The 57671-nt window shown below is 41.1% G+C and carries 52 protein-coding genes and 1 tRNA gene (2 of these 53 only partly in view); 30 read left to right on the forward strand and 23 right to left on the reverse strand.

Going from position 1 to position 57671, the window contains the following annotated elements; genetic code table 11:
- The 4 genes from VOI46_RS04815 to VOI46_RS04830 form a co-directional block, all read right to left on the reverse strand.
- Window positions 1-436: the 5' portion of a response regulator transcription factor gene (locus VOI46_RS04815; protein WP_004587351.1), read on the reverse strand. The gene continues 272 nt to the left of window position 1, outside the view; the window shows 436 of its 708 coding nt (coding positions 1-436); its start codon is at window positions 434-436; its stop codon lies beyond the left edge, outside the window.
- Window positions 437-631: 195 nt separating this feature from the next.
- Entirely contained in the window at window positions 632-1015 is a 384-nt protein-coding gene (locus VOI46_RS04820; protein ID WP_004587350.1) for a DUF3019 domain-containing protein, read from the reverse strand.
- Window positions 1005-1862 carry a MipA/OmpV family protein gene (locus VOI46_RS04825; protein ID WP_004587349.1) on the reverse strand — a complete coding sequence of 286 codons (858 nt, stop codon included), beginning with the start codon at window positions 1860-1862 and terminating at the stop codon, window positions 1005-1007. Before VOI46_RS04825 ends, VOI46_RS04820 begins: the two co-directional genes overlap by 11 nt.
- Window positions 1863-1949: 87 nt before the next feature.
- Entirely contained in the window at window positions 1950-2753 is an 804-nt protein-coding gene (locus VOI46_RS04830; RefSeq protein ID WP_004587348.1) for a hypothetical protein, read from the reverse strand.
- A gap of 115 nt (window positions 2754-2868) precedes the next feature.
- Between VOI46_RS04830 and VOI46_RS04835 the strand changes: the two genes are divergently transcribed.
- Complete coding sequence (locus VOI46_RS04835; RefSeq protein ID WP_039972217.1) at window positions 2869-4014, forward strand: serine hydrolase domain-containing protein; 1146 nt, start codon at window positions 2869-2871, stop codon at window positions 4012-4014.
- A 136-nt stretch (window positions 4015-4150) separates the two neighbouring features.
- On the opposite strand, the gene yhbY is transcribed toward VOI46_RS04835, so the two are convergent.
- Complete coding sequence (gene yhbY, locus VOI46_RS04840) at window positions 4151-4447, reverse strand: ribosome assembly RNA-binding protein YhbY (RefSeq protein ID WP_004587346.1); 297 nt, start codon at window positions 4445-4447, stop codon at window positions 4151-4153.
- A gap of 88 nt (window positions 4448-4535) precedes the next feature.
- Here yhbY and rlmE point away from each other — a divergent pair, with 88 nt between their 5' ends.
- The 7 genes from rlmE (at window position 4536) to VOI46_RS04875 (ending at window position 10776) form a co-directional block, all read left to right on the forward strand.
- Window positions 4536-5165, forward strand: coding sequence for a 23S rRNA (uridine(2552)-2'-O)-methyltransferase RlmE (rlmE, locus tag VOI46_RS04845; protein WP_004587345.1), 630 nt, complete (start codon window positions 4536-4538; stop codon window positions 5163-5165).
- A 66-nt stretch (window positions 5166-5231) separates the two neighbouring features.
- The gene (gene ftsH, locus VOI46_RS04850; RefSeq protein ID WP_004587344.1) at window positions 5232-7175 is read left to right on the forward strand and encodes an ATP-dependent zinc metalloprotease FtsH; all 1944 of its coding nucleotides are present in this window, start codon (window positions 5232-5234) and stop codon (window positions 7173-7175) included.
- Window positions 7176-7245: 70 nt separating this feature from the next.
- Entirely contained in the window at window positions 7246-8091 is an 846-nt protein-coding gene (gene folP / locus VOI46_RS04855) for a dihydropteroate synthase (protein WP_039972216.1), read from the forward strand.
- Window positions 8091-9431 carry a phosphoglucosamine mutase gene (glmM, locus tag VOI46_RS04860; protein ID WP_004587342.1) on the forward strand — a complete coding sequence of 447 codons (1341 nt, stop codon included), beginning with the start codon at window positions 8091-8093 and terminating at the stop codon, window positions 9429-9431. Before folP ends, glmM begins: the two co-directional genes overlap by 1 nt.
- 80 nt (window positions 9432-9511) lie before the next feature.
- Window positions 9512-10261: a triose-phosphate isomerase gene (gene tpiA / locus VOI46_RS04865; protein WP_004587341.1), complete on the forward strand. Its 750-nt coding sequence runs from the start codon at window positions 9512-9514 to the stop codon at window positions 10259-10261.
- Between the two features lies 1 nt (window position 10262).
- Window positions 10263-10610, forward strand: coding sequence for a preprotein translocase subunit SecG (secG, locus tag VOI46_RS04870; protein ID WP_004587340.1), 348 nt, complete (start codon window positions 10263-10265; stop codon window positions 10608-10610).
- 81 nt (window positions 10611-10691) lie between these two features.
- Window positions 10692-10776, forward strand: a tRNA-Leu gene (locus VOI46_RS04875).
- A gap of 243 nt (window positions 10777-11019) precedes the next feature.
- Here VOI46_RS04875 and VOI46_RS04880 read toward each other — a convergent pair.
- Together VOI46_RS04880 and VOI46_RS04885 are read right to left on the reverse strand one after the other, a co-directional pair.
- On the reverse strand, window positions 11020-11151 hold the full coding sequence (locus VOI46_RS04880) for a hypothetical protein (protein ID WP_269745355.1): 132 nt from the start codon (window positions 11149-11151) through the stop codon (window positions 11020-11022).
- Between the two features lie 300 nt (window positions 11152-11451).
- A complete protein-coding gene (locus VOI46_RS04885; protein ID WP_004587339.1) occupies window positions 11452-12042 on the reverse strand; it encodes a LuxR C-terminal-related transcriptional regulator in 591 nt (196 codons plus the stop codon).
- A 413-nt stretch (window positions 12043-12455) separates the two neighbouring features.
- On the opposite strand from VOI46_RS04885, the gene VOI46_RS04890 reads away from it, so the two are divergent.
- Complete coding sequence (locus tag VOI46_RS04890) at window positions 12456-14678, forward strand: TonB-dependent receptor (protein WP_004587338.1); 2223 nt, start codon at window positions 12456-12458, stop codon at window positions 14676-14678.
- Between the two features lie 283 nt (window positions 14679-14961).
- On the opposite strand, the gene VOI46_RS04895 is transcribed toward VOI46_RS04890, so the two are convergent.
- Entirely contained in the window at window positions 14962-15726 is a 765-nt protein-coding gene (locus tag VOI46_RS04895; protein WP_004587337.1) for an outer membrane protein assembly factor BamD, read from the reverse strand.
- A 141-nt stretch (window positions 15727-15867) separates the two neighbouring features.
- On the opposite strand from VOI46_RS04895, the gene rluD reads away from it, so the two are divergent.
- The 3 genes from rluD to clpB all read left to right on the forward strand — a co-directional run bounded on the left by rluD (window position 15868) and on the right by clpB (window position 20250).
- On the forward strand, window positions 15868-16845 hold the full coding sequence (rluD, locus tag VOI46_RS04900; RefSeq protein WP_004587336.1) for a 23S rRNA pseudouridine(1911/1915/1917) synthase RluD: 978 nt from the start codon (window positions 15868-15870) through the stop codon (window positions 16843-16845).
- Window positions 16845-17576 carry a peptidoglycan editing factor PgeF gene (pgeF, locus tag VOI46_RS04905; protein WP_004587335.1) on the forward strand — a complete coding sequence of 244 codons (732 nt, stop codon included), beginning with the start codon at window positions 16845-16847 and terminating at the stop codon, window positions 17574-17576. The genes rluD and pgeF overlap by 1 nt, the downstream gene beginning before the upstream one ends.
- Window positions 17577-17673: 97 nt before the next feature.
- Complete coding sequence (gene clpB, locus VOI46_RS04910; RefSeq protein ID WP_004587334.1) at window positions 17674-20250, forward strand: ATP-dependent chaperone ClpB; 2577 nt, start codon at window positions 17674-17676, stop codon at window positions 20248-20250.
- A 46-nt stretch (window positions 20251-20296) separates the two neighbouring features.
- Here the strand turns inward: clpB and VOI46_RS04915 are convergent, their stop codons facing one another.
- Entirely contained in the window at window positions 20297-21844 is a 1548-nt protein-coding gene (locus tag VOI46_RS04915) for a methyl-accepting chemotaxis protein (RefSeq protein WP_324738177.1), read from the reverse strand.
- Between the two features lie 616 nt (window positions 21845-22460).
- Between VOI46_RS04915 and gshA the strand changes: the two genes are divergently transcribed.
- Both gshA and VOI46_RS04925 read left to right on the forward strand, forming a co-directional pair.
- Complete coding sequence (gshA, locus tag VOI46_RS04920; protein ID WP_004587332.1) at window positions 22461-24047, forward strand: glutamate--cysteine ligase; 1587 nt, start codon at window positions 22461-22463, stop codon at window positions 24045-24047.
- 133 nt (window positions 24048-24180) lie between these two features.
- Complete coding sequence (locus tag VOI46_RS04925) at window positions 24181-24792, forward strand: transglycosylase SLT domain-containing protein (protein WP_004587331.1); 612 nt, start codon at window positions 24181-24183, stop codon at window positions 24790-24792.
- A 61-nt stretch (window positions 24793-24853) separates the two neighbouring features.
- On the opposite strand, the gene VOI46_RS04930 is transcribed toward VOI46_RS04925, so the two are convergent.
- Window positions 24854-26122 (reverse strand): CNNM domain-containing protein, encoded by a 1269-nt coding sequence (locus tag VOI46_RS04930; protein WP_004587330.1) that lies wholly within the window; start codon window positions 26120-26122, stop codon window positions 24854-24856.
- Window positions 26123-26183: 61 nt separating this feature from the next.
- Window positions 26184-26990 (reverse strand): cytochrome c biogenesis protein CcsA, encoded by an 807-nt coding sequence (gene ccsA, locus VOI46_RS04935; RefSeq protein ID WP_004587329.1) that lies wholly within the window; start codon window positions 26988-26990, stop codon window positions 26184-26186.
- A gap of 253 nt (window positions 26991-27243) precedes the next feature.
- On the opposite strand from ccsA, the gene ffh reads away from it, so the two are divergent.
- From ffh to tyrA, 7 genes are all read left to right on the forward strand, one after another.
- Window positions 27244-28623 (forward strand): signal recognition particle protein, encoded by a 1380-nt coding sequence (gene ffh / locus VOI46_RS04940; protein ID WP_004587328.1) that lies wholly within the window; start codon window positions 27244-27246, stop codon window positions 28621-28623.
- Between the two features lie 134 nt (window positions 28624-28757).
- Window positions 28758-29894, forward strand: coding sequence for an ISAs1 family transposase (locus tag VOI46_RS04945; RefSeq protein ID WP_024602346.1), 1137 nt, complete (start codon window positions 28758-28760; stop codon window positions 29892-29894).
- Window positions 29895-30108: 214 nt separating this feature from the next.
- Window positions 30109-30357 (forward strand): 30S ribosomal protein S16, encoded by a 249-nt coding sequence (gene rpsP / locus VOI46_RS04950; RefSeq protein ID WP_004587327.1) that lies wholly within the window; start codon window positions 30109-30111, stop codon window positions 30355-30357.
- Window positions 30358-30374: 17 nt separating this feature from the next.
- Window positions 30375-30911 (forward strand): ribosome maturation factor RimM, encoded by a 537-nt coding sequence (gene rimM / locus VOI46_RS04955; RefSeq protein WP_004587326.1) that lies wholly within the window; start codon window positions 30375-30377, stop codon window positions 30909-30911.
- Window positions 30911-31678 carry a tRNA (guanosine(37)-N1)-methyltransferase TrmD gene (trmD, locus tag VOI46_RS04960; protein WP_004587325.1) on the forward strand — a complete coding sequence of 256 codons (768 nt, stop codon included), beginning with the start codon at window positions 30911-30913 and terminating at the stop codon, window positions 31676-31678. Before rimM ends, trmD begins: the two co-directional genes overlap by 1 nt.
- A gap of 33 nt (window positions 31679-31711) precedes the next feature.
- Complete coding sequence (rplS, locus tag VOI46_RS04965; protein ID WP_004587324.1) at window positions 31712-32071, forward strand: 50S ribosomal protein L19; 360 nt, start codon at window positions 31712-31714, stop codon at window positions 32069-32071.
- Between the two features lie 251 nt (window positions 32072-32322).
- Window positions 32323-33456, forward strand: coding sequence for a bifunctional chorismate mutase/prephenate dehydrogenase (gene tyrA, locus VOI46_RS04970; protein WP_039972221.1), 1134 nt, complete (start codon window positions 32323-32325; stop codon window positions 33454-33456).
- Window positions 33457-33560: 104 nt separating this feature from the next.
- Here the strand turns inward: tyrA and VOI46_RS04975 are convergent, their stop codons facing one another.
- Complete coding sequence (locus VOI46_RS04975; RefSeq protein ID WP_004587322.1) at window positions 33561-34718, reverse strand: chorismate mutase; 1158 nt, start codon at window positions 34716-34718, stop codon at window positions 33561-33563.
- Window positions 34719-35076: 358 nt separating this feature from the next.
- On the opposite strand from VOI46_RS04975, the gene VOI46_RS04980 reads away from it, so the two are divergent.
- Window positions 35077-38091 (forward strand): EAL domain-containing protein, encoded by a 3015-nt coding sequence (locus VOI46_RS04980; protein ID WP_138724987.1) that lies wholly within the window; start codon window positions 35077-35079, stop codon window positions 38089-38091.
- Window positions 38092-38103: 12 nt separating this feature from the next.
- Here VOI46_RS04980 and VOI46_RS04985 read toward each other — a convergent pair whose 3' ends face one another.
- Window positions 38104-38433 carry a translation initiation factor gene (locus VOI46_RS04985; protein ID WP_004587320.1) on the reverse strand — a complete coding sequence of 110 codons (330 nt, stop codon included), beginning with the start codon at window positions 38431-38433 and terminating at the stop codon, window positions 38104-38106.
- Window positions 38434-38562: 129 nt separating this feature from the next.
- On the opposite strand from VOI46_RS04985, the gene VOI46_RS04990 reads away from it, so the two are divergent.
- The 4 genes from VOI46_RS04990 (at window position 38563) to VOI46_RS05005 (ending at window position 42504) form a co-directional block, all read left to right on the forward strand.
- Complete coding sequence (locus VOI46_RS04990; protein WP_004587319.1) at window positions 38563-38868, forward strand: STAS domain-containing protein; 306 nt, start codon at window positions 38563-38565, stop codon at window positions 38866-38868.
- Complete coding sequence (locus VOI46_RS04995; protein WP_004587318.1) at window positions 38868-40517, forward strand: fused response regulator/phosphatase; 1650 nt, start codon at window positions 38868-38870, stop codon at window positions 40515-40517. The genes VOI46_RS04990 and VOI46_RS04995 overlap by 1 nt, the downstream gene beginning before the upstream one ends.
- A gap of 56 nt (window positions 40518-40573) precedes the next feature.
- On the forward strand, window positions 40574-41233 hold the full coding sequence (locus VOI46_RS05000) for a GAF domain-containing protein (protein ID WP_004587317.1): 660 nt from the start codon (window positions 40574-40576) through the stop codon (window positions 41231-41233).
- An 80-nt stretch (window positions 41234-41313) separates the two neighbouring features.
- Entirely contained in the window at window positions 41314-42504 is a 1191-nt protein-coding gene (locus tag VOI46_RS05005; RefSeq protein ID WP_004587316.1) for an amino acid aminotransferase, read from the forward strand.
- 280 nt (window positions 42505-42784) lie between these two features.
- Here the strand turns inward: VOI46_RS05005 and VOI46_RS05010 are convergent, their stop codons facing one another.
- The 9 genes from VOI46_RS05010 to VOI46_RS05050 form a co-directional block, all read right to left on the reverse strand.
- Entirely contained in the window at window positions 42785-43630 is an 846-nt protein-coding gene (locus VOI46_RS05010) for a Tim44-like domain-containing protein (RefSeq protein WP_004587315.1), read from the reverse strand.
- Between the two features lie 160 nt (window positions 43631-43790).
- Window positions 43791-44543, reverse strand: a complete 753-nt coding sequence (locus VOI46_RS05015; RefSeq protein ID WP_004587314.1) for a DUF3379 family protein — start codon at window positions 44541-44543, stop codon at window positions 43791-43793.
- Window positions 44543-45100 (reverse strand): sigma-70 family RNA polymerase sigma factor, encoded by a 558-nt coding sequence (locus tag VOI46_RS05020; RefSeq protein ID WP_039972214.1) that lies wholly within the window; start codon window positions 45098-45100, stop codon window positions 44543-44545. The genes VOI46_RS05015 and VOI46_RS05020 overlap by 1 nt, the downstream gene beginning before the upstream one ends.
- Window positions 45101-45163: 63 nt before the next feature.
- Window positions 45164-46828: a BatD family protein gene (locus VOI46_RS05025; protein WP_004587312.1), complete on the reverse strand. Its 1665-nt coding sequence runs from the start codon at window positions 46826-46828 to the stop codon at window positions 45164-45166.
- A complete protein-coding gene (locus VOI46_RS05030; RefSeq protein WP_004587311.1) occupies window positions 46822-48738 on the reverse strand; it encodes a VWA domain-containing protein in 1917 nt (638 codons plus the stop codon). Before VOI46_RS05030 ends, VOI46_RS05025 begins: the two co-directional genes overlap by 7 nt.
- Complete coding sequence (locus tag VOI46_RS05035; protein WP_004587310.1) at window positions 48738-49724, reverse strand: VWA domain-containing protein; 987 nt, start codon at window positions 49722-49724, stop codon at window positions 48738-48740. The genes VOI46_RS05030 and VOI46_RS05035 overlap by 1 nt, the downstream gene beginning before the upstream one ends.
- Window positions 49717-50151, reverse strand: coding sequence for a DUF4381 domain-containing protein (locus VOI46_RS05040; RefSeq protein WP_004587309.1), 435 nt, complete (start codon window positions 50149-50151; stop codon window positions 49717-49719). The genes VOI46_RS05035 and VOI46_RS05040 overlap by 8 nt, the downstream gene beginning before the upstream one ends.
- A 2-nt stretch (window positions 50152-50153) precedes the next feature.
- The gene (locus tag VOI46_RS05045) at window positions 50154-51098 is read right to left on the reverse strand and encodes a DUF58 domain-containing protein (RefSeq protein ID WP_004587308.1); all 945 of its coding nucleotides are present in this window, start codon (window positions 51096-51098) and stop codon (window positions 50154-50156) included.
- A 3-nt stretch (window positions 51099-51101) separates the two neighbouring features.
- Window positions 51102-52058 carry an AAA family ATPase gene (locus tag VOI46_RS05050; RefSeq protein WP_004587307.1) on the reverse strand — a complete coding sequence of 319 codons (957 nt, stop codon included), beginning with the start codon at window positions 52056-52058 and terminating at the stop codon, window positions 51102-51104.
- 329 nt (window positions 52059-52387) lie between these two features.
- Between VOI46_RS05050 and fadI the strand changes: the two genes are divergently transcribed.
- From fadI to VOI46_RS05065, 3 genes are all read left to right on the forward strand, one after another.
- Window positions 52388-53698 (forward strand): acetyl-CoA C-acyltransferase FadI, encoded by a 1311-nt coding sequence (fadI, locus tag VOI46_RS05055; protein ID WP_004587306.1) that lies wholly within the window; start codon window positions 52388-52390, stop codon window positions 53696-53698.
- Window positions 53698-55920 carry a fatty acid oxidation complex subunit alpha FadJ gene (gene fadJ, locus VOI46_RS05060; RefSeq protein ID WP_004587305.1) on the forward strand — a complete coding sequence of 741 codons (2223 nt, stop codon included), beginning with the start codon at window positions 53698-53700 and terminating at the stop codon, window positions 55918-55920. The genes fadI and fadJ overlap by 1 nt, the downstream gene beginning before the upstream one ends.
- A gap of 287 nt (window positions 55921-56207) precedes the next feature.
- On the forward strand, window positions 56208-56717 hold the full coding sequence (locus VOI46_RS05065) for a GNAT family N-acetyltransferase (RefSeq protein WP_004587304.1): 510 nt from the start codon (window positions 56208-56210) through the stop codon (window positions 56715-56717).
- Window positions 56718-56754: 37 nt separating this feature from the next.
- Here the strand turns inward: VOI46_RS05065 and VOI46_RS05070 are convergent, their stop codons facing one another.
- Window positions 56755-57141 (reverse strand): MmcQ/YjbR family DNA-binding protein, encoded by a 387-nt coding sequence (locus VOI46_RS05070; RefSeq protein WP_004587303.1) that lies wholly within the window; start codon window positions 57139-57141, stop codon window positions 56755-56757.
- Between the two features lie 194 nt (window positions 57142-57335).
- On the opposite strand from VOI46_RS05070, the gene yeiP reads away from it, so the two are divergent.
- Window positions 57336-57671, forward strand: the 5' portion of a protein-coding gene (gene yeiP / locus VOI46_RS05075; protein ID WP_004587302.1) for an elongation factor P-like protein YeiP. Its footprint extends 237 nt past the window's final position; the window shows 336 of its 573 coding nt (coding positions 1-336); it begins with the start codon at window positions 57336-57338; its stop codon lies off the right edge, out of view.

Consider the following 57671-nt stretch of genomic DNA (forward strand, 5'->3'; position numbering starts at 1 on the left):
ATTGAGTATCAATACTGAGTGCGCCTACAGTAATCACACTCTCGTTAATGGTTACTTTAGTCGGTTCGCTAGTAAGGCGCAGTGCTGCTTTTATACGGGCAAGTAATGCGCGAGGGCACACAGGTTTCATGATGTAATCACTCGCACCTACTTCTAAACCAATTACTTCATCCATTTCATCATCGCGGGCGGTTAGCATAATAATGGGCGCGGTGTAAAAGCTACGTAGCTCTCTGCACACACTTACACCGTCTTGGCCTGGCAACATAATGTCGAGCAGGACTATGTTAGGGTTTAAGTTTTTTACCTGGCTTATTACTTCATCGCCGCGATGGCAAACATGGGTGGTATAGCCTTGCTCGGTTAAGTACTCTGCAACCCATTGGGCTAAAGAGGTGTCATCTTCAACTAATAAAATAGTGCCGTAATTATCCATAAAGCTTCCTTAGTGTTAGAGGGTTGCCGTGTGTGGATTGAAACTCGCCCTTAACTAACCCTAAGGGCTGCATAGGTTTGGGATTTATGCTGCGTTAGTGCCTATTTAGCAGAACAACCACACTTTATAAACGCTGACTTACTTAATTACCAAACACATTGCTGTAAAATCAATCACGAAATGTCACACCTCTAATTAGAACAAGCGCCAGCGGCGTTTTTTTTGTCTATTTTGATAAACCCACTGCAGTTTAACCTCTGTTGTGGCAATAACTTGGGCTGTATTACTATCAAACAATTCAAAAGAAATACTTTGCTGGGAGTCGAAGGTATATTCAAATACGCCTTGTTGCTGCTTTAACCAGCATTGCATTATATATTTTGATGTTGCGTCTCTTAGGCAGTAATTACCTATAGTTGGTTGCTGCCAGCTAAGCGTTACATCAGCGTAGCAATTGCGGCCTTCGCGCAGTGCAACACAAGTGTCGGGCAGCGCAATTAATGGGGCCGTTTTATCTGTTGTTTTAGCAGATGAAATAGCAGGGAAGATCAATAATAAACAGATCCATCTAAAATACATAACGTAGGCCTACCTTGGCTTTATGTTGATACCCTTGAGAAATAATGGGGCTGTCGTCTATTTCTTTTGAAAACCACGTTGTTAACCAGCCAGACAAAAACACCCAATCTTGAGAAATAGGGTACTCAGCATGAAACTCAAACATAATACTGGTACTGCCATTAGGGGTGTAAATAGGGCGATTAGCGGTGGCTTCGTCTGCATCTATACCAAAGTAATAGTTAGTAAAACTGCCCGAATAAGCGCTAATACCCACCCCAGATCTAAACTCCCAATTACGCCATGGCAAAATATGGCTAAAAAAGGTGTTAAACACCCAGCCATTATGTGTACCTGTAATATCATGTAAAAACTCAAACGAAATTTGCGAGTTTTCAAAGCGGCGCGTTAATCTTAGCCCAGCATCAAAATCGTAATTACGCGATTTTATACCCGCAAGCTCTTCTATTACACCGTGGTTGTAAAAACCTAAGCCTTTGTCATCAAAGCCAGCCTGAGTATTGGTGCCTAATATATCCAAGCCCCAATCAAATTTATCTATAAGGCTGTAACCCACAACTAAGCCGCCGCTTAATTGGTTATGATCAAAGTCGAGATAAAAGTTTTCGTAGGAAATAGCCAGGCTTAAATCGAGTTCAATGCCATCGTCGTAGGAATCAAGGCCAATTAGGTAAGAGTCTTCTACATAATAACCAGCCCCAGCGCTCCAATCCCACGCAAAGCCTTGGGTGGGCTCTAGCGTGTTATCAGCATAGTATCGATTGCTTGCCTGGCTTTGAAAGCTCAAAAAACTGGCGCAAAGCAATACGCTATTAATAAAAGTATGCTGTAAGAAAGCGTTTTTCATCCCTGGGGACCTAATTATTATTTGTTATTAAGCGTATTATATTGGTAAGTGAATCCTTGAATCTGTAAAAAAATGTAGTTTTTTACGTTATTGCACTTTTATTTTGTCAATTAAAATACTGCTTAAGTAATATTGCATCATAGGCGTTAAGGCACTCACCTCTGTACGCGTACATGGGCCTTGTAGTTTAGTTAAGCTGCTTAATTTAGTAATGGTTTTAAAGGGCGGTACAGTTACTTCCTTACCTGCGCGCGCTATACGGGCTTGCTCGGTATTTTGTTGATGTACAAATGTTGCCACTTCTAACTCATTAGTAATTTTTTGCTCTTGGGCAAAGCTAAACAATAAAGGCTCACGGTGGAAGCTTGCGCTGTCTATTGATGATTTTGCAAACCACACCACATCGCCAGAGGCGCGGTGCTTAATGCGCATGCTCACTTGAGCTAGTATGGTGGCGCATTGTTGAGTAGGGTATTGCTGCGCTACTTTGGCAAATAAAGGGTAAGGGTTTTCAGGTTGAGTTAACGCATATTTTGTATCGTCAGTAAATGCTAAATCTAACTGATGAATAGCTAACGTGTAGTCACTGTTTTTGCTATCAGTCACTTCTAAGCCTTTATCGTTCAAGGCTTGGGTTATTTGCTTTAATAGCGTGTCTGTTACGCTTGCTTTATCGGTTGTAATACGCACTGTTTGGCCGCGTGTTACTTTGTGCGCCGGTAACTGTACAGACTTAACTTTTGGCGATGCGTGCTCTGTTTTATACTCAAGCTGGTAAGTTTCGCTCTTTAATGTTGGCTTTAACGGTAAAGCCAAAGGCTCGGCCGGCTGTTTGGTAATTGCACAACCTGCTGATAATAATATAAAAAGTGATACAACTATAAAACGCATAAATACTTAACATCCACTTAAAAAGCCAATAATCGCAACATTGTACGTTAGTCCTATCAAAACTTCATGATATTATGCACATAGATGTAGTTAAAAAAGAATAAATTTGTAACGAATGAAGTATCTCACTAATTTTATGTATGTTTGGGTCGCTATTTGTCTATCTTTACCGCTTCAGGCAATAGCTAAAGCAGACTCAAGCTGGGATGGATTCGTAAAACAGTATGGACGCTACGCAGAAAAAAAACTCAACAGTAAAGGTATTCCTGGCGCTGCGCTTTCGATAGTGAGTATTGGTAACGCTGATTATATCCACACCATGGGCCGCACTAAGGCAAGAAGTGGCACACAGGTTAACCGCCACACCCGCTTTAGGTTAGCTTCGGTGTCAAAAACATTTGCAGGGTCGTTAACTGCAAAGCTTGCAAGTGAAGGGTTAATAGATTTATTTAAACCGGTAAGTGAGTATATACCTGCCTTTAAAGGCACGGTTTATAAAGATAATTTAAAAGTGTTTCACTTATTAAGCCACTCCAGCGGTTTGGTTCCTAATGCGTATGACAATTTAATTGAATCAAGAATGAATTACCCCGATATTGTCGAAAAGCTATTAACAGTAAAGCCCATTTGCGAACCAGGCCAATGCTATGGCTATCAAAACGTGATGTTTAGTTTAATTGATGATGTCATTTACAGCAGTACCAATAAAAAATATGACCAGTGGCTGCAAGAGGGAATTTTTACACCATTAAAAATGAGCGATACCAGCTTAGGCTACGATGCAATGGTGCAGGATAAAAATTATGCGCTGCCGCACGTTAGAGGAAAAAAACGTTGGTACACAGCCAAGCTGAAAAAAAACTATTATAAAGTCGGCCCTGCTGCGGGCGTAAATGCAAGTGCCACCGATATGGCAAAATGGTTAAATGCGCAATTAGGGCAAAACCTAGATGTACTCTCTTTAGATGCACTTGCTACACAAACACGTCCTTATACACTTACAAAAAAAGAGCGTTATAGACGAGTATGGAAAAAGGAATTAGAACAAGCTTATTATGGATTAGGCTGGCGTGTTTATAACTATAACGATGAAACGCTTTATTATCATAGTGGCTGGGTGCAAGGCTATCGCAGTGACTTAGTGGTTATACCGCATTTAAATGTGGGTTTTAGCTTGATTGTTAACGCGGAAACAGGCGTGATAAATGAATTAACTACTGAATTTTTAGACCGTTTATTAAAATACAAACGCACTAAATAAAACAGGCCTAAAATTGCTTAAAAAGCGCCGTGCTTTAAATTTATTGTTTAAAGGTAAAAGGCATAAATAAGCACATATAATAAAAAAACCAGCTTAATGCTGGTTTTTTTATAAAAAGACTCACTGCACAATTAACTTATGCGCGTGGTAATTGAATCTTTTTTTCTGCACTTTGACGATACAATACAACAGTGTGACCTATTGTTTGTAGCTTAGTAGCGCCGGTTTCACGAACGATTGCATCAAAAATAAGTGCTTTTGTTTCACGATCGTCAGTAGGTACTTTTACTTTAATCAATTCGTGAATTTCTAATGCACTTTGAATTTCGACTACCACGCCCTCGGTTAAACCGTTAGAACCTAGTAAAACTACAGGCTTAAGGCTATGTGCCTGACCTTTTAAAAACTGCTTTTGTTTGTTTGATAATGTCATGTTTATACAAATTTTGCTGAATATGGCTTGAATTAAGGGTATTCTAACGCCATCTAAAGAATATTACTAATTAGTTGCGTGTTAATTTATGACAAATAAAAAACATTCAGCCAGTTCAAAGCGATGGCTGAAAGAACATTTTGATGATCAATATGTTCAGCAAGCGCAAAAAAAAGGCTGGCGTTCTCGAGCTGTTTTCAAATTAGATGAGATCCAAAATAAAGATAAACTGCTTCGCCCTGGTATGACCGTTGTTGATTTAGGTGCTGCACCTGGCAGCTGGTCACAATACTTAGCCGAGAAAGTATCTGATAAAGGTCAGGTTGTTGCGTGTGACATATTACCGATGGACTCACTTGCGGGGGTTGACTTTTTACAAGGCGATTTTCGTGAAGAAGCCGTACTTGATGCGTTGTTAAAACGCATTGATGGTAAAAATGTTGATGTGGTACTCTCTGACATGGCACCAAATATGAGCGGTAATAACTCGGTAGATCAAGCGGGTAGCATGTATTTGGTAGAATTAGCACTTGATATGTGTCATCAAGTATTAAAGAAAAATGGTGCATTTGTTGTTAAAGTGTTTCAAGGTGAAGGCTTTGATCAATACTTGCAAGACGTTCGTAATAGTTTTAAAGCAGTGAAAATACGCAAACCTGATGCCTCACGTGCCCGTTCTCGGGAAGTATATATAGTAGCGACCGGCTACAAACTGTAGTACAGTTGCTTGGCGTTTAGTTGAATTTAAATTAATTGGATACAAGAGGTTAACCCCTTGAGCGATATGGCGAAAAATCTAATACTCTGGCTGGTTATTGCAGTTGTGCTAATGTCAGTATTTCAGAGCTTTAATGGCGGCGATCAAGTTGATCGTCAAACAAGTTACACTCAATTTGTAAAAGACGTGCGTAGCGGCTCTTTACAAGAAGTTATTATTGACCGTGGAACGGGTAATATTACAGGTACTAAAAGCAGTGGTGAGCGTTTTCAAACCACAATGCCAATGTACGATGAAGATTTAATTAATGATTTACTTAAAAATGATGTAAATGTAAAAGGCGTTCAGCCTGAAGAACAATCGTTTTTAGCAAGTATTTTTATCTCTTGGTTCCCAATGTTGCTGCTTATAGGGGTATGGATATTCTTCATGCGTCAAATGCAAGGCGGTGGCGGTAAAGGCGCAATGTCGTTTGGTAAAAGCAAAGCGCGCCTGATGAGCGAAGACCAAGTTAAAACAACTTTTGCTGATGTAGCAGGTTGTGATGAAGCAAAAGACGACGTAACAGAGTTAGTAGACTTTTTACGTGACCCTTCTAAGTTCCAAAAACTTGGTGGTAGTATTCCAAAGGGCGTACTAATGGTGGGTCCTCCTGGTACAGGTAAAACATTACTTGCAAAAGCCGTAGCCGGTGAAGCAAAAGTACCGTTTTTCACCATTTCAGGCTCTGACTTTGTTGAAATGTTTGTTGGTGTGGGCGCATCGCGTGTACGTGACATGTTTGAGCAAGCTAAAAAGGCTGCACCATGTATTATCTTTATAGATGAGATTGATGCTGTAGGTCGTAAGCGTGGCGCTGGCATGGGTGGGGGACACGACGAACGTGAACAAACACTAAACCAAATGCTAGTAGAAATGGATGGTTTTGAAGGTAACGAAGGTATTATCGTTATAGCGGCAACTAACCGCCCTGACGTACTAGACCCTGCATTACTTCGTCCTGGTCGTTTTGACCGTCAAGTAGTGGTTGGCTTACCTGATATTCGTGGCCGTGAGCAAATTCTTAAAGTACATATGCGTAAAGTGCCATTAGGCGATAACGTAGAAGCGGCAGTTATTGCACGTGGTACGCCTGGTTTCTCTGGTGCTGATTTAGCAAACCTTGTAAACGAAGCCGCACTTTATGCCGCACGTGGTAATAAACGTGTTGTAAGTATGGCTGAATTTGATGCTGCTAAAGATAAAATCATGATGGGTGCTGAGCGCAAGACCATGGTGATGAGTGAGCAAGAGAAAGAAATGACGGCTTACCATGAAGCGGGCCATGCTATTGTTGGCCGTATGGTGCCAGAGCACGACCCAGTTTATAAAGTGTCGATTATTCCACGTGGCCGTGCCCTTGGTGTAACTATGTACCTACCTGAACAGGACCGTGTTAGCCATTCTAAAGAGCTTTTAGAGTCAATGATTTCAAGCCTTTACGGTGGCCGAATTGCTGAAGCACTTATTTATGGCGAAGACAAAGTAACAACGGGTGCGAGTAACGACATTGAGCGTGCAACAGATATTGCACGTAAAATGGTAACGCAGTGGGGCCTGAGTGAAAAACTAGGTCCATTACTTTACGCTGAAGATCAAAACGAGATGTACATGGGTGGCGGCGGTGGTCGCGCAATGAGCATGTCTGATGAAACAGCTAAAGTAATTGATGCCGAAGTACGCTTATTCTCGGACCGTAATTATCAAAGAGCAGAAGATATATTAAAAGAAAATATTGATATTCTTCATGCGATGAAAGATGCATTAATGAAATACGAAACAATTGATGCTAAACAAATTGATGATTTAATGGCGCGTCAGCCTGTGCGTGAACCACGTGATGCACATGACCGTTTAGACGATAAGCCAACTAAAACAGTCGCACCTCAAGAAAAGCCGGTTGATGAAAGCCAAAAACCGGATGATTCATCGAAAAAAGATGAAACAAACCTTGATGATAAAGCTGAATAATCGTTAAAATAATACTTTAAAAGCCCCGTACTTCGGGGCTTTTTTGTATCAAATAACTAAAAGGTTGGCGATGACTAACATAATAAACCTTCCCCGTGGGCGTAAACTTAATTTGGAAAAACCATGTGTGATGGGTATTTTAAATGTGACCCCAGATTCATTTTCTGATGGTGGAAAGTTTTTAGATACAGCGCACGCGGTGCAACAGGCAATGCAGTTGTTAGACGAGGGTGCAACTATCATTGATATTGGCGGGGAGTCTACACGCCCAGGCGCGCCAGATGTTAATTTAGACGATGAACTTAATCGTGTGATACCTGCAATAAAAGCCATTAGAGCTAAAAGTGACTGCGTTATATCGGTAGATACCAGTAAAGCGCAGGTCATGGAGCAGGCGATTTTAGCAGGTGCTGATATAGTTAACGACGTACGTGCATTACAAGAGCCCCACGCACTTAGCACACTCGCTAAGTATCCCGATGTAGCAATTTGTTTGATGCATATGCAAGGGCAGCCACGGACAATGCAAAGTGAACCCACTTATACTGACTTGCTAGCGCAAATTAACCTCTTTTTTGAGCAGCGTATAAGCGCATGCGAAACAGCGGGTATTAAGGTGGAGCAACTTATCCTCGACCCAGGTTTTGGCTTTGGCAAAACCCTAGAGCATAATTTTGAAATACTTGCTAAATTTAATGCATTTAATAAATTTGAACTACCGCTTTTAGCAGGTCTTTCACGCAAGTCGATGATAGGTAATTTGCTAAACAGAAAAACAGATGAGCGATTAGCGGGCAGCTTAGCCGGTGCGCTAATTGCCGCGCAAAATGGCGCAAAAATTATTCGTGTACACGATGTAAAAGAAACAGCAGATGTGCTTGGTGTACTCCAAGCTTGCGAAAAAGGAGCTTTATAATGAGCGAAAGAAAATATTTTGGTACCGATGGGGTACGTGGTTTAGTGGGCACAGCTCCAATTAACCCTGAGTTTGCAATGAAATTAGGCTGGGCCGCAGGTCGAGTTTTGTCTCTAAGTGGAACAAAAAAAGTAATTATAGGTAAAGATACCCGTATTTCAGGTTACATGCTAGAAACCGCGCTTGAAGCTGGTTTAATTGCCGCAGGAATAGATGTCGTACTGCTTGGGCCAATGCCAACGCCCGCTGTTGCATATTTAGCGCAAACGTTTAGAGCCGAAGCAGGTATTGTAATTAGTGCATCGCATAACCCTTATTACGATAACGGGATTAAGTTTTTTAATGGCCAAGGCTTAAAGTTGGATGACGACGTTGAGCTACAAATTGAAGCGATGCTTGATGAACCAATGACCTGTGTTGCCTCAGATAAGCTTGGTAAAGCCTCGCGCTTAGTAAGTGCTGATGGGCGCTATATTGAATTTTGTAAAAGCCAATTTCCACAAGGCTTATCACTTGAAGGTTTAAAAGTTGTACTAGATTGTGCCAATGGCGCAACCTACCATATTGCACCGTCGGTAATGCGTGAGCTAGGCGCTGAAGTGATTACTCATGCATGTGAGCCTAATGGGGTGAATATAAACCATGAATGTGGTGCTACACACGTTGATACGTTAAAGCGCAAAGTGCTAGAGCACAAAGCTGATGTGGGTATTGCTTACGATGGCGATGGTGATCGCGTAATGATGGTTGATCACAACGGTCGCGTATTTGACGGTGATGACTTAGTTTACATTATTGCCTGTCAAGCGGCTGAAGATCATATGCTAGGTGGTGGTGTTGTTGGCACGGTTATGTCGAACATGGGGCTTGAAAATGCATTAAAAGCAAAAGGAATTGAATTTGCGCGCAGCAAAGTTGGCGACCGTTATGTAATGGAAATGCTGCAGCAAAAAGGGTGGAGAATTGGCGGTGAAAGCTCAGGCCATGTATTAAACCTCGATTTAATCACCACGGGTGATGGTATCATTTCAAGCCTTCAGGTATTGGCTGCAATGGTGGCTCAAAATCGCACATTACAAGATTTAGGGGCTGGTTTTACAAAGTACCCAATGAAAATGATTAATGTACGTTACACACCTGGCACAGACCCTACACAAGCACCAGAAGTACAAGATGCGGTTGCGCAAGTAGAGCAAGCTTTAGGTGAAAAAGGCCGTGTTTTACTTCGTAAATCAGGCACTGAACCGGTAGTACGTGTTATGGTTGAAGCCGAACAAGAAAAAATAGTCATAGACAGCGCGCAAAAAATTGCAGCAGTTGTCGAATCTATGAGCAAATAAACTGATTGAGAACAATAACCTCTTGTAACTTAGGGCGAGAAAAGTTAATATCTCGCCCGCTTTCTAATCTGGAGTGGAAAATGGCAATACGTAAGGCAATGGTCGCAGGCAACTGGAAAATGAATGGCTCTTTAGAGCTTGTCACTCAACTGTCTGATGCCATTAACAGTGTTAAATCAAATGAGATAGACATTGTTTTATTTCCTCCATTTCCATTAGTATCAGCACTGGTTGACAGTGGTGTTACCACGGGTACCCAAACGCTCAGTGAAAATACCCCAGGCGCCTTTACCGGTGAAGTGGATGCTCAGCTTATTAAAGAGTTAGGTGCTAAGTACGTACTCGTAGGTCATTCAGAGCGACGCAGTATTTACAAAGAAAGCAATGCAACCGTAGCCGCAAAATTTGCCCGTGCGCAGCAAGTGGGACTAACACCTATCTTGTGTATCGGCGAAAGCGAGAGCGAACAAGAAAACGGTCAAACCGAACACGTGGTTGCTGCACAAATTGATGCAGTAATTGGGAAATTAGGTGTAGCAGCACTGAAAGATTCTGTGATAGCATACGAGCCCGTTTGGGCCATAGGCACAGGTAAGACTGCATCGCCAGAACAGGCACAAGCTGTTCATAAATTTATCCGTGACAAAATTGCTTCATTAGATAGCGATTTAGCACAAGGGCTTACCATCTTATATGGTGGTAGCGTTAACGAAAAAAATAGCGAATTATTATTTGCACAACCAGATATAGACGGCGGCCTTATTGGCGGTGCTAGTCTAAAAGCAGATTCGTTCACTGCAATCTGTAACAGTGCAAAAGGGACCGTATAAGATGTACGAAATTTTATTAGTAGTTTATTTAGTTGTTGCTTTAGCTTTAGTTGGTATGGTTTTAATCCAGCAAGGTAAAGGCGCAGACATGGGTTCTTCATTTGGCGCCGGTGCTTCGGGCACAGTTTTTGGCTCATCAGGTGCAGGTAACTTCATGACCAAAACAACAACAAGCTTAGCAACAGTGTTTTTTGTTTTAAGTATTGTGTTAGGTAACTTAACTGCCGGTCAAATTAAAAAGACCGATGAGTGGGAAAACCTTGAAGCAGCACCTGCAGTAGAAACTGTAGCGCCAGCAGAAGAAGACGTACCTGTTACTCAACAGCAGAGCTCTGACGTACCAAACTAATTTAGCGTAAAGCTAACGTTAAACGACTTATACTCCTCAAGTAAGTCAATAAGTTTAACACCTAAGCGAAAGCTTAAAAATGCGGATGTGGTGGAATTGGTAGACACGCTACCTTGAGGGGGTAGTGCTTTCGGGCGTGGGGGTTCAAGTCCCCCCATCCGCACCAAATTATAAAACCAGTAGCAGCAATGTTACTGGTTTTTTTATGGGAAACTCTCCATTTGCTCACTTATTAACCGCTTATTCCTTTTAAGGTTTATTAACTTACAATGCTTTGTAGGCACATAATTTAAAAAGCATAATTTACTGTAGTATTGTTTAATGAACTAGCCTGTGTACATTGCTTTTAACTGGCTCCCTGAACAGATAAAAAGGCGCTGCTATCACTATATTTATAAGTAACTTACACCTAATCAAAAGTAACGCCATAGCTATCTTTATCACGCACTATAGATACAAAGCTATTTATACCAACTTCAGCACTCGTGTAACTAGATGCAAGTGCGGCACATATTGCTACTGTTACAGATAGCTTTTTCATATGAATTTCCTATTTTCTATTTGTTATTTAGATGTTGATTTTATGGGGGTTATAGAAGTGATTTTAGTTTTTATCTAATAATTTTAGGAAGTTAGTTAAAAAAACTTTACCGACCGTGTTTTTCTTTTGGTTACAATTGTTAAATAATAGAAGTAATTATCTAAAGCAGTATGATTGCATTAGATATTTTTTATTTCGTTACTAAATGATGATTAAAGAGTGGAGTACTATTTTATTAATATAAGCTTATTGCACATATAAAAGCCTAAAAACATTTGTCGTTATGCTACATCTTTAAGCTTAATTATTTACTTTATTAAGATTGGCTTGACACCATAACAAGGCCTGCTGCTTGTTTTTAACAGAAATTTTTTGATAAATTTTATGCAAATGTACACGAACTGTTGCTTCGCTAATAAATAAGTTGTCAGCAATGGCGCTGGAGTGTAGCCCTGAGAATAACAAGTTTAACACTTTTATTTCTTTGCTAGTTAAGTTGCTAGATTGTACCACTGACTGCTTCTCAGTGGCTAGCATTTGCTTCATCCAACAATCAGAAATATCTCGTGGAAACCAGAGCTTCCCTTTTTCAATTGCCTCAAGGCCTTTTTGAAAATATTTTTCATCGGTATTTTCGTAAAATAACCCTTTTAGATTAGGCCACTCTTTCAAAGAAAGTGCATTGCAATTTTTAGGGACATCAAAAATAACTAACCCTTGTTGCCTATTCTGCGCCATAAATTGCGTAATTAAATCATGGGTAGTAATTATGTTAAGTGCTTGGTAGTTAACCAGTAAAATATTGTACTTCGCAGCTACGCAAAATAGCGAGGTGTAATCAGGGTTATTAAAACATTTAAGACTTTTATTACTAGTATTGTCTGATTCCATAACGATTCAATCCATAAGGTTGATAATTATACTATATTGTTATTTATTGCCGATTTCAATGAAGTTTAAAGCCGTTATTTGAAGCAACTATTACTGTAAAGAAAATTAGTTCACCTATATCTATTACACTGTTTTGCTATGTATTTGAATAGGTTGCTTAAAAGTGAGGCCTTATGGCCTGCCGTTATTATTTATAATGTAAGTAATATTATCCAACAATAATCAAAAATTATAATTAATTTGTACCTGTATGTTTATTAAATGAAAATTTTTATACATTTCTTCACAAATATGTAATATAATGCCCTTCCAGAGGAAAGATGCTATTAGGCGTCTTTTTTTATGCCCAAAACTTATTGCCCAAGCCAATAAGTTCGCATAACTAAATTATACGGTATCCTTTGGAGAATATTTTGAAACTACGCAAACTCTCACAGTTAAGCCTCGCAATTGTCGCTGCACTAACTACCTCAGTAAATGCTGAAGAAGCTAAAACAACAGCAAAACAAGACGCGTTTGAAAAAATCGAAGTTACAGCTCGTAAACGTACAGAGAGCTTGTTTGAATCTCCAACCGCTATCACATCAATTGGTGCTAACCTAATTGATAAAGCCAATATGAGTAACCTAGAAGATATTGGTAAATACGTTCCAAACTTAAATATCACTCGCTACGGTGTAGGTAATGCGGCGCATGCCTCTGTGTTTATTCGTGGTATTGGTCTACAAGATCACATAATTACAACCGATCCGGGTGTAGGTGTTTATTTAGATGGTGTTTACTTAGGCCGTCAAATGGGGTCAAACTTATCGTTACCAAATGTAGAGCGTGTTGAAGTTCTACGTGGACCACAAGGTACATTATATGGTCGTAATACCTTAGGTGGCGCAGTAAATGTAATTACTAAGCAACCAGGTGATGAAGGGATTGTTTCAACTACAGCTAAAATTGGTAGCCGCGGACGTATTGCTGGCGATGTATACTTTAATAACTCGCTAACAGATGAAGTAAGTATGTCTGCAAGTGCATCATACAAAACGCGCGATGGTGTGGGTGAAGCTGTCAATTTAGCTAATCCAGAAAAAGAAATTGGTGAAGAAGAAGAGTTTAGCGGTCGCGTAGCCCTTAAATGGCAAGCCAATAGCGATTTAGCGTTTACTTTTTCACTTGACGGTGTTGATAACGAGTCGGGTCAATCGCCTTACACTATTGAGTTAACTGAGCCGCTTGATGCAAATGATGTATTTAATGGTGACTTTCCTTTATTAACACAGGATATGATCCCATCTGACCCTGATGATTTAGGCACTACCGTTGCTGGTATTGAATCTACGTCTTACTCAGGGTGGGGTACGTCATTTACTGCTGATTGGGCAATTGATGATACGTACACGGCTAAATTTATTTCAAGTTACCGTACTTCTGAATACGAAGGTGGACTTGATGATGATGCCTCACCACTTAATTTATCTGAGTTCCCAGAAGAGGGTGGTGCAGACCAATACTCGTTTGAAATTCAACTAAATGCGACTTACGATAATATGGACTTTGTATCAGGCCTTTACTTCTTTAATGAAGATGGCTTTACACGTTCAGGTCCATTTGTATTTAGCCCATTCAATACACCTAATGGCTTATTAAACGATGGTGTTACACCTTCATTTGGTGGTTATGGCGATTTTGAAATTAACCAAGAAACAAACTCATACGCTGTATATTTTAATACAAGTTACGATTTAACAGATGATTTAAGTATTGGCGGTGGCCTTCGATACTCAAAAGATGAGAAAGATGCCGATGCGATTTTCCCAACATTTGCTGAACGTAAATACGTAAGTGCAGAGTTTGACGCTGTAACATGGGATGTAAACGCATCATATCAAATCAGCAATAACATGAATGTATATGGTCAAATCCAAAAAGGGTACCAAACCGGTGGTTTCCCTCCACGTCCATTTGGTGGCCCCGATCAGTTTGTATCGTTTGATGAAACTAAAGCAATTAACTACGAAATGGGCTTAAAAGGCCAAGTACATGAAAATGTATCTATGATGTTGGCTGTATTTGTAACAGATTACACTGACCTTGCTTTACCATTTTCTGACCCTACTGCAGGCGGTGGTTTTGTAACGATTGTTGAAAATGCAGGTGAGTCTAAAGCGCAAGGTATTGAGCTTGAAACTACCGTTGCCATTACAGACGATTTCACAATTCGCAGCTCTGTAGGTTACTTAGATTCTGAAATTACAGAAGTAGATGCAGGCGTACAAGGTATTGGTAAAGGTGATTCACCAGCATTAACACCACGTTGGACTGTAATGATTGCCCCTTCTTACTTTATGGATTTAGATAGCGGTGCAACCGTTGCATTTAACGCTAACTACTCTTTCAGAAGCGAAATGCAAGGCCAGTCGGTTTACAATGAAAGCGAGACTATTGATGCGCGTGAATTAGTTGGTTTTAATATTTCTTACACTAACCCTTATGGCGATATGGAAGTAACCTTATACGGTGAAAACGTATTAAATGAGGTTTACGATGTAGGTCGTTTACAGCAGTCAGGTTTTGTTGGTGTAATGCGCAGTAATGACCGTAGCGAGTTTGGTTTAAAATTCAAAAAAGACTTTGAGCTTTAATCACCCGCAATGAGTTAATTAAAAGGTAAGCTTAGGCTTACCTTTTTTGTTTTTACGCCAGTAAAAAGAAAAACTTAGATCAACAGTGAATCCCTTTAGAACAAGCGCTATACAAGCATGCAGTGCAATTGCTATTGTTATACTCAGTGTGGTGCGAAGGCTAATCGCTAAGTATTAAAAAGCGCCACAGGCATCAACTAGCCTTATTTTTAGGCAATAAAAAAGCCCTCAGAGAGGGCTTTTAAACAATCAACATAGGTTTAAATAAAAACCTCTGCCATTCTTATTTGTTAGATTCATTGTATTCACGCGTTAGTCTTGCGTGCTCACTTAAATCTGTCAGGCCAAGCTTTTCGTAGCTTTTTTCCATCATCTCAAGTGCAGGCTCTAAATAGCTGCTTTGCGAGTAATGTTCAACAACGTACTTACCACGATTAGCGGCCGCTAGGTAAGCTTCACGTTCGTAGTAGTAATTAGCCACTTTTAGCTCGTAACGCGCCATACGGTTTAAAAGCCACACTAAACGACGTTTAGCCTCTGGTGCGTAATCACTCTTTGGAAAGCGTTTTACAAGCGTTGATAAATCGGTAAATGCAACACGTGTTCGGTTTGCATCGCGGTCAGCTCTGTCTATGCCAAAATACTCTTGGAAGGCATTTTTATCTGCTTTAATGTTAACCAAGCCACGCAGGTAGTACATGTAATCTAAATCTTTGTGGTTTGGGTTTAAACGAATAAAGCGGTCAATGGTCGCTAATGCTTGCTCTGTATTACCTGATTGGTAATGGGCATACACTAAATCCATTTGTACTTGCTTTGAGAAAGGGCCAAATGGGTAGCGTGAATCAATAGCGGTTAACAGCTCAATTGCACGGGCGTATAAACCTGAGTCGAGCGTTTGTTTTGCATCTTCATACAAAGCGTGTGCAGATTTGTTAGGAACGCGTTGGATATCTTCTTGGTCAGGCGCAGAAGAACAGGCCCCTAAAGTAAGTACAGAAGCTGAAAAAACAATGGCGAATGCACGTTTCCCTATTTTATTTATCATTTTATTTGTTACCTTCGATGTCTTCGGCTAGGCCACGGCGGTAAAACCGAGTAAACTATGCGTATTATATTATGCTTTTATTAAAAGCGATTCTAACCCAGTCAGGCACAGCTTGCACTGGTAAATTGGGTAAAGTTACTAATGTCAGAACAAATTTCACTTCAAGCCGAGGTTCCTACCGAGTTAGGTGGTAAACGTCTAGACCAAGTATTAGCGCAATTGTTCCCTGATTATTCACGTTCACGTATAAAAACATGGATATTGGATGATAAAATCACCGTTGACGGTGAAATCTATAACACACCACGAGAAAAACTACTCGGTGGTGAAGTTGTAAATGTTGAAACCAGCATTGAAGCACCACGCGAATACGAAGCACAAGATATCAAATTAAACATTGTTTATGAAGATGATGATATTTTGGTTATCAACAAACCTATGGGCCTAGTCGTTCACCCAGGTGCAGGTAACCCAGATGGCACAGTGCTAAATGCATTGCTGCATCATTTTCCGGATATTATTAACGTACCGCGTGCTGGTATTGTGCACCGTCTAGATAAAGACACCACAGGCTTAATGGTGGTGGCTAAAACTATTCAGGCGCAAACACATTTAGTTAAAGCACTGCAAAAACGCGAAAACTTTACGCGTGAATACGAAGCTTTATGTAATGGTACTATGACCGCAGGTGGCATGGTTGAAAAGCCGATTGGCCGTCATCCAACGCAGCGTACACACATGGCAGTTCACGAAATGGGTAAGCCTGCCATTACACATTACCGTGTTGCTGAAAAATTCCGTGCTCATACACGTTTACGCCTTCGCCTAGAAACCGGCCGTACACACCAAATTCGTGTTCATATGGCGTATATCAACCACCCGTTAATTGGCGATAGAGCCTACGGCGGGCGTCCTCGTCCACCTAAAGGTGCTACGCCAGAGCTGTTTGAAATGTTACGTACATTTAATCGCCAAGCCTTACACGCAGTAAAATTGAGTATTGCGCACCCTATTACGGGCGAGATGATGACCTGGCAAGCGCCTATTCCAGATGACATGGTGGCAATGACTCAGGTGCTTAGAGAAGATACCAAAGCTAACCCTAACATAGAGTATTAATGGCTTTTTTGTCAGCACCTTGGCCTAATTTAACCTCGGTAGGTACGCTCAGTACCACCCGAGAAGGCGGCGTGTCAAAGCCGCCTTTTAATAGCTTAAATTTAGGCCTACATGTTGATGATGATCCAGAGCATGTGCTAAAAAACCGTGCTTTGGTTGAGCAATCCCTGCCAAACCCGCCACTGTGGCTTAATCAAGTGCATAGTGGCGATGTGCTCTGCGTTGATGCAGATTTTAATTTTCAAACATTACACAGTGCTGATGCGTTGTATACAAAAGTTAAAAATCAGCCTCTTGCTATTATGAGTGCAGATTGCCTGCCTATTCTGTTTGCAAGTCATGATGGCCATGAAGTTGCAGCAGTGCATGGTGGTTGGCGCGGCCTTGAAAAAGGGATCATAAAAAATACGCTTGCCTGTTTTAGCGCGCCTAGTAAGCAAATATATGCGTGGCTTGGGCCTGCTATTGGTTCTGAGCAATTTGAAGTTGGTGCCGAGGTTGCTACGCGATTTATTGCAAAATCCCCGTTGTTTAAAGAGGCGTTTAAATTACAAAGCAATAATAAATACTTGTGCGATATTTATCTAATCGCTCGCATTGAGCTTGAGCAATTAGGCGTTATTAATATTAGCGGAGGCGATTATTGTACTGTTTCTCAGCCATCATTGTTTTTCTCTTATCGGCGAGAAGGTAAAACAGGACGTATGGCAAGTTTGATCTGGCGCAAATAAAACACTATTTCCCCACAATATTCTTCTTAACACCTTGAACAATTCTATTAACATACCCATTTATTAAGCAATTAGTTTATTAAATAGGTAAACCCTCATGCGTTTAGATAGATTCACAAGTAAATTTCAATCTGCGCTTTCAGATGCTCAGTCGCTAGCATTAGGGCGCGATCATCAATTTATTGAACCCGTACATTTAATGTATGCGCTTTTACAGCAAAATGGCTCTAGCGTGCGCGCCTTGCTTGCACAAGCAGGCGTGAGTGCGGATGAGCTCAACACCAAGCTTTCTCAAGAAATAGAAAAGCTGTTTAAAGTTGAAGGAGTCGGGGGCGACGTACAGCTTTCTAATAACATGGCTTCGCTTATTAACTTATGTGATAAGTACGCGCAAAAGCGTAAAGATAAGTATATTTCGAGCGAATTATTTGTATTAGCTGCCTGTGACGACAAAGGCCCTTTAGGTGATATTTTTAGAGCGCTTAATATCACTGCAACTAAAATAGAAAGTGCCATAAAAGCAATTCGCGGTGGCCAAAAGGTCGATGACCCTAACGCCGAAGAAACCCGACAAGCACTTGAAAAATATACCATTGATTTAACCGAGCGCGCAGAGCAAGGTAAGCTCGACCCCGTTATTGGGCGAGATGACGAAATCCGTCGCACGATTCAAGTTTTGCAGCGCCGTACTAAAAATAACCCCGTGCTTATTGGTGAGCCAGGGGTAGGTAAAACGGCCATTGCAGAGGGGTTAGCGCAGCGCATTATAAATGGCGAAGTGCCAGAGGGCCTAAAAAGCAAGCGTGTTTTATCGCTAGATTTAGGCGCGCTGGTGGCGGGTGCTAAATACCGTGGTGAATTTGAAGAGCGTTTAAAATCGGTGCTCAACGAGCTGGCTAAAGAAGAAGGCCAAGTGATTTTATTTATTGATGAAATTCACACTATGGTGGGCGCAGGTAAAACCGATGGCGCTATGGATGCTGGCAATATGTTAAAGCCAGCGCTTGCGAGAGGGGAGCTACACTGTGTGGGCGCCACGACGCTTGATGAATACCGCCAATACATAGAAAAAGATGCCGCACTTGAGCGTCGTTTTCAAAAAGTATTGGTTGAAGAGCCCTCAGTTGAAGACACCATTGCCATTTTACGCGGCTTAAAAGAGCGCTACGAGTTACATCACTCGGTGGATATTACCGACCCAGCAATTGTCGCCGCTGCGCATTTATCGCACCGTTATATTAGTGACCGACAATTACCAGATAAAGCCATTGATTTAATTGACGAGGCTGGCTCGTCAATTCGTTTGCAAATAGATTCTAAGCCTGAGTCTTTAGATAAGCTTGAGCGCCGTATTATTCAATTGAAACTTGAAGATAACGCTTTAGCTAAAGAAAAAGACGATGCAAGCCAAAAGCGGCGCAGCGAAATGCAGCAACTCATCACCGACTTAGAAGCGCAATACCGAGAGCTTGATGAAGTATGGAATGCAGAAAAAGCCTCGTTACAAGGCACGCAAGTAATTAAAGCTGAGCTTGAACAAGCGCGCCTTGATTTAGAGGTTGCCCGCCGAGCAAGCGATTTACAGCGTATGTCGGAGCTGCAATACGGAAGAATTCCAGAGCTTGAGCGAAAACTTGATTTAGCCTCGCAAGCTGAAATGCAAGAAATGAGCTTACTAAAAAACCAAGTAGGCGAAGACGAAATTGCAGAAATACTCTCTCGTTGGACCGGGATCCCAGTATCGCGAATGCTGCAAGGTGAGCGAGAAAAACTGTTAAAAATGGAAGAGCAACTTCACAGTAAAGTGATAGGGCAGGACGAAGCAGTTGTTGCGGTCGCGAATGCGATACGACGCTCTCGTGCGGGGCTTGCCGATCCTAATCGACCAATAGGGTCATTTTTATTTTTAGGACCAACTGGGGTGGGTAAAACAGAGCTTACTAAAGCGCTTGCAGGTTTTATGTTCGATACAGAAGATGCCATGGTGCGTATCGACATGTCAGAGTTTATGGAAAAACACGCTGTAGCACGTTTAGTGGGCGCGCCTCCCGGTTATGTTGGTTACGAAGAAGGCGGCTATTTAACCGAAGCCGTTCGCCGTAAGCCTTACTCTGTAATTTTGCTTGATGAAATAGAAAAAGCGCACCCCGATGTATTTAATATTTTATTGCAGGTACTCGATGATGGCCGCCTTACTGATGGACAAGGGCGTACGGTTGATTTTAAAAATACGGTTATTATTATGACCTCAAATTTAGGCTCAGACATTATTCAAGAGCAAGCGGGTACAAACGACTACGCAACGCTTAAGAGCAAAGTTATGAATGTGCTCGTTAACGAATTTAGGCCAGAATTTATAAACCGTATTGATGAAACCGTCGTATTTCATCCACTTGCCAATGAGCATATTAAAGAAATTGCCGATATTCAGCTTGTTAAATTGCGTGAGCGTTTAACAGAAATGGGCTACTTACTAGAGATCAGTGATGCGGCGCTTGAAAAAATAGCCTCTAGCGGGTTCGACCCTGTTTACGGTGCTCGCCCATTAAAACGAGCTATTCAGCAAACAATTGAAAACCCACTGGCTCAGCAGCTATTAGGGGGAGAGTACAACCCTGGCGATATTGTCGTGATAGATGCAAACGAGCAGGGCCTGATTTTTTCAAAACGCTAATATAGACGTACAATAAGCCGCCAAGCAGGCGGCTTATAGCATTGCTTTATACTTTAAATGTATAAAGTAGGTTGTTTACTTTTTGAGAGCCGGCAACTAATTCTGCGGCATCTTTAGCAACGTCAAAACTTAAAGCTAAGTTTTCGTTACTCACCTCTTTTATATTATCTACATTATTAGCAATATCATGGCTCACCATCTGCTGCTCCTCTGCAGCCGTCGATATACTGTTTGTTAGCAATGCTATTTCACTAATTTGATTGAATATACTATCGAGCTCTTGGTGTGTTTGCTCGGTTGTTTGTACGCAGCCCTCAGCTTGTAGTTTTGTACTTTGCATTACCTTTGACCAATTAACCAATGTATCTTGTATATCTTTAATCGAGCTGTGAATTTGCCCCGTAGCACTTTGCGTACGAGAAGAAAGAGCACGTACTTCATCAGCAACTACGGCAAAACCACGGCCATGCTCGGCTGCTCTTGCGGCTTCTATTGCTGCATTAAGCGCTAGTAAATTGGTTTGCTCAGCAATACCTTCTATCTCATTCATTACTTGGCCTATTTTATCTGCTTCCTGCGCGAGGTTATTAGCCGTATTGGCTGCATGATCTACGTGAGTTGCCAGCTCAGATACCATTTTTTTGTTATCAGCAATATGTTGTTTTATATCCGCGCAGCTGTGCTGAGTAGAATTAACTTTGTCGGCGTTAGTTGTTGTACTATTCGAAATCTCACCAATAGTGGCGGTCATTTGCGCCATAGCAGTGGCGATTTGTGTAAGCTGTGTGCTTTGTGCCTCAATGCCTTTTTCGGTGAGCGTCGATTTATCATCTAGGTTTTCAGCAATGTTATTAAAGGCATAGGTAGCATCTTTTACGCGCCCCAATACAGTTCTGAGCTTAGCAAGTAACATTTGCTCTTTATAGTCACTCACACTTAGCGGTGAGTTATCGCAAAAAACATAGCGCGAGATAGAGTCAGAATGCTGTTTATAGGTGTTTAATTTAGCAGGGGTTGCCACAAGCTCTTGATAATTTAAGGCCAAAATAAGCACGCAAATTAATACGTTGATAACCGCTGCTATGGTTGAAAAGGCAAACCCACTCATTATTAGCCAGCTAAATACAATGGCTAACGTAAGCATTTGGCGCAAGTGTGTGCGTTCTTTAAAATTAAAAGCGGCTTTACCGCTATTTAATTTTTCGTATAGTTTATGGGCTGTTAAAACATGTTTTTTATCTGGTTTTGTACGTACAGATTGATAGCCAACTAACTGATCAGCTTCAAAGATAGGGGTTACAAATGCATCAACCCAGTAATAGCGCCCATCTTTACATCTATTTTTTACTATGGCGCGCCATGAGTGGCCGCTTTTTAGCGTACTCCACATTTCTTTAAATGCTGCTTTGGGCATATCTGGGTGGCGCACAATATTATGATTTTTACCAACGAGCTCCTGGGCACTAAAGCCTGCTACATCGCAAAATGCCTTATTTGCATACGTAATGACTCCTCGTAAATCGGTCGTGGATACCAATTGCTGAGCATCACTAAAGTGAACCTCTTCATTTATTAAGCTTTGATTATGACGCATGTTAGTTTTAACCATCCTTTTTAATTAACTTATCATTGTATTGGGTAAACAAAAGGAGGTGAAGTAAAGGCGCTGCGCTAAATAAAATTGTCATCAAAATTGCGACTTTTTATGATCTATATCAAATACTGCGTTTAAAATGTTAAAGCTTATGAAGTGTAATCTATTAATTCAGGGTCTTTATGTTTGGGGCGTGAGGGTTTTTGGTGGCTGAATTTACAGCAGTATGTTTGGTTTTTAGGCAAGGGGTAAGAGCAGGACGCGAAAGCTTTGTTCGGTTTTTACTTATTCTTACATGGAGGTAAGTCATTAGAATAACGCAGGGCAGTTATCGAGCCCATTAGGTTACAAATATCGCGCCGCAATTGAATCGCCCTTAGTTTGGACAAATTTCAATTCACAAAGGCCAACACGCCCTAGCAAAGCGATTGTATATTAGCGTGAGCAGTGGCAAGATTAGCTTGTTGGTTGATGCTTATTGTATCAAGCGCATGCTCAACAGGGTAAATAGCTAAAAATTTTGAAAAATTATATTGTTCTTAACAATTTAATCTTGAGTATGGGCAATTAGCCCCCATAACCCTAAGATTAAGCCACGTGGCCGAGGAAGCATTTTTTGACTATACATGATTTATCTAGCGCGCTAAACGCGTTATCAGCAACACCGCATCAGCACGCAATTAAAGGGATCAAACGTGGTATTGAGCGAGAGTCGTTGCGTATTAAAGGTAATGGCGCCATTTCCACTTTAGGACATCCTAAAGGCGTAGGTAGTGCATTAACAAACGGACATATTACTACCGACTTTTCAGAGTCATTACTTGAATTTATTACCCCTGTTAGTGAATCAGCGACAGAAACCTTAGCGCAATTAAAAGACCTGCAAAAGTTTACACTTGAGCACATGGGTGATGAGCTTTTATGGCCCATCAGTATGCCATGCTTTATTGAAGATCAAGACGATATCGTACTGGCTCAATTTGGTAACTCAAATACTGCGCGTATGAAAACCCTATACCGTGAAGGATTAAAAAACCGTTACGGTAGTATGATGCAAGCGATTGCGGGTGTTCATTTTAATATTTCTTTTCCAGAAACATTTTGGCAATCTTTACACACCTTAAAGCAAAGTGAGCAAAGCCTAGAAGCATTTATTTCGGATGGTTATTTAGCGCTTATTCGTAATTTCAAACGCGAGCTTTGGTTAATTAGTTACTTGTTTGGTGCCTCACCTGCATTATGTAATTCTTTTTTACAAGGTCGCAAAACTGACCTACCGTTTAAAAAGCTAGGTAAAGGCACACTTTATTTAGAAGCAGGAACCGCGCTACGCTTGGGTGATTTAGGTTACACCAACAGTGCGCAATCTTCATTACGCGTAATGTATAACTCGCTTGATGAGTACGTTGCTGGGCTTAAAAAAGCAATCAACACGCCTTCTGACTTATACGGCGATATTAATGACTACACCACAGCAACACCTAAGCAGCTTAATAAAAATATTCTGCAAATCGAAAACGAATTTTATTCGCCGATCCGTCCTAAACGTAATGCTAAAAGTGGTGAAAAACCAACGGATGCATTATTAAGAGCAGGTATTGAGTATGTTGAAATTAGAGCGCTGGATGTAAACCCGTTTAGTGAAACGGGCATTGATATAGAGCAAATTCATTTTTTAGATGTGTTTTTAACGTATTGTTTGTTAAAAGACTCTCCAGAAATGCAGTGGAAAGAGCAAGCCCGCAGCACTGAGAATTTAGATACAGTGGTTAATCAGGGGCGTCAGTTAGGTGTTATGCTTAACGACAACAACCAACAGCGTACGTTACAAAGTTGGGGGAGAGAAATTTTTGACCAACTAAGTGAAGTCGCTGAGCATATGGATAAGGCGTATGGAGTGACCTATTACAGCGAAACCATCGCACAAATGGCTACTTGGGTTGATAACCCAGCGCTGACTTTTTCAGGGCGTTATGTGCGCGAGCTAGAAAGTGCGGGTATAGATAACGGTTTATTTGCTATTCAATTGGCTAATAAATATAAGCAAAGCCATGCACAAGCCAACTACAATGTGTTTTCTAAAGAATGGCTAGAGCAACAAGTTGTTCTCTCAGATAAAGCGCGAGAAGAAATAGAGCGCGCCGACACGCTAAGCTTTACTGACTTTTTAGATGAATATTTTAATGCCAAAGCATCTGCTTAAGTTTTTTTAAGCAAAAAAAACGCAGCCCAAGGTGGCTGCGTAAATATTCTTCAGGGATGAAACAATGCTATACTGCTGCATTCATATACTCAGACCCACGCTTTTTTAAAAAGTTCAGTGAGATCTTATAAAAATGAAAAAAAATGCAATTATTTTATCTTTTGCCCTCTCTTTAGCTGGGTGTGCCACTGCGCCGCCAAAGCAACCTAATGATCTTTGTAAAATTTTTGAAGAAAAGTCAGACTGGTACTTAGATGCAAAAGATGCACAAGAAAAATGGGGCTCACCTAAACATATTCTTATGAGCATGATGTACCAAGAAAGTTCGTTTCGTCATGATGCCGCACCACCCATGGAGTATTTTTTATGGATAATTCCAACTGGGCGTGCCAGTGATGCTTACGGGTACTCACAAGCAAAAACTCCAACTTGGTCTGACTATATTCGTGAAACGGGTAACAGTGGGGCTGATAGAGATGATTTTGACGATGCAATCGACTTTATGGCATGGTTTGTTCATAAAACACATAAAGTAAATGGTATCTCTAAGTGGGATGCTTACGCCCAATACTTAAATTATCACGAAGGGTGGGGCGGTTATAAACGCGGTACCTATAAAAAGAAAAAGTGGCTAATGAGTGTTGCTAATAAAGTAAAACACCGCGCAAGCCGTTATGGTGCGCAGCTTAAACGTTGTGAAGAGGAGCTTGATAAAGGCTGGTTTGAGCGACTGCTTTTTGGCTAACTACATATCTTAAAAGCAAAAAAAGGAGCCAAGGCTCCTTTTTTTAATGCATTATTTACACTTACAACTTACGTTGATTTGGCTTAATTTTTACCTGTTTTATCATATTCTCTTTTACCTCTAACACCTCAACAGGGTAGCCGGCTATTTTAAGGCTTAAATTAGCATCTGGAATATCTTCTAGGTATTCTACAATTAAACCGCTGAGTGTTTTAGGACCATCAAGAGGAAACTCCCAGCCCATCTCTTTGTTTAGGTCGCGCACGTTAGCGCCGCCATCTACAAGGTAAGAGCCATCGCTTTGTGTGGTCACTTCTTCACTTGGCGTACGTGTTTGCGTGGTAGTAAAATCGCCAACCACTTCTTCAAGAATATCCTCAAGGGTTACGAGACCTTGTATGTCGCCATATTCATCAACCACTATACCAATACGCTCTTTTGATTGTTGGAACTTTAATAGCTGGGTATTTAGGGACGTCCCCTCAGGAATAAAGTAAATCTCACGTACTGCACGCAATAATGACGGTTTATCAAATTGCTCTTTGGTTAAAAGACGAAGAGCGTCACGCGAATGGATAAAACCTACCGCGTCATCAATATTGTCGCGATAAAGTAATACACGGGTGTGCTGAGCATGAGTTAATTGGCGGCTAATGAGCTTCCAATCGTCGTTAATATCAATCGCCACTATTTCGTTACGAGGTATCATAATATCTTCAACGGTCACTTGCTCTAAGTCTAAAATAGAGGTCAGCATGCTTTGGTGACGAGCTGGCAGTAATGCGCCTGACTCATTTACCACTGTTTTAAGTTCTTCTTTACTCATGCTGTGCTCATCTATTTGTGCTGAGCTGATACCAAATAGACGTAAAATACCGTTGGTCATCCAGTTAACAACAACCACAAATGGGAATAGTATTTTGAGTAACCCTTTGAGAATAATAGAGCTTGGAAAGGCTACTTTTTCAGGATACAACGCAGCAAGCGTTTTTGGGGTTACTTCTGCAAATATTAGTACCACTAGCGTTAACACACCGGTTGCAATACCAATACCTAAATCACCGTATAAACGAATACCAATGATAGTGGCTACCTGGGCGGCAGCGATATTTACAAGGTTGTTACCAATTAATATTAGGCCAATGAGTCTATCAGGACGGCTAAGTAATTTACTGACTCGTTTAGCTGCGCGATGTTCCTCTTTTGCAAGGTGGCGCAAGCGTATACGATTAATTGACATGATCCCGGTTTCTGAACCCGAGAAATAAGCAGAAAAAAGCACCAATAAACCTAAAATGATAAACAAGGTACTTGTCGATATGTCGTCCAACGATGGATCCTTTTTTTATAAACCAATGCGTATTAAGCTAGAGTGAGCTGACAGAGTCAAGTTAAAACTTATTTAACACCACTTCTTGTATAAAACGGCTGCCAAAATAAGCAAGTGTGAGGATAAATGCAGCGACCATGATGGTAATAACCACAGGTTTACCACGCCAGCCTTTTTTCATGTGCCCAAGCGCAACAGTGACAAAAATAACCCATGCGACAAGCGATAAAATGGTTTTATGGATAAATTCTTTTGCAAACATCCCATCTAAAAACACAAACCCTGTTAATAAGGCAAAGGTAAGTAACACCGTACCTAAGTTTAATAGTTGATAGAGCTGACGTTCTACCACCATTAATGGTGGCAAATGACTATGCACAATTGCTAAATCTTTACGTTTTAAGCGTTTATCAATAAAGTAAAACTGCACGCCGTATAAAGTGGCAATAATTAACACGCAATATGCTAACAGTGATAGCGATATATGTGTGATAAGGCCTATTTCAATATTAAAGCTTTGTAATAAAATATGGTGCGGTATAAACAAACTCGCAATGGTGAGTAGGGCTGCAAAGCCATAGACAACCGGTAACAGCAATGTAGCAGGGAACTTTAACGACACCGCAGTAACCGACACCACAATAACCCAGCAGGTCAGCAGTGCAACATTAACAATACTTAAATCTTGCCCGTCGGAGCGAAACACCGAATTAACCAACAGCAGCATGTGCGCTAGTATAGCCATGGTACTTAAAATAACCGTTACCTTTTGGCTGGGGCCTTGTTGATGAAACAGGCGTGTTAACACGTGAGACGTTGCTAACACATAAAATAAACTGGCAATAATAGTTAAACTAATAATCAGCATTGTGCTTGGGCCACTTATAATTAGAGTCAAATAATTCTTGTTGTTATAAGCACATTGTATTTTATAGCAAAGCAATTGCATAGACCTAAAAAAAGAAACTCAATAAGCTGTGCTTCAATACTGTATTGTGCGCCATCATTTACGGTATACTGTTTTTAATTGAAATTTAATACTATTGCTCCCATCTAATAAGTAAAATGCAAATAAGCGTGAGCTTATTGGGTCAATATAAACGTCTTATCGGAACCGTTACATGTTTGAGAACCTCCAAGAACGATTAGGTAAAACCTTAAAAAATATTAGTGGCCGCGGCCGTTTAACAGAAGACAACATTAAAGACACGCTACGTGAAGTACGTATGGCGTTTTTAGAAGCTGACGTTGCGCTGCCTGTTGTTCGCGAGTTTGTAAAGCAAGTTAAAGAACGTGCCGTAGGTGTTGAAGTAACTAAAAGCTTAAGCCCTGGCCAAGTATTTATAAAAATAGTGCGCGAAGAGCTTGAAAAAGCGATGGGTGAAGCCAACGAAGAGCTTAGCCTAAATGCACAGCCGCCAGCCGTTGTTATGATGGCTGGTTTACAAGGTGCGGGTAAAACAACCAGTGTTGGTAAGCTTGCTAAGTTTTTAAAAGGGCGTAAGAAAAAGTCAGTGCTAGTTGTTAGTGCCGATGTATACCGTCCGGCGGCTATTAAACAGCTTGAAACACTTGCCAGCGAAGTTGACGTGGATTTTTTCCCAAGTGATATTTCGCAAAAACCAGTAGATATCGCCACCGCTGCTATTTCTCATGCTAAAAAGAAATTTATAGACGTAGTTTTAGTCGATACCGCCGGCCGTTTGCACGTAGATAACGAAATGATGGGCGAAATTAAAGACCTTCATAAAGCAATCAACCCAATCGAAACATTATTTGTGGTTGATGCAATGACGGGTCAAGATGCGGCGAATACCGCTAAAGCATTTGATGAAGCGCTACCTCTAACCGGTGTTATTTTAACTAAAACAGATGGTGATGCACGCGGTGGTGCTGCTTTATCTATTCGTCATATTACCGGCAAGCCAATTAAATTTATGGGTGTGGGTGAACGTACAGATGCACTAGAGCCGTTCCATCCAGATCGTATCGCATCGCGTATTTTAGGCATGGGGGATGTACTTTCATTAATCGAAGAAGTCGAAATGAAAGTCGATAAGGAAAAAGCAGCTAAGGTCGCCGAAAAAGTATTTAAAGGCAACGGCTTTACCCTTGATGATTTTGCAGAGCAATTAAAGCAAATGAAAAATATGGGTGGCATGATGTCGATGCTAGATAAGCTGCCTGGTATGCAAAACTTACCCGATGCGGTAAAAGGTCAAATGGGTGACAAAACCTTCATTCAAATGGAAGCAATCATCAGCTCTATGACCAAACAAGAGCGTGCGCGCCCTGAGATTATTAAAGGCTCTCGTAAAAAGCGCATAGCCGCAGGCTCTGGTACACAGGTACAAGAGATAAATAAACTGCTAAAACAGTTTACGCAAATGCAAAAAATGATGAAAAAAATGAAAGGTAAAGGCGGCATGCAAAAAATGATGCGCGGCATGAAAGGCATGTTACCACCTAGAATGATGGGTGGCGGTGGCCCTAAATTTTAATATAGCGCTTAAATAGCCGCTATATAATGTATAACAAAAGGGCTAATTGGCCACGGCAAGATCATTATAAATTGAACTTATAGAATATGTAGTGATCAGATCAAGGCATAATAATCACCTTGGTCACGTAAAATATGAGCGCTACTTTTCTGAAACACTTTAATTCAATTACCGATCCTCGCATTGAACGCTGTAAAAAGCATGAGCTTATCGATATTCTCCTTTTAGCCATTAGTGCAGTAATCTCCGGTGCACAAGGATGGGAGGATATTGAAGACTTTGGGCATCTAAAACTTGATTGGTTAAAAAGATATGGCGCTTTCAACGCGGGTATTCCAAGACACGACACCATAGCCCGTGTCATTTGTCGGTTAAAATCAGATGAAATAGAGCATGCATTTCAATCTTGGATATCTTCACTTATTGAAACCACGGGTGCTGATATTATTGCTATGGATGGAAAAACTGCACGTCGTTCATTTACAACCAAAGATAGAAAAAGTGCTTTACATACCGTCAGTGCATGGAGCTGCCAACACCAGTTAGTTTTAGGGCAAACAGCCGTTGATAGCAAAACAAATGAAATCACAGCCATACCTGAGTTACTCACCATGCTAGATATTGAAAATAGCATCATTACACTTGATGCTATGGGCTGCCAGCAAGAAATAGCGAAACAAATAATTAAACAAAAAGCTGATTATATCCTAGCGCTCAAAGGTAACCATTCAGGTATGCAGAGTGAATTAGAAGCTTGGTGGCACAAGAGTGAGCGCGAAGGATTGACCAATAGCAACTATGATAAACATACCGAAATAAGCTCAGGGCATGGGCGCATTGAAACAAGGGTTTGTCAGCAATTGCTTATTGATAAAAGCTGGTTAGATAAAATCTACCAATGGTCTGGCTTAAAGAGTGTTATTCAAGTAACCGCTGAGGTTCACGATAAATCATCAGGTACAGACACGATAGAAACGCGTTGGTATATTAGTTCGTTAGCGTTAGGTGCGGAGCAAGCTCTTAATGCGGTACGAAGCCACTGGCAGGTTGAAAGTATGCATTGGATGTTGGATATGAACTTTAGGGAAGATGAATCAAGAATCCGTAAGAAGCAAGGACCCCTTGTTTTTAACGTAATGAGAAAAATAGCCATGGCGTTATTTAAACAAGATACAACTAAAACAGCCAGTATGGCGAGAAAAAAGAAAATGGCAGGGCTAGACGATGATTATCGCTCAACCCTGTTAGAATCTGGGATTAAAATGCGCTAGCCGTGGCTAATTGGCCCTTTTTTGTTGAATAAATTATGCGCGTGGTGCATGATAATCTATTAATTGTGGCTCAGATCACAATTTAACCTACTAAAGTGGCTTTTTGCTTCACTTCTTACTTGCATTGTTGCTAAAAACTCGTACAATTCCCCAGCTCCCCATACTGGGGAGTAAATCTTATTAATGAAAACAGTCAATCTATTTAGAGGACGGTATGGTAACTATTCGTTTGCAACGTGGTGGCGCTAAAAAACGCCCTTTCTATCAAATTGTGGTTGCGGATAGCCGTTTCTCGCGTGACGGTCGCTTCATCGAGAAAATTGGTTTCTTTAACCCAATTGCTTCAGGTCAAGAAGAAAAACTTCGTTTAGATTTACCTCGTGTTGATCACTGGGTAGGTCAGGGCGCAGGTCTTTCTGATCGTGTAGCTAAGTTAGTTAAAGACGCTCGTAAAGCGGCTTAATAGGCGTAAGTGTAACCATGAGTCAAGAGAACACCTCATCAATTATTGTCGTAGGAAAGCTCGGTGCCCCATATGGTATAAAGGGCTGGCTTAAGGTACATTCATTTACTGATGATCCCCAAGGGATCTTCGATTTCAGCCCGTGGTTGATAGGGCAACAAGGTAAATGGCAGACCTTAGAAGTGGTCGACTGGCGTCGCCACAACAAAGGCTTTATCGCTAAAATTGCACAAGTAAACGACAGAGACGAAGCAATGGCTTATACCCATGCAGAAATATCTGTTGATTCAGCGCAATTACCAGAACTCCCGCAAGGCGAGTTTTATTGGCGAGATCTCATTGGCATGTCGGTTGTAACTGATAAAGGTTACAATTTAGGCACTGTTGATGACCTGATGGAGACAGGATCGAATGACGTACTGGTTGTTAAGGCAAACAGTAAAGATGCATTTGGTCAAGCTGAGCGTTTGATTCCTTTTTTAACTGATTCAGTAATTAAAGAAGTTAAATACGAAGCGAGAGAAATTACCGTAGACTGGGATCCTGGGTTTTAATGACTCAAACTAGTTCATTATGGGTAGGGGTGATAAGCCTTTTTCCAGACATGTTTGATGCTATTACACACCAAGGTGTCACTGGTCGCGCAGTGAAAAATGGCTTAATTGACTTTAACTGCTGGAATCCACGTGACTATGCTTTAGATAAGCACAGAACCGTAGATGACCGTCCTTACGGGGGCGGCCCAGGTATGTTAATGATGGTTGAACCATTAAAACAAGCCATTCTTGACGCTAAAAAAGCGGCAGGTGATGGCGCAAAAGTAATTTATATGTCCCCGCAAGGGCGCAAATTAGATCAGCAAGGGGCTAGCGAACTCGCAAACTCTGAAAAGCTGATTTTGATTGCCGGTCGCTATGAAGGTATAGACGAGAGAATAATAGAGTCATACGTTGATGAAGAATGGTCAATTGGTGATTTTATTTTGAGTGGTGGTGAATTACCTGCCATGACATTAATTGATGCAGTAGCGCGATTAGTGCCAGGCGTGTTAGGTCATAACCAGTCAGCAGAGCAAGACTCATTTTCGGATGGCTTGCTAGATTGTCCTCACTATACACGGCCAGAAACATTGGACGACAAACAGGTGCCTGCTGTACTACTCAGTGGAAACCACCAAGAGATTGCAAAATGGCGGCTTAAGCAGTCATTAGGCAGAACTTGGCTACGACGTCCTGACTTGTTGCATAACCTAGCTCTGACTGAGGAGCAAGCGGTATTACTCGCACAATTTCAGCAAGAGTACCAAAAAGCTTGTGGCTAGAAGACAGTTACACCTAGGAAAGTGAGAAACATAATGGCAAAAGTAAACCAAAATATTATTAAAGCGCTTGAAGAAGAGCAGCTTAAAACAGACGTACCAGCATTCGGCGCTGGTGATACAGTAGTTGTACAGGTACGTGTAAAAGAAGGTAACAAAGAGCGTCTACAGGCCTTTGAAGGTGTTGTAATCGCTAAGCGTAATCGTGGTCTTCACTCAGCATTCACAGTTCGTAAAATTTCGAGCGGTGAAGGTGTTGAGCGTGTATTCCAAACGCACAGCCCTCTTATTGATAGCGTAACAGTTAAGCGTCGCGGTGCGGTTCGTCGTGCTAAGCTTTACTACCTACGTGAGCGTTCTGGTAAATCTGCACGTATTAGAGAAAAACTTAACTAATACGCGCTGTTTATCAACGCAAAGAAAACGGGTTGCAGCCTCACGGTTGCAACCCGTTTTGGTTTTCAAGCATTAAATAACATACTACCTCTTCACAAAAGCATCCCTCTGTATTAAGTAATCTTCACTCGCGTTGTTACATTAGCCTTTTAACCCATACTTGATCCTGTTAGTATTTAACGTATTGATTAGTTTACTTAAATGTAAATATATATTTACGAAATGAGTTGTTTATAGGTGGAATGAGAAACGTGGCTGAATTAAGTGATTTATCACAATTACGAGATGGCATAGATGAGTGCGATGCGCAATTAGTTGCTTTACTTGCAAAGCGAAATGCAATAACCCAAAAAATTGGTGCTATTAAGCAGCAAAATGGCGCCCCCCTGCATGCCCCTGAAAGAGAAGCTACTTTGCTAGCTGCTCGACGTGATGAAGCGATTAAACAAGGAGTCAGCCCTGAACTTGTTGAAGACATATTAAGGCGCATGATGCGCGAAGCCTATCAAAACCAACAAGCTAAACTTGCCTGTGCAGCCCCTGATTTATCACCTATTGTAATTGTAGGTGGGCAAGGGGCAATGGGCCAGTTATTTGCTCAGCAGTTTATTCGTTCAGGTTATGAAGTTAAAATTTTAGATAAAGATCAGCAAAACGATGCTAAAGCCGTTTTAGCTGGCGCAAAATTAGTGATGATCAGCGTGCCTATCAATGCACTTGAGGCCGTTGTTGCTAAGCTACCTAAACTTGATGATGACTGTTTGCTTGTTGATATTACCTCAGTTAAGCAATCACCCATTAAGGCATTAAAGGCGGCGCACTCTGGGCCCGTTGTTGGTTTACACCCTATGTTTGGCCCTGATATTTCTCACTGGGTTAAACAAACCGTTGTTGTGTGTGAAGGCCGAGCGCATGATGCTGCAAAAGGCTTACTGCAGCAGTTACAAGTATGGGGTTGCCAACTTGTTGAGCTAGATGCTAAAAAGCATGATGAAGCTATGCAAATAATACAAGTAATGCGCCACTTAACGACCTTTGTTTATGGGCAGTTTTTAGCAAAGCAAAGCCATACGCTTGAGGAACTAAGGAGCTGTTCGTCTCCTATTTATCAGTTAGAGCTGATGATGGTAGGGCGCTTATTTGCGCAATCTCCTGAGCTATATTCAGATATAATGTTGGCCCAGTTTGATAATGTTGAGAGTTTATTAGCGCAGTATCAAGAGACCTTTGCACAAACTCTTGAAAAGCTAAAAGCGGGAGATAAAGGCGCACTCATCGATGCATTTGCTGATGCTAAAGCGTATTTTTCAGACTCGACCGCGCACTTTTTGACGCAAAGCCGTAGCCTGCTAAATAAAGCAAATGACGCCAAGGTATTAGATTAAAAGGGTTAAAAATGTGTAGTTACTTAAGCTATACGTTGAAAGCATTTTAAATCAGCGATTAAAAAAGGGCCTACTTAGGCCCTTTTTAGTATTTGCGTGTTAGGTTAGGTATTTACACTCACAGCTTGTAAAGACTCACTTTGATAACAGCCTAAAACGCGCACATATTGAGTATGCTCTTTTAGCTCCTCTAGGGCATGTTGTACTTGGCTATCGGCAAGGTTTGCCTCTAAGTCTACATAAAACACTTCTTCCCACGGGTTACCCGGTACAGGACGAGACTCTAGTTTAACTAAGTTTATTTGATGTTGCTTAAACACCATTAACGCATCAGCCAATGAACCTGCTTGTTGTTTAGTGGCCATAATAAGGCTGGTTTTAGTCGGTATTTGTTTAGATACCTGCAGAGGTTTGCGCGCCACAACGATAAAGCGGCTGTGGTTTTCACTTTGATTCGCAAGGTTTGATTTAATCACTTCAAGACCAACGTTTTTACCTGCCTGCGCTGAGCCAATAGCCGCACTATTTGGCGTATTTAAAGCTGACTGAAGAGCACTTGAGGTTGAATCACAGGTTTCATGTTGTAAATCACCGAGGCCTTGTAAAAAGCGACTACATTGAGCAAATGGCTGAGGATGGGCATAAATTTTAGTTACTTGGTTTAATTCAGTATCTGGGGTGGCAAGTAAGCAGTGCTCTACACTGTGTGTAACTTCACCTACAATTGATACTTGAGCATGTTGTAATAAATCAAATACTTCGTTAATACTGCCCGAGCTGGTGTTTTCTATAGGCAGCAAACCAAAATCTGCTTGGCCATTTTCTACTTTGCCCGTAATTTCATCAAACGAGGTACAGCCAATTTCGACTAACTTGCCAGGGCGGCGGCTAAAGTATTTATGACATGCTAGTTGACTGTACGTGCCTTGCCCGCCTAAGTAAGTAACGCGATGTGTTTCGCTTAATGCATCGGGGTTTAAGTTTTTTTGCAGCATGGCCTGTTGATGCAGCACAGAGTCTTCCAAAATGGTTTGAAAAACGTTATTTACATAATACGCATCTAGACCAAGCGACTTGCCATAACCAATCAGCTTTTCGAGTAAGGCTAGTTCGCGCGCTTCATCACGAATCGGTTTGTTATTCGCAATTTTATACTCAACAACACCGTGGCTAATACGGCGGCGCTTAGCTAATAACACCAATAGATCAGAGTCTATTTCGTTAATATCGTGTCTGAGCGCGTTTAAAACATCGTTGGTCATTTTGGTTTCCTCATTCCAAAAATAAGTTGCTTAGTGCAACTAAAACAAAAAAGCCTCCCAAGTGGGAGGCTTTGCTATTCGATTGATTTTATCTCACAAACAGTTCAGCCTCTTTTATATAAAGAAGCTAAAAAAAGAAAAAAAAGTGCAAGATAAGATAATTTTCATGCTGTTAATGTATGAGGTGTTACTAGCAAAGTCAACAAGCAAGCCAGTTTAAATAGACATAATGAATAATTATCAGCTCCTAGCTAACATTTAGATAAAATTTACAAATAGTTTATAAATATGAATAGGGATCTGGTATATTTCAGGTATTAGCTAAAAATAACAACAACTAAAATAGTAAGGTTGGCCTGTGGTGTATAGACGCCCTCCATCGCGTTTTGGACTAAATTCTTTAAGTGTAAAGCTGTCGTTGCTTATATCTGCAATTTGTTTAATTGCCGGTGTGTGCGCTGCCGCGCTGATGCTTAAATCTGAAGAAAAACAATTAGTTTTCGAAGAGCATGAAGTACTTAAAAGCTCCACCGAATTACTTATCAGGCAATTTGACGCACTAATCAAAACAAAATCAGCCGTTGCCAAGCAGGCTAATAATGTTGTGTCAGAGCAGCTATTTAGTGATAGCTCAGCAATCAATTTATCTAACAAAACCCAGTTACAATTTAATAGCGACGGCACTATACGCAGTGCATCGAGCGACGGCCTTTCAGCCGCATTTCTTCCTCAGCAGCATTATTCTCCTTTTTATAAGCGTTTATTTAATAACTCAGAGTCGTTATGGAAAGTCATTTCACCAACCTTAATTCACGACTTTTTTAATTTTTATATGATCACCAAAGACGATTTCATCCGTGTCTCGCCCCCCAATTGGGCGTTAAACGCACCAGCTGAACTCAGAGGCTCTAATGGTGCAACATTTAAGTATGTACAAAGTGATTTAAACCCTAGCAGAGAACCTGTTTGGTCTAAGGTTTATTACGATAAAGTATGGCATAAATGGGTTATTAGTTTGCTTGTCCCTTTGTATGTTGATAATGAATTTTTAGGGGTGACCGGCAGCGATATAGATTTAAATACGCTGATTTCATTTTTACCTGTGGGCGATAAAGAAAAACATTTACTGGTATTTGATAAAAAAGGCCAACTGCTTGCTCACCCGAGTCTTAACCCAGCGCTACAAGCAAGTTATGGCAGCAAAGATAAAACAATAACAACAAACGAATTTGTAAATCCGCAATTGCAAGCCATTATAAATGAAGCAATTACCATGAAATTACCAGAGTATGCTAATTCGTTTGTACAAAACGATGAAGCACACATTATTAATATTCGTAAAATTGATAAATTAGACTGGTATATTGGGGTTTATAAAAAACGCTCATCAACGCTCTCTGCTCTGCAAGATTTAAAACTGAAGTTCTTTGGCTTGTTTGTGCTTTATGCGGTCTTGGTTGCCTTATTGTTACACCAAGCGCTGTATCAGCTAGTGCTTCGCAGAATTCACACATTAGTACATGCAGTTACTGGCTTTGGTAAAGGGCAATTACTAACCGAATTCCCGCCAGAGAACAAAGACGAAATAGGCACGCTAAACGGCTCATTTAGAGATATGACCGTAGAAATTCGTAAGCTTATAGATGGGTTAAACCAGCGAATTACAGAAAAAGAAATTGCCGAGAAAGCCGCTAATAGGCTCTCTAAAGCCGTTGCCTTCTCAGGAACCGGTGTGGTGATCACCGATGAAAACTTTGTTATAGAATACGTTAATCCCAAAATGCTGGAGATGACAGGCTACCCAGAGAGCCACTTTAACCGCGCGCCGCTGTTGAATATTATCGCATCTGAGATGGCCATTTTGGTTGAAGATATCAATATCGACCTTCGCAGTAGAAACTACTGGCGTGGTGATACCTTGATTCAGGGCAATGATAAACAGCCTATTTGGGTATCTTTAAGTGTTTCTCCTATTCGCGAAGACGGCGGTGAGATCACCAGTTATGTAGCCTCCGCACAAGATATTTCGTTTGTTAAAGAAAGCCAGCGCAAAATGGAGCAGCTTGCGTACTTTGACACGTTAACGGGCTTAGCAAACCGAACATTTTTTAGAATGCAGCTGCGTAAATCAATGGCTTTGGCTGAGCGCGGCCATTATGCGTTTGCACTTTTTTACTTTGATTTAGATGAATTTAAACGCATTAACGATACGTTAGGCCACGATGCAGGCGATCAGTTACTAATTGAAGTTGCTAACCGCCTTAAAACACGCTTACGCGCCGAAGATACAATTGCCCGCCTAGGGGGCGACGAATTTGCTGTATTACTCAGTGGTATTGAAAGCCAAGAGCATGCCAGTGATGTCGCAAATACTATTCAAAAAACACTTAATGTGCCTATAAAGCTTGGCAATAACGAAGTGATAGTAAGCGCTAGTATTGGTATTACAATGGCCCCTTACGATAGCCTAGAAGAAGATCAGCTTTTAAAACATGCTGATTTAGCAATGTATGAGGCAAAAGCAAAAGGGCGTAATACTTACCACTTTTATAGCCAAGAGCTTAACGCGGCTGCCAATGAAAGGCTGTTCATTGAAAACGAATTACGCCATGCGATTAAAGAAAAACAGTTTGAGGTTTATTACCAGCCGCAAATAAACTCATTAACTCAGCACGTTGTAGGCTATGAAGCGCTACTACGCTGGTTCCACCCAGTAGAAGGGCTTATATCGCCGACCAAGTTTATTCCTATTGCTGAGGCAACAGGGCTTATTGTTGAACTCGGTGAGTGGGTATTACAGCAATCGTGCGAGTTTGCTGTGCGTTTAGCGCAAGATGGACGAGATAACAACGTATCTATTAATTTATCGGCACGTCAGTTTAAAGACGCTAATTTAGTGCCCATGCTCAGCAGTATAATTAAACAAACCGGGGTAAGTGCTAAGCGGTTACACTTGGAGCTTACCGAAAGTATGCTAATGGGCAATGTTGAAGCTGCCATTACGCAGTTACACGAACTAAAAGCACTGGGTATTTCAATATCGATTGATGATTTTGGTACTGGCTATTCGTCGCTAAGTTACTTAAAACGATTCCCGGTCGACATATTAAAAATTGACCGCTCGTTTGTAAAAGATATCCCTGCTGATTCTAATGACATGGAAATTACCGCCGCTATTATAGCCATGGCGCAAAAGCTTAAATTAGACGTAGTTGCAGAAGGGGTTGAAACGATTGAACAAGTAGAGTTTTTGCAAAATAATAATTGTTATATTGTGCAAGGGTTTTATTACAGCAAACCGATTGCTGAGAACGAACTGCCAGCGTTATACAAAAAATTAAACGATACGCCTAACATTGTTAGTAGCAAATAAGAGGTTGCGGGTTTAGCCACCCGCAATTTTTACTTTAAATTTAAGGGTTTCTAAAATCCCTTTTAATTTTTCGCGATCATCGCCTTGAACTTCAATAATGCCTTCTTTTACCGCGCCACCTTGCCCCATTTTACTTTTTAAGGTTTTAGCTAGCTTTTTTAGATCGTGCGCTTTTGGATCTATACCCACAACCAACATCACACCTTTACCTTTTCGGCCCTTAGTTTGGCGCTCTATGCGGATAAAGCCATCTTTAAATAGTTTTGCAGTGGGTTCTTGCTCAACCTTTGGCTGGCTAATTCGGCCCATATCGGTTGAATATACTAAGCGGTTATCACTCATAATTTACCTAAATAAACGTTTTTATTGATGTATTAAATAATAACAAATTTGCTGGCGAGTGTTTTTATTTTTGCTAAATACTTTTAACAGGTTATATTTAGGTCAAAGGAAATATTATTGGAGTTTATAATGAGTTTAACAAAGAGTTTATCGGTTGATGAAAGTACTTTAACGATACAAATTAAAGGCAAATTTGACTTTAATTTAGTGCAATCATTTCGCCAAGCCTATGCCCAAATTGAGCCTAAAACAAATAAAGTGATTATCGATTTAAGAGAGACTGACTACATGGATAGCTCTGCTCTTGGTATGTTGCTTAACATGAAAAAAACCATTGAAAGCCAGGTACAAACAATAGAGATCAGTAATTGTCAGCCTCAGCTTAAAAAAATACTGCAAATATCACGTTTTGATAAGAAGTTTGATATTAACTAATGACCCACGTACTTATTGTTGACGATCAGGCGCTTAATCGCATCCTGCTCGAAAAAATGCTGCTCGAAGAAAACTATAAAATATCAATTGCGTTTAACGGCCTAGAAGCACTTGAGGTGTTAGAAAAAGAAGCGATTGATATTGTTCTACTCGATGTACTTATGCCGGTAATGGATGGCTTTGAAGCTGCAAAGCTGATAAAGCAGCGATACAACGACGTTTATCTCCCCATTATTTTTATTACTTCGCTTGAAGATCAAAGCAGCTTTGAGCGTTGTTTAGAAGTAGGCGGGGATGACTTTATTCAAAAGCCGTTTGAAAAAGTAATTTTAAACGCAAAAATTAAAGCGCACAGCCGTACGCGCGAATTAAGTAAAAAAGCCCATCAACAAAACACCTTACTTGAGTATCATCGCAATCAAATAGAGCGCGAGCACGAAATAATTGAGCACATTTTTAATAACTCGCTCGAAAACCAAGATAAGTTTAAAGACCATTTAGACTTTAGCCTTTCTCCTGCTTCTATGTTTAACGGTGACATGTTTTTAGTCGCGCAAAGCCCAATAGGCAATTTATATTGCATGTTGGGTGATTTTACCGGGCATGGGTTAGCGGCCGCGATTGGAGCATTGCCTGCATCACGGGTGTTTTACACTATGGTGCAAAAAGGCATGGCTGTTAACGATATCGCCTCTGAGATCAATATATTACTGCATAATTTACTGCCAGAGCACATGTTTTGCGCGGCGACTATTATTGAGCTCAGTGCCTCGGGAAAAAGTATTTCGGCCTGGCTTGGCGGCTTACCAGATGCGTACTTAATAAATACCGATGGTGAAGTTAAGCAAACGCTTGAGTCGCAACACATGGCACTGGGGATTTTAGACCGCGATGAATTTGAATATGAGCTAATTAATTTAGAAGTTGATAAAAACACCCGCTTGGTGCTTTCAACCGATGGCATAATAGAAACTAACAACGACGCCGATATTTTTTATGGTGAGCAGCGCTTTTTAGCAGCACTTAAAAGCAAGCCGATGATCAGCAGTCAGCGTGTTATAGATAATGTAAATACCTTTGCCAATGGCAGTGAGCAATTGGACGACTTAAGCTTAGTGCTGCTTAATTGTTTGCCGCTAACCCCAGAGCCTGAGGCCAAAGAGGCGTATTCTAATTTGGCATTTAACTTTTCACTTAGCTTGAACGCGCAGCAAATTAAATGCACAGACCCTGTGTATGATGTTGTTAATGTATTAAGCAGTGTTGAGGGGCTTAGGTCGCATCGCTCAAATATATTTTTATTGCTCTCTGAGGCGTATAACAATGCACTTGATCATGGTGTGTTAGGCCTTGATTCAGACATAAAAAAACAAGACGATGGCTTTTTTAAATACTATGAATTAAGAGAGCAAGCACTGAGTAAAATGAAAGAGGCGATGATTATTATTGATATGCGTTATTGCCCAGATAGCTTGTGCTTGTACTTTATTATTTGTGACTCGGGTAGGGGGTTCTCAAGTGACTCTTCTACACGTACCGAACTCAACGCAGAGTTTGGGCGTGGCTTATCGTTACTCGAAGAAGTAGCAGAAAAAGTCACGTATAACGCAAGTGGTAACCAAGTCGAAATGTGTTACAAGTTGCTATAGCTCAGAAAAAATTTCCATGTTATTATCTAAAAAATTTTAGATGTATGGATGGCCAAATGATTTCTTCTTACCTTGATATTGCGCAATTAAATACAGACCCACAATTAATTGCCAAAGAGCTAGAGCAGCTAGAACAGTATATTGCTGCAAGCGCGCTGCCGTCTGTACGTTGGGAATATCAAATTCCTGAACTCGGTGAAGGCGGTGCGTGTAGTTTGTTTGGTTATTTACAAGATGAGCCATTTAAACTTACTGATCACGTGAGCGCGACTTCACAAAACGAGCAAAAACTAGCAAACCTACAAAATATAGTTAATTACATAGAGCAGCAAACACAGGTCGATTGGTATGGTATTTATCAAGCCGTTGACACTGCTCAGGGTCCGCAATTATTAAAGCTGGCGTATCAAGGTGCGCCAAGCCGTCCACTGTTTCCTCTTACTGAAGCATTTGCAGCAGGCAGCAATAATGTACAAGTTGCATTGTCTAAGCGCGGGCGTGTAATTAACAACGTAGAAAACTATTTAGCACAAGGTGGCGAGTACTATACGTGCGACCCTAAAGTGAAAGCTGAAACCTGTTTACCCTTATTTAATGAGCAACATGAATGCGTCGGTATTATAGATGCAGAGGCATTTAGTAACGACTTTTTTGATAGCCGTACACTGGCTGTATTAGTTGCGTGCTGCATTAAAATTCCTCACTTTCTAGTGTAAATATCACTAGCCAAGAAGGTAAGCTTTTATGTTAAGCTTACTACAATAGCCAACCCCTAATTAATGATAAGAGATAGCTAATGTTCTCAGAATTAAAACCATTACCAACAGATCCTATTCTTGGCCTTATGGCAGCCTATAAACAAGATACAAACCCTAACAAGATTGATTTAGGTGTAGGTGTCTATAAAGATGAGCAAGGCAACACACCGGTATTAAAAGCGGTAAAAAAAGCTGAAGCATTTCGTTTAGAAAACGAAACAAGCAAATCTTACATTGGTTTAGCGGGTAACTTAGACTACTGTCAAAAAATGGAAAACCTATTACTAGGTGAGCACCAAGCACTTTTAGCAAACCGCGTACGTACTGCACAAGCACCAGGTGGTACAGGTGCACTTCGCGTTGCGGCTGAATTTGTTAAGCGTTGCAATAAAGACGCAACAGTGTGGGTAACAACGCCAACATGGGCAAACCACATTAGCTTGTTTGAAGCTGCTGGCTTAAACGTTAAAGAATACCCGTACTACGATTACGAAAACAAAGATCTATTGTTCGACGACATGATAAACACCCTTAAGCAAGTACCAAAAGGGGATATTGTGCTACTTCATGCTTGTTGTCATAACCCAAGTGGTATGGACTTAAACGAGACACAGTGGAACACAGTTGCTCAGCTTGCAAAAGAAGTTGGCTTTACACCACTTATTGATATTGCTTACCAAGGCTTTGGCTCGTCACTTGAAGAAGATGCACGTGGACTACGTATTTTAGCTGATGCAGTAGAAGAGCTAATTATTTGTTCATCATGTTCTAAAAACTTTGGTTTATACCGTGAGCGTATTGGTGCGTGTTCAATTATTGCAAAAGACACTGCAACCGCTGATATTTCAAATTCAGTGCTATTAAGCGTTGTTCGTAGTATTTACTCAATGCCTCCAGCGCACGGTGCTGACATTGTAAACACTATTTTAAGCAGCACAGAGCTTACACAAATGTGGCACAGTGAGCTTGATGAAATGCGTAATCGTATTAATGGTTTACGTAGCTTAATTAAAGAAAGCTTAGCAGCAAAAGAGATAGAGCAAGACTTTTCGTTTATTGAACGTCAACACGGTATGTTTTCTTTCTTAGGCATTAATAAAGAGCAAATTGCGCGCCTACAAAAAGAATACGGTATTTACATTGTTGGTTCTAGCCGCGTAAATGTTGCGGGTATTAGTGATACTAATATTGAGTATTTCGCAAACGCCGTTGCTGACGTTTGTAAATAACACTATTACTTAACAGTAATAAAAAACCGCCCAGCCTAAACTTTAGGCTGGGCGGTTTTTTTTTAGCTGTTATTTATACCAATTAGCCAGCGTTTGCCACCAATACCAATCCGCAATAATACTTAATTATTTTGCTGGGCTAAACGTGTCGCTACCTGCGTTAAAAAGCTCTCATTTAGAACACCTAAATAGCGATTTTTTTGCCGAGCTCTCAACACGTTTATCCACCCTTAAAGTAGATCACTTAATTAAGCGAATTGGTATAACTATAATTACAGCACTATTCGCTATCGATTAAGTCTTCTACGCCTACAATCAGCCACGGTGCATCTGAGGTGGTAGCACGCTCAAGGTGCCAAATCTCTAAAATAGGCTCTTCTTTTTTATCGTCTAAGTCGCGGTATTTGCCTTTAAATTGCACACTTACTTGCCACGAATTTGCTGTTGTTTCAGCGCGTACAAGCTCGGCATCAATAAACATCACCTCAGTTGCTACCCGTTCAATCGCTTCGCGCTCAGTTTTAAACTCTTGAACTAACGATGGGCTTAAATACTCAGCCATCGTGGCGTAATCGGCATTATTCCACGCAGTTTGCATAGTGTAATAGTGGCTACGCGCGCCTTGTAAAAAGCCATTTACGTCAAAATTAGGGGGTAAATTGAAAGGTACTTGCTCAGTGTGTGCGCTTTGCTGGGTAAAACCACTGCTGGTAGGTTGCTCTGTGGCTGCTTGCTTAAAAGCAGAGTGCCCCGTAGCGTGAGTAGCGGCTAATTGCGGGGAGTGGCGAGCGCGCATAAACCCCGTAATAAGTTTAAACAAAATAAAGGCAACGCCTGCTAATAAAATAATTTCTAATAGCTGCATGCCCTCAAAGTTATCTCCTAGCATAGCGGCAATTAAACCGCCGGCTAACAGTCCGCCTAATACGCCGGCCATAATGCCTTTTTTACTGCTTTTTGTCCTAGCTGCAGGTGCTGTGGTATCGGCTTTTTGCTTTTGTGTGGTTTGTTGTGTTGCTGGGGTTGTACCGCGTTTACTACTACCAAACTTTTTGCGTGCGTGTGCATCAAAACTTGCTGTACACAGTAGTGCAAGTAATGAAAATATAACGATGATGTTCTTCATGTAATTCCCTAAGTTAAACTGAGCGGTGAGTATAATTAACTTTTCAGTAAAAATTAATAATTACATTTAAAATCAATTGTTTTGGATGGAAAATGAGCGCTTAATAGGCACAAAAAAACCGCTCAGTGTTACTCAGCGGTTTTTAGTCGTTAAGCGCTAGTTACAGCCAGTGAATGGCATTGGTAACCCGCTCGTTGTACACATTAATTGGCGCGCCGGAATTAGCCACTAAAATAGTATCGGCTTTGTCGCCTCGATTAATATGACCTGCAAAGCGCGCATCATGAAAATCATCTTCGCCAAACCCAAACGACTTATTCTCAGAAGGAACAATAAAGACCGTCATTGGGCCAAAGTCCGACTCAAAAATTAAGTGCAGACCTTTTTCACCTTTAAAGTCGCAAAACATCGCATAAGTAATTTTACCTGGCAGCTCTTCTATATGAGCGCCAAGCAGTGCAAGCTTATCGTTAACGCTTTGTAGGCTAATAGCATTGGTTTTTTCAAGGGCGGTAATTTCATGGTAAACATGGGTTAAAGCATGTTCGCCTGCTTCATGGGCAATGTGTTGCTCTGTGCTAAAAAAGAATGCGCCAATAGCTACAAAAAAAGACGCGGCTAGGGCTAAGTGAACACGGTCAAACTTAAAACGTGAGCGTGCATCTACAACGTTTTCCCCAGTTGCTTGCTCTTCTTGCATTGCTTTTTCTTTTAACGAGGTGTTTAAAAGAATACGCTCAGCAAGGTTGTCAGGCACAGGCACATCTAACGCATCTTGAATTTGTTTATCAAAGTCTTTCATATCGCTTATAAAGTTTTGTCGCTCAGAGCTCTCTTTAGCAAACTCTAAAAGCTCCTTATCTAAATCGTTTGGCTGCGCAATAGTGCGTCGACGAAACTCAAGTTCATCCATTATTTTGATGCCCCTTTAAGTTGTTCATCATCACGGCTTAAAGCCTCTTTAAGTTGGTTTCTGGCACGGTACAAACGAGTCATAACCGTGTTTTTATTTAAATCGAGAATCTCTGCTATTTCTTCACCAGAGCACCCCATAACAACTTGCAGAAGTAAGGGTTCTCTGTATTCATCAGATAGCAGCGCAATTTGGCGTTGGATAACCGTTTGCTCCATTTCATCATCTAACGAATGGCTGGTTTCATCGACAAGTGTATCGTTTTCTACATCGCTGTAGTCAAACTGCTTACGCTCAAAGCGACGTGCATTTTCTCTACGCAAAATAGTCAGCAGCCAAGGCTTGGCGGCTTTTTGATCCAATAATGAGTCAAGCGAGCGCCAAGCACGTAAAAACGTTTCTTGTACTAGGTCATCTGCAATATGTGGGTCACGGCATAACCAATAAGCAAAGCGATAAAGCTCCTTATTATATACATGGACCAAGGCTTCATAGCGCTTTTGTTTCTCTGCCATATCAACTAAGACCTGATTATTTGATTTTTTCTTTCCAAGCATAAGTACTTTTTTAATTAAAATTTATTATTTAATGCATGAAAAGACCTAAATTTATCAAACTAGTTAATAAAGGTCTTTTAATACAGCTTGTTGCGACTTTGTACGTTGAACTTGGTGCTGCTCAATTATGTTAATAATAGCATTAAGATCGACATCTGCACTGCTATTTGCATAAAGAGCTGACTGTAAACGGTTAACCTGCGTCGCCAGTTCATCATTATTGATGTTGTGTATTAACGTATCTATCGCAGCCACCTTTTTGCCCGTAAGCTTAATCGCTACCTCATTTAGTTCGCTATAAAATGCATTGAGATTATTTGATTTAGCTGCATTTTTAAGCGCGTTTAATGAAAGCGTTTGGGCTTTATTTACAGATACACTGTTATTTTTTTGCTCATTATTAGTAGAACGGCTTAACCAATAAAAAATTGCAGTGATTATCCAAAAAATATACCCAAGCACGGCAACAATAATTAACCAAAGCGGAATAACACTTTGCGGCGCGGCTATTGCTGTATTGGGCTGCTGTGTATTACTTACTTTATTAGCAGGCAAAGTTGACTCACCTGTATTAAAGTTGTCGTTTGCAATAGCACCTGGGTTTATAGCATTGGCGCTTGGTGTTACCGTTATAGTGCGCTCAGGCAATGTAGCGTAGCTAATGCGGTTCATTTTGGTGTTATACCAAGGCAGTGTTATTTCTGGGAGGGTATAAGTGCCTGCTTTTTGTGGTAATAACGCAAATGACGCTGTTTGCTGAGATACAACCCGTCCGTTTCTTACGGCATTGTTTGTTTCTACATCATCGGGGTAACTGCGAATTCCCGCAATGGTTTTCATATCAATTTCGGGCAGTTGCTCTTTAGTAACCCCTAATGCGGTTAAGGTAATAGTGCGTGTAATAGGCGTGCCAACTTCCACTGTATTTTCATCAGGCTGCCACTGCTCATCAATATTAACTAACTCACTTGGTAGCCATGCGCCTTTATAGTTTGCCGGAATAGGTTTTATCTCAAGTTGCTGATCATCCCCTAAAGCCGACACCTCTAATTGGCGGTAATTTTGCTGTACACGGCCTTGAAACGTAGGGCCAACAATGGTGTATACACCACTTTTTTGAGGTTGTAGTAAGTATTCTCGGGTGATCACTAAATAACGTTTACCATCTACAAGCTCATAGCTTTCGGTTTGTTTACCTAATTGTGTAAGCTGTGCATCTTGCATACTGGGCGTACTTAGGCTGCCATCAAGCAGCTCTTTTGCTAGGTAGAGTTTAATCGTATATACGCCAGCTTCTTGAACAAACAACGAGTCACTTGAGAGCGATGTTTTTAAAAAAATATCGTTATTTTTATCAGCATCGGCAGCGCGCTTTGCCACTTTTAATTTTATTGGCTGCGAGCTTAAACCGGCCACGTTAAAAGCCGGAATGGTGTATTCACCTTCATTACGGGTCATTAACTTAACAGACCAGGTTGTTTGCTTGTTAATGCTGCCATTTATAATGTTGGTGCGCGTACTTAAACTTGTTGGCCCAACTACAAAGTCTTTAAGTAACACCGAGGTGTCGGGTTGCTCGCTTTTTATTGTGTCGTCAACTGAAATGTTAAGCATAAAAAATTCGCCAGCAAGGACTGGGTTTTTATCTACACTTGCCTCTAATTTGGTGGCGGCCCATGATGGCATCGCACTTAATAGCAATAAACAGCAAAATAATCGCATTACCATGATTTTTCTACTCCTGTAGGGCGACGTTGATATTGTCTTTTTTGGGCTTCTAATTGCATTTTATTCCGTAATAAAATTGCCGGATCGTCCGGTACTTTTCTTAATAACTGGTTAAGCTGCTGGGCTTTTTCTTTCTCTTCGTTGGTGAGCTCACTCGCTTGTGCTTGCGCGGCTTGTTGTTGAGCGTTTTGCTTTTGCTCATCTGTTAACGTTTGCTGCTGCGCTGTTTGCGGCTGAGTATTTTCAGCTTGTTCTTCGTTTGTTTGCTCAGGCTGTTTTTGCTCTTGATTAGCTTGTGGCTGAGTTTCTAGTTCTGGCTCATTTTGTTTATCTGATTGTGAACCCGACTCAGCACTTTGTTGGTCTTGCTCAGTGTCAGACTCATCACCTGGCTCACCTTGCTGCTCTTGTGATTGCTCGCCTTGATTTTGCTCTGATTGAGAATCGCTATTTTCACCTTGTTGGTTTTGATCTGATTGCTGATTGTTTTGTTGCTCACTTTGATCAGATTGTTGCTGGTTATCTTGCGAATCACCCTCTTGCTGTTGCTGTTGCTGTTGCTGCTGTTGTTGCTCGAGCAATTGCTCAACCAAAGCTTGGTTATCAGCGGCTTCGCTAAAGTTAGGTTGTAGCGTTTGTGCTTGTTTGTAAGCATCTATGGCTTGTTCTAGCTGTCCTGATTTGGCAAGCGCGTTGGCATAGTTATAAAAACCAGTGGCTGATTTATCTTTACTAAAGGCTTCTAGTGCGGCATCAAAATTACCTTGTTGGTACAATGCAGACCCTTTTAAGCTGCTTGAGTCGGCATTGACGGCCCGTTCAAAATCTTTATTTTTATAAGCATCAAGCGCTTGTTGATCAGTGTTTTTTAAAAAAGAGGGGAGCTCTAATGCACTTGCCTGTTGGGTTGGCAAAACGCTGAGTACTAAAAAGGCACCTACAAATGCTGCACTTCTAAATAAATAAAGGCCTAAGGGCAGTAAAATAAGTAACCCATATATACCTGCGTCTATGCGCCACAGGGCATGGCTTTGTTTTTCATCTTTTAATAACTCACTGTTGGCACTTGGTGCAAAAGTGGCTATGTCACTGCTGCTTGGTTGGTAAAGGGCAAACTTTCCACCACTGCGGGTCGCTAGGCTTTTTAAGCGGCTTATGTTAATGGTGGGGATGACTATTTGACCGTAGCTGTCTTTTAAAAAACCGCCTTCAGGTAATTTAATAGGGGCGCCTTGCTCTGTGCCTACGCCATAAATATTTAGCCGATAAGAAGAATTACTGGTAAAGCTAGTAATATCGCTTTGCTCTTCTTGGTCTATGCCATCGGTGACTAATATTATATCGCCATCAATATAGCCTGCTTGTGTTAAAAGCTCTTTTGCCATATCAAGGCCAGCTAAAACATTAGAGCCTTTGTCGGGCATAATGTCGGGGCTTAAACTCGGAATTAAATTAGTAAGCGTAGTGGCATCGTTTGTAAGTGGCGAAATAGTAAATGCACTGCCGGCATAGGCAACTAAAGCGGTGTCGCCTTCTTTAAATAGCTCAATCATATCGAGTGCTTTAAAGCGTGATTGCATTAAACGATTTGGTGCTATATCGGTACTGTACATTGAGTACGACATATCCATTACAATCACACGGGCACTTTTACTTTGAAATACAGGAACCTGTTTTTCTTCAAAGCTAGGGCCTGCACTAAAAATAATAGCTAAACAGCAAAATACAGCGACCAGCCAAAGTGGTTGGCTGGCTTTAGTGTTTGACTCGTTCATAATAAAAGGCGCCAAATGAGGGGCAATTAGGTTATCTGCGCTTTGTTTTTTATGCTTAATAAAGGCTATAAAAAACAACGCAAGTGCAGGTATTAAAAGCCACAAAATAGCGGGACGAATAAATGTAAAGTCCATTAGTTAGGCTCCTTTAATGCACGTAAGGTGCTTAACATTACTTTTAAACTAATGAGTAAAATAGCAATAAGTAGTGGGTAGTAAAACAATGAGCTTTGCGGGCGAAATGTTTGCTCATCTGCGCTAATTGGCTCTAATTTATCAAGCTCTGCGTAAATTTGCTGAAGGCCAGCTACATCTTTGGCTCTAAAATATAACCCACCGGTTTGTTCAGCAATGTCTTTTAACAAGCTTTCATCTAAGCTGCCCCCACTCATACCACCCATATTAAATAGGCTAAATCCACGGGGGTTATCTGAGCCAACACCTATGGTATATACTTTTATGCCTTCCTCGCGGGCAAGGAGTAGGGCATCTTCAGGTTTTAAATTACCTGCTGTGTTTTGGCCATCGGTTAATAGCACCACAATACGGTTACTTTTATCTTTGTTGGCAAAACGCTTTACCGATAAACCTAGCGCATCGCCAATAGCAGTGGCACGCCCAACTAAGCCTATTTGAGACTCGCTGAGCATTTTACTTACGGTTTTAACATCGCGAGTCAGTGGCGTTTGTAAAAATGCGGTGTCGCCAAATAATATCAGGCCTAACCTGTCGCCTTGGCGCTGCTCTATAAAGTCACTTAATACCGCCTTTACCATAGTGAGGCGATCAACATATTGGCCGTTGTAAGCCATGTCTTGTTCGGTCATTGAGCCAGATAAATCGACCGCAAGCATTATATCGCGCCCTTCGTTTGGTAATGAAATGGGGTCGTCTAACCATGTCGGGTTGGCTGCAGCAGTGACCAGTAATAGCCAAAGTAGCCATTCAAAAATAGTTAGTTTACGTACGCTTTTTTCAAGGCTTTGGCTGGCTAAGTTATGTTTGGCAAAGCTTGGAATACGTAACCGGGTATGTGCGTTACTGGCAGCAGGTTTTAATAATAAAAGTAATAAGGGCAGCGGTAGTAATAAAAACAACCATGGCCAGCTAAATTCAAACATGTACTGGCTCCTTTAGTTTAAATTGCTTTATGCCTTGGCGTAATTTTTCGTTAAGCGCGTCATTGGTTTGCTGCGCATTATACAGGCTTAAAAGCTCATGCTCGGTAAAGCTTAAACCGGTTAAGGTATTAAGTGTGTTACACCAGTTAGCTGTTGATTGCGTTGCTAGGCGTTTATCGTAATACTCTATTACTAGGCGCTTTAAAATAATATGAAGTGTTTGCGCGCTTTGCTCGTTGTGGCTTAAATCGATTGCGTAGCGCTTAGGCTTTTTAAATTTATAATTTTTGTAAAACCAAAAAGCAGCTGCACACAGTGCTACGAACAGCAGGGTAATAATAACCCACCAAGCAGGGGCGAGTGGCCACCAACTAACTTGGCTTGGCGCTATTATATCGTGCAGGCCATCGAGTGGATTGGTTTGCATGGTTATTTTCTCACTAATTGCAGCTCAAGCGGGCTCGCTGCATTGAATGATATTAAGTTAAGACCCGATTTAGTTAAGCGATTTAGGCGTGTGCTAAATGCTTGCTCGGCGTTTTTTGCAAAGCGTTCTCTAAAGCTTTTATCCATAAGCGGTAGCGCAAAATCTTGGCCGTTGGCATTAACAGTGACAGCGTTTTTAAACGCGGGGAGCGTATGTTCAAACGGATCACTTATATGACAGCCTATCAGCTCACAGTGGCGGCTTAGTATTTCTAATTGTTTAAAGCTTGCATCATCTAAGGCATTAAAGTCAGAGACTAAATACACTAAGCTGCCAGGTTTAGCTAGGTGGTTAAGTCGTTTTAAATTATCGCTAAAGTTGTTGGTTGCTTGTTTATCTATATTGTTAAGTGCTTGCTGGTGGCTGTCGCATAGATTATGACACAGCTTTAATACCGCTTTTTCGCGGGCGCTGGGCTTTAGTTCTAAATGCGAGTGTTGATTAAACACGATACCGCCAATTCTATCTCCGCGTTGACACGCCGACCACGCAACTAGCGCGCTAATGTGCGCAGCCTGTACCGACTTAAGCAGCAGCTTTGAGCCAAATAGCATAGAGTTTGAAAAATCAGTAAATACAAAAACAGGGCGCTCTTTTTCTTCTTGAAAAAGCTTTGTATGGGTTTCGCCGGTACGCGCTGTTACTCGCCAGTCAATAGAGCGAATGTCATCACCTTGCTGGTAATGACGCACTTCGGCAAACTCCATACCTCGGCCTTTATGGGGCGCAAGGTATTGCCCAGTTAAACTGTTTTTAATTTTAACTTTTGGTGCAAGCTCTAATAACTGTGCTTTAGCTTTGTAATACAGCAGCTCTTTTAGCGCTAAATTTACACCGTGGCTGTGGCTTTCTTTTAGCCACGCCTTTGAGTCTAATTGTGTTTGCATAACTTAGGGTACGGCTACAAGTTCAACAATGCGGCTTATAACCTGATCTTTAGTAATGCCATCAGCCTGTGCTTCGTAGCTTAAAATAATACGATGGCGCAGTACATTATGTACAACGGCTTGAATGTCATCGGGTGCTACAAAATCGCGGCCATGTAACCAAGCGTGGGCACGGGCACATTTATCAAGTGCAATGGTAGCACGCGGGCTTGCGCCAAACTCAATCCAACGGCCAAGTTGCTCATCAAACTTAGCCCCTTCACGAGTGGCAATAATAAGCTGTACTAAATATTGCTCAAGCGGCTCGGCTAAATACAAGCCTAAAATAGCTTGGCGAGCGGCAAATAAATCGCTTTGGGTAATTTGTTGCATAACCGCTTGTTGTTCATTAAGTGCTTCTCCACGGGTTAACCGCAGTATGTCTAGCTCGTGCTCTGCACCTGGGTAATCAATGCTTAAATGTAATAAAAAGCGGTCTAATTGTGCCTCTGGCAGCGGGTAAGTCCCTTCTTGCTCCAGTGGGTTTTGGGTAGCCATTACCATAAATAAATCGCTTAGCGGGTAGGTGTTTTTGCCTACCGTTACTTGGCGCTCTGCCATGGCTTCTAGTAGTGCTGATTGTACTTTTGCTGGGGCACGGTTTATTTCGTCGGCTAAAATAAGGTTATGAAATAAAGGGCCTTTCTCAAACACAAATTCACTGGTTTGTTGGCGGTAGATATCGGTGCCAGTTACATCGGCAGGTAATAAATCGGGAGTAAACTGTACGCGCTGGAACGAGCCTTCAATGCCTTTAGCAAGGGCGTTAACAGCACGGGTTTTTGCAAGCCCTGGCGGGCCTTCTACTAATAGATGGCCATCCGCTAAAATGGCAATAAGGAGTGCTTGAGTAAGCTCTGGCTGGCCAATAATTTGTGTATCTAAGTACGTTTTTAATTGTTTGAATGCGTTAGCTGCCATAATAAATAGACTTCCTCGTCAGCTGGATTTGTACCTAATTTATTTTAGGTGATTAATACTGACCTAGTTATAAGGTTTATAAGTGAGTAACTCAAGAGTTAGACTGTATTTTTAAAAATAGTTCGTTATTTTTTAACGGTTTTTAGCGTACCACAAAACTTTGTAAAAACGCGTAAAAAAGCCTATTGTGGTAGTCAATATTAAGCACTATGTATATATCTACCTTTAGTGCTTTTGTATAAATTTGTGTTTATCTATTGGCTTTAGCACACGGGTTGTTTAGAATCGAGGAAAACAAACAGGTCAGACCTGTCAGCGGGAGAGCATAAATGTCTGAGCAAAATATACTAAAAACACCAAAAGGCGACCGTATTGCCATCGTTAGCGGCTTACGTACTCCTTTTGCAAAACAAGCAACAGCGTTTCACCATGTACCAGCCCTTGATATGGGTAAGTTGGTGGTTAACGAAATGCTTGAACGATTAAATTTCGACAAGTCAGAAATCGATCAACTTGTATTTGGTCAAGTAGTACAAATGCCAGAAGCGCCAAATATTGCACGTGAAATTGTTTTAGGTACGGGTATGCCAGTAGGCGTAGATGCGTATTCTGTATCGCGTGCGTGTGCTACCAGCTTTCAGGCCATTGCTAATGTAGCTGAGTCTATTATGGCAGGCTCTGTAAATGTAGGTATTGCCGGTGGCGCCGATTCATCTTCAGTATTACCTATTGGCGTAAGTAAAAAATTGGCAGGTAGCTTAGTTGATTTAAACAAAGCACGTACCTTAGGCCAGCGTTTACAAATATTCTCAAAACTGCGTTTAAAAGATTTATTACCAGTACCGCCTGCGGTTGCTGAATACTCAACAGGCCTTTCAATGGGGCAAACTGCTGAGCAAATGGCGAAAACACATAACATAAGCCGTGAAGATCAAGATGCACTAGCGCATCGTTCGCATTCACTTGCAACCCAAGCATGGGCCGATGGCAAGTTAAAAGATGAAGTAATGACGGCGCACTTACCGCCATATAAAAGCTTTATTGAAGAAGATAATAACATTCGTAAAAATTCTACAGTTGAAGGCTACGCTAAGCTTAAACCAGTATTTGACCGCCAACATGGCTCGGTTACCGCTGCAAATGCAACACCATTAACCGATGGTGCAGCCGCCGTACTGATGATGAGCGAAAGCAAAGCAAAAGCACTAGGCTACGAAATTTTAGGTTATGTACGTAGCTTTGCGTTTTCGGCAATTGGTGTAGAAAAAGACATGCTAATGGGCCCAGCGCATTCAACGCCTATCGCACTTGATAGAGCAGGTATTACACTTGCTGATTTAGATTTAATTGAAATGCACGAAGCCTTTGCATCGCAAACACTTGCCAATATGAAAATGTTTGCATCAGATAAGTTTGCGCAAGAAAAACTTGGTCGTAGCAAAGCAATTGGCGAAATTAACATGGATAAGTTTAACGTTAACGGCGGCTCACTGGCATATGGTCACCCATTTGCTGCAACCGGTGCTCGCTTAATTACGCAAAGCTTACACGAGCTTAAACGTCGTGGTGGCGGTTTAGCATTAACAACAGCGTGTGCTGCTGGTGGTTTAGGTGCAGCCTTTGTATTGGAGAGCGCGTAATGACAGATTCAGTATTTAATTTAACGGTAGATGAAAACAAAATTGCCGTAGTAACCATTGATGTGCCGGGTGAGAAAATGAACACCCTGCGCGATTCATTCGCTGATGACTTAAAAGCTTTACTTGAAGCGGCTAAGCAAGAGTCAGTAAAGGGGATGGTATTTATAAGTGGTAAAAGCGATAACTTTATCGCGGGCGCTGATGTAAAAATGCTAGATAACGTGCAAAAGCGTGAAGATGCTTTAGCAATTAGTGAACTTTGTCATCAAGCATTTTTTGATATGACAAAACTACCTTATACAACAGTAAGTGCAATACATGGTGCTGCGCTTGGTGGTGGTTTAGAGTTTGCTTTAGCATGTGATTACCGTGTAGGCACAGATAGCGATATGACTAAAGTAGGCCTGCCAGAAGTACAACTTGGTTTATTACCAGGTGGTGGCGGTACGCAGCGTTTAACTAAAATTGTAGGCATTCAAAAAGCACTTGAATGGATGCTAACTGGCAAGCAAATTCGCCCTAAGCAAGCTAAAAAAGCAGGCGTATTAGATGATGTAGTACCACAAAGCGTATTACTAAAAGTCGCTAAAGAATTTGCCGCTAAGAAAAAGCCAGCAGATAAAGAGCCAAAGCTTGATAAAGTAAGCAAATTATTAGAGTCAAACCCATTTGGCCGTAACTTTATCTTTAAAAAAGCCAAAGAAAACGTCCTTAAAAAAACCGGCGGACATTACCCCGCACCGCTTGCAATTATTAAGGCTGTGCGTGCAAGTGTAGAGCTGGATAAATTAAAAGCATACAAAACAGAAGCTGAAAGCTTTGCAACACTTGTAATGAGTGATGAATCTAAAGCGCTTCGCGGTATTTTCTTTGCAACCACTGAAATGAAAAAAGAGTGGCGCAACGACGATGCGCCAGCAATTAGTAAAACAGCTGTTTTAGGTGGCGGCCTAATGGGTGCCGGTATTGCGCATGTAAGCGCAGTAAAAGCCAAAGTACCTGTACGTATTAAAGATGTAGCAGAGCAGGGCATTAGTAATGCCATGAACTACACCTACAAAATTTTAGATAAGCGCCTTAAACGCCGCATTATGTCTAAAGCTGATATGCAGTTAACCATGAACCGTATTACCGGTACTACCGACTACAGTGGCTTTAAACACATTGATTTAGTAGTAGAAGCTGTATTTGAAGATTTAGCCTTAAAGCAAGGTATGGTTGCCGATATAGAGCAGCAATGCCAAAGCAATACTATTTTTGCAAGTAACACGTCATCACTGCCTATTTCGCAAATTGCAGCACAGGCACAGCGCCCTGAAAACGTGATAGGCCTGCATTACTTCTCGCCAGTTGAAAAAATGCCACTCGTGGAGATTATTCCGCACGAAGGGACTTCACAAGAGACTATAGCGCGCGTAGTTAACTTTGCACGTAAGCAAGGTAAAACGCCCATTGTGGTAAAAGACATGGCAGGCTTTTACGTAAACCGTATTTTAGCGCCTTATGTAAATGAAGCAGCTAATTTAATGCTTGCCGGTGAGCCAATTGAAAAAATTGATGCAGCCCTTGTAGAGTTTGGTTTCCCAGTTGGGCCGCTTGCTTTACTTGATGAAGTAGGGATTGATATAGGCTCTAAAATAGCCCCAATTCTTGAAAAAGAATTAGGCGAGCGTTTTAAAGCGCCTGATGCATTTTCTCGTATGATTGATTCAAAACGCCTAGGCCGTAAAACGGGTCGTGGTTTTTATGAGTACGATAAAAAGAGCAAAAAAGTTGACGAGTCAGTGTATGAGCTATTAGGTGTAACCCCTGCACCGCGTTTAAATAAAAGCGAAATTGCTAAGCGTTGTGTATCACAAATGCTTAACGAAGCCGTGCGTTGTTTAGACGATGGCATTATTGCAAGCCCACGTGATGGCGACATTGGCGCTATATTTGGTATTGGCTTCCCACCGTTTTTAGGTGGACCGTTTAGCTATATGGATAAATTGGGCGCCAGCAAGGTTAGCTCTGATATGTCTACATTAGCTAATAGCAATGCAAATTTTGCCCCATGCGACACGTTAGTAAGTATGGCTGAATCAGGCGCTAAGTTTTATCAAACGCAGCCTGCTGCAGATGAGCCAAGCCCAGCACCTGTTGCTGAACAAGCAATAGAAGCAGAGCCTGCTGATGAGCAACCTCAAGTAGAGAGCGTTGACTCACCAAAGCAAGACTCGTAAAACAGCTTGATTAAAAAAACCGCATTATATGCGGTTTTTTTATATCTGCTATTTGTAAATATAGAATTCTAGGGCGCAATAATACCAACCCGCAATAATACTTAATCATTCTGCGGGGCTAAACGTGTCGCTACCTGTGTTAAAAACGTGCATTTATAAAACCTAAATTGCCAGTTTTTATTTAGTTATCGACAGGTTTTTACCCTCAAATAAGACTTATAATTAAGTGGCTTGCTATAAAGTATGTTAGCTTAATTTGCAGCTAAGCAGATAAGAGGTAAACCATCATGCAGTTGTTTACAGCACGATTGGCAATGCGCCCACTTCAAAGCAGTGATTGGCCATTATTTTTGCAGTTACATCAAAATCCTACCGTGATCCGTTATTGCTACGATATGCCCAGCGAAGCGTTTGTACGCAGCCGGTTTGAACAACGTTTAAAAAGTTGGGATAGCACTTCTACTCATCCACTTTGCCTTGTGGTATTTGATAAGCAGTCAAATGAGCCCATGGGTGTAACGGGGTTTACATACGAACTTGAGCAAGCTGAGCTAGGCTATTTGTTTTTACCCGCGTATTATAATCAAGGCTTTGCCAGTGAGTCATTGCGTGCCGTGATTGAGTGGGCATGGCAACAATGCGGTATTACACAGTTTAAAGCCGTGGTTACAAAGGGGAATATAGGGTCTGAAAAGGTATTACAAAAGTGTGGATTAACGTTAACTGGCATTAATACGCAAGCGCACACTATTAATAATACACGTTATGATGATTTGATATACACATTAAAATTGTAGCAAATAGGGCTAGCAAGCTAGCCCGTGATGGTGGTTTCTATAGATGTGCTTCAATTGCTTTACGGTCTTTTTCTGGCATATTCTCAACAACTAATTTGAACGAATTATCGATCATTCTTTCAATTTCGCCTTGTGGAATAGAGCCATCTAATATCACCGTATTCCAAAGCCGCTTGTTCATATGATAGCCAGGGATCACCGCAGGAAAAATATCACGCAATTTAAGTGCTTCATCGGGATCGCACTTTAAATTAAGCCACCAAATAGGATCTCCATCATCATTAACGTCTCCATCATTACCTAAGGCAAGGGTGGCAAACATTTTATGATTTACTTTATAAACATCAACCTCTTGAGCAAATGGTTTTGTCACTTGCACCAAGGGCTTCTTTACTAAATACTCATGTACTGTGTTTTGGTCCATGATCCAATCCTTGAAGTCATACTCGGTAGAGATACCATAGCAGTTTTTTTCGCTTTTGATTATAGGTATTTAGTTTTAAATTAAAAATTTGCAAGTCTATATCAAATGCAGCCCCAAATTAACGTATTTTTAGTTGAACAATACCCAGTTCGTGGTATGTTTCTGGCAATCAAAAAAATAATAGGAAAACCCCCATGCCAAAGGCGAGTGAAGTTAAAAAAGGAACCGCGATTGAGTTTAATAATCGCGTGTTGGTAGTTAAAGATATTGTACGTTCAGTACCACAAGGCCGTGCAGGCGGTAGTTTGTACCGTATGCGCTTATACGATGTAGTAACAGGTGCGAAAGTAGACGAAACCTTCAAAGACAGCGACATGCTAACCTTAGCAGATTTAACTCGCCGCGAAGCAATGCTTTCTTACATTGATGGCGATGAATACGTGTTTATGGATAATGAAGACTACACGCCGTATAACTTAAACAAAGAGGCGATAGCAGAAGAAATTCAGTTCGTTAACGAAGAAACGCAA

Origin of the sequence: Pseudoalteromonas sp. CuT4-3, from assembly GCF_035666335.1 — a bacterium.
In the GTDB taxonomy this organism is placed as follows: Bacteria; Pseudomonadota; Gammaproteobacteria; order Enterobacterales; family Alteromonadaceae; genus Pseudoalteromonas; species Pseudoalteromonas atlantica.

Coding starts and splice junctions, on each gene's coding strand:
- VOI46_RS05010 (WP_004587315.1), bottom strand. CDS start 43,630: ATGAAGAACATCATCGTTATATTTTCATTACTTGCACTACTGTGTACA.
- VOI46_RS04945 (WP_024602346.1), top strand. CDS start 28,758: ATGAGCGCTACTTTTCTGAAACACTTTAATTCAATTACCGATCCTCGC.
- VOI46_RS04820 (WP_004587350.1), bottom strand. CDS start 1,015: ATGTATTTTAGATGGATCTGTTTATTATTGATCTTCCCTGCTATTTCA.
- VOI46_RS05015 (WP_004587314.1), bottom strand. CDS start 44,543: ATGGATGAACTTGAGTTTCGTCGACGCACTATTGCGCAGCCAAACGAT.
- clpB (WP_004587334.1), top strand. CDS start 17,674: ATGCGTTTAGATAGATTCACAAGTAAATTTCAATCTGCGCTTTCAGAT.
- yhbY (WP_004587346.1), bottom strand. CDS start 4,447: ATGACATTATCAAACAAACAAAAGCAGTTTTTAAAAGGTCAGGCACAT.
- VOI46_RS04895 (WP_004587337.1), bottom strand. CDS start 15,726: ATGATAAATAAAATAGGGAAACGTGCATTCGCCATTGTTTTTTCAGCT.
- VOI46_RS04990 (WP_004587319.1), top strand. CDS start 38,563: ATGAGTTTAACAAAGAGTTTATCGGTTGATGAAAGTACTTTAACGATA.
- VOI46_RS05070 (WP_004587303.1), bottom strand. CDS start 57,141: ATGGACCAAAACACAGTACATGAGTATTTAGTAAAGAAGCCCTTGGTG.
- VOI46_RS05025 (WP_004587312.1), bottom strand. CDS start 46,828: ATGGTAATGCGATTATTTTGCTGTTTATTGCTATTAAGTGCGATGCCA.
- VOI46_RS04885 (WP_004587339.1), bottom strand. CDS start 12,042: ATGGAATCAGACAATACTAGTAATAAAAGTCTTAAATGTTTTAATAAC.
- VOI46_RS05065 (WP_004587304.1), top strand. CDS start 56,208: ATGCAGTTGTTTACAGCACGATTGGCAATGCGCCCACTTCAAAGCAGT.
- VOI46_RS05045 (WP_004587308.1), bottom strand. CDS start 51,098: ATGCAAACACAATTAGACTCAAAGGCGTGGCTAAAAGAAAGCCACAGC.
- secG (WP_004587340.1), top strand. CDS start 10,263: ATGTACGAAATTTTATTAGTAGTTTATTTAGTTGTTGCTTTAGCTTTA.
- pgeF (WP_004587335.1), top strand. CDS start 16,845: ATGGCTTTTTTGTCAGCACCTTGGCCTAATTTAACCTCGGTAGGTACG.
- VOI46_RS05005 (WP_004587316.1), top strand. CDS start 41,314: ATGTTCTCAGAATTAAAACCATTACCAACAGATCCTATTCTTGGCCTT.
- rlmE (WP_004587345.1), top strand. CDS start 4,536: ATGACAAATAAAAAACATTCAGCCAGTTCAAAGCGATGGCTGAAAGAA.
- VOI46_RS04880 (WP_269745355.1), bottom strand. CDS start 11,151: ATGAAAAAGCTATCTGTAACAGTAGCAATATGTGCCGCACTTGCATCT.
- VOI46_RS04995 (WP_004587318.1), top strand. CDS start 38,868: ATGACCCACGTACTTATTGTTGACGATCAGGCGCTTAATCGCATCCTG.
- folP (WP_039972216.1), top strand. CDS start 7,246: ATGACTAACATAATAAACCTTCCCCGTGGGCGTAAACTTAATTTGGAA.
- VOI46_RS04825 (WP_004587349.1), bottom strand. CDS start 1,862: ATGAAAAACGCTTTCTTACAGCATACTTTTATTAATAGCGTATTGCTT.
- VOI46_RS04985 (WP_004587320.1), bottom strand. CDS start 38,433: ATGAGTGATAACCGCTTAGTATATTCAACCGATATGGGCCGAATTAGC.
- VOI46_RS05050 (WP_004587307.1), bottom strand. CDS start 52,058: ATGGCAGCTAACGCATTCAAACAATTAAAAACGTACTTAGATACACAA.
- ftsH (WP_004587344.1), top strand. CDS start 5,232: ATGGCGAAAAATCTAATACTCTGGCTGGTTATTGCAGTTGTGCTAATG.
- rplS (WP_004587324.1), top strand. CDS start 31,712: ATGGCAAAAGTAAACCAAAATATTATTAAAGCGCTTGAAGAAGAGCAG.
- ccsA (WP_004587329.1), bottom strand. CDS start 26,990: ATGCTGATTATTAGTTTAACTATTATTGCCAGTTTATTTTATGTGTTA.
- fadJ (WP_004587305.1), top strand. CDS start 53,698: ATGACAGATTCAGTATTTAATTTAACGGTAGATGAAAACAAAATTGCC.
- fadI (WP_004587306.1), top strand. CDS start 52,388: ATGTCTGAGCAAAATATACTAAAAACACCAAAAGGCGACCGTATTGCC.
- VOI46_RS04835 (WP_039972217.1), top strand. CDS start 2,869: ATGAAGTATCTCACTAATTTTATGTATGTTTGGGTCGCTATTTGTCTA.
- VOI46_RS05030 (WP_004587311.1), bottom strand. CDS start 48,738: ATGGACTTTACATTTATTCGTCCCGCTATTTTGTGGCTTTTAATACCT.
- tpiA (WP_004587341.1), top strand. CDS start 9,512: ATGGCAATACGTAAGGCAATGGTCGCAGGCAACTGGAAAATGAATGGC.
- VOI46_RS04915 (WP_324738177.1), bottom strand. CDS start 21,844: ATGCGTCATAATCAAAGCTTAATAAATGAAGAGGTTCACTTTAGTGAT.
- rimM (WP_004587326.1), top strand. CDS start 30,375: ATGAGTCAAGAGAACACCTCATCAATTATTGTCGTAGGAAAGCTCGGT.
- glmM (WP_004587342.1), top strand. CDS start 8,091: ATGAGCGAAAGAAAATATTTTGGTACCGATGGGGTACGTGGTTTAGTG.
- rpsP (WP_004587327.1), top strand. CDS start 30,109: ATGGTAACTATTCGTTTGCAACGTGGTGGCGCTAAAAAACGCCCTTTC.
- VOI46_RS04830 (WP_004587348.1), bottom strand. CDS start 2,753: ATGCGTTTTATAGTTGTATCACTTTTTATATTATTATCAGCAGGTTGT.
- rluD (WP_004587336.1), top strand. CDS start 15,868: ATGTCAGAACAAATTTCACTTCAAGCCGAGGTTCCTACCGAGTTAGGT.
- ffh (WP_004587328.1), top strand. CDS start 27,244: ATGTTTGAGAACCTCCAAGAACGATTAGGTAAAACCTTAAAAAATATT.
- VOI46_RS05020 (WP_039972214.1), bottom strand. CDS start 45,100: ATGCTTGGAAAGAAAAAATCAAATAATCAGGTCTTAGTTGATATGGCA.
- VOI46_RS04975 (WP_004587322.1), bottom strand. CDS start 34,718: ATGACCAACGATGTTTTAAACGCGCTCAGACACGATATTAACGAAATA.
- VOI46_RS05000 (WP_004587317.1), top strand. CDS start 40,574: ATGATTTCTTCTTACCTTGATATTGCGCAATTAAATACAGACCCACAA.
- VOI46_RS04925 (WP_004587331.1), top strand. CDS start 24,181: ATGAAAAAAAATGCAATTATTTTATCTTTTGCCCTCTCTTTAGCTGGG.
- VOI46_RS05040 (WP_004587309.1), bottom strand. CDS start 50,151: ATGCAAACCAATCCACTCGATGGCCTGCACGATATAATAGCGCCAAGC.
- VOI46_RS05035 (WP_004587310.1), bottom strand. CDS start 49,724: ATGTTTGAATTTAGCTGGCCATGGTTGTTTTTATTACTACCGCTGCCC.
- trmD (WP_004587325.1), top strand. CDS start 30,911: ATGACTCAAACTAGTTCATTATGGGTAGGGGTGATAAGCCTTTTTCCA.